Raw genomic sequence first — 57,116 nt, forward strand, 5'->3', positions numbered from 1 at the left:
GAATACCGGCCTGTCACGCCGGGGGTCGCGGGTTCGAGTCCCGTCCGCTCCGCCAATGATTAAGAAGCCCAGTCGAAAGACTGGGCTTTTTTTCATGTCTGCAATTTGCCATAGAATCGCCCAGTTTTGGCTCAATGCCAAGTCGCTGAAACATTATCCGTAAACATTACACCATCCCATCCATCCCTATCCCATTCCTCTGCCAACCTGGCTGAACTCAACCCCTTCCTGATACGTCTATACCATGTCGCCGGGCGGTGGAGAGGTGGCTAGCAGAGCGCATTGCAGTTCAATGTTGATCTGATATGCGTAAAAGAGATAAGCAAAGCGCTATTTCTTTCTTCCTGGCATATGAAGGAGGAGGCATTCTGTACTCAACCCAACGATATGGAGTATCACTATGAAACTGCGAATGACCGCCCTCACCCTGTTATCCCTGCTGGCACTCGGCCAGGCCAATGCTGCCGAGATCCGTCTGCTCAACGTCTCCTACGATCCGACCCGCGAGCTGTTCCAGGAATATAACGGCGCCTTCGCCAAGGAGTGGAAAGCCAAGACCGGTGATGATGTGGTGGTGAGCCAGTCACACGGTGGCTCCGGTAAACAGGCTCGCGCTGTAGTGGACGGGCTGGAGGCCGATGTGGTGTCGCTGGCGCTGGCCTATGACGTCAATGCCGTGGCCAAGGCGGGTCTTACCTCCCCGGACTGGGAGGGCCGACTGGCCAATAATGCTTCCCCCTATACCTCCACCATCGTCTTCCTGGTTCGCAAGGATAACCCCAAGCAGATCAAGGATTGGGATGATCTGGTGCGCAAGGATGTCGCCATCGTGACCCCCAACCCCAAGACCTCCGGCGGGGCGCGCTGGAACTATCTGGCGGCCTGGGGCTATGCCCTGAAGAAGAGCGGCAGTGAAGAGGGGGCCAAGCAGTTCGTCGGTGATCTGTACAAGAACGTGAAGGTGCTGGATTCCGGAGCCCGTGGCGCCACCACCAGCTTCATCGAGCGCGGCCTCGGCGATGTCTTGCTGGCCTGGGAAAACGAAGCCCTGCTGGTGCTGAGTCAGCCGGGTACTCGTGACAACTTCGAACTGGTGGTGCCATCCGTCTCCATCCTGGCCGAGCCGCCAGTCGCCGTGGTGGACAAGGTCGCCAAGAAGCACGGCACCGAAGCCGTCGCCAAGGCTTATCTCGACTACCTCTACTCCGACGAGGGGCAGCGGATCATCGCCAAGAACCACTACCGCCCCACCAATCTGGCTGTCCTGAAGGAGACCTCGGCTCAGTTCCCCACTCTGAACCTGTTCACCGTCAAGGATCTGGAAGGGGATTGGGACAAGGCGCAGAAGAAGCACTTCGCCCAGGGCGGGCTGTTTGACCAGATTTATCAACCGGGCAGCTAAGCCACGCTGGCCCCTGTGCCAGCAGATAGGAGCACCATGATGAACAAGATCCTTCTGGTACCCGGTCTGCACAACAGTGGGCCGGATCACTGGCAGAGCCGCTGGCATCAGCACTTCCCCCACTGGCAGCGGATGGTCGGTCTGCCATGGGACAAGCCGGACCTCACCGTCTGGAGCGCCAAACTGGCGAGTAAACTCAGGAGCCGGCGCAGCCAGGTTCACTTGGTGGCGCACTCCTTCGGGGCACTGACGGCCATCGCCGCAGCTAGGCTGCAACCGGAGAAGGTCGCCTCGATCCTGATAGTGGCGCCTGCGGATCCGGCTCGCTTCGGCATCCCGGATGAGGCACTGGCAGGCTCCGTCAAGGTCTCTGCCCAGCTCATCGCCAGTCGCAACGATCCCTGGATGACGTTCGAGCGGGCCGAATACTGGAGTCGCCAGTGGCAGGTGCCGCTGTTCGATGCCGGCGAGGTGGGCCATATCAATGCCCAGTCCGGCCATGGGGAGTGGGGCCAAGGGCTTAACCTGCTGGGTACCCTCTATCGCCGGGCCGAGATGGTGGTCGAGCCGGTCCCGACGGAATGGGGCAAGCGGGCGGCCCTCAGTTTTCGTTAACCCTTCACCATCAGACACGGCAAGGAGGCTCACAGTTACCAGATAATTCGTCATCTCCGTCATCTCCGTCAGCGTGCGCTCGTCGCGCTGACCTCAGGTTTCAAGGTTCCACGGCTCCGTTTGGTTAGGTCTTTTATTTATATAAAAGACCTTTTTTATTTTTACGGGGCTAAAGGCCTTGTTCCGCCGTCGTTAGACAAAAAAGTGATTAGCAAAGGCGTTATTGGTGTTTGTTGCCCCTGGCAGGAGTGAGCAGAATCGCTATATCGAAAGATGTTTATAACAAATGGATGTGTTATGCGATTAAGTTCTTATTCCGTCCTGCCAGGCCTGGGCCCGACGCTGGGCTTCAGCCTGCTCTACCTGAGCATACTGGTGCTGCTGCCACTCTCGGCGCTGGTGCTGTTTGCGGTGAACCACCTGAGCGCCGCCGAGTTCTGGCAGGTTATCGGCTCTCCCCGGGTACTCGCCTCCTTTAGGCTCAGCTTCGGGGCGGCCTTCATCGCGGCCCTGCTCAATAGCCTGTTCGGCCTGATCCTGGCCTGGGTGCTGGTGCGTTACACCTTCCCCGGCCGTCGCTTGGTGGATGCGCTGATCGACCTGCCGTTCGCCATGCCCACCGCGGTGTCCGGTATCGCCCTGTGCGCCATCTTCGCCCCCAACGGCTGGATCGGCCAGTGGGTCGCCCCCTTTGGCATCGAGCTCGCCTACAACCCCATAGGGGTGGTGATCGCACTCACCTTCATCGGTCTGCCCTTCGTGGTGCGCACCCTGCAACCCGTGCTACGGGAGGCCGAGAGCGAGCAGGAGGAGGCCGCCGCCAGCCTGGGTGCCAACCGCTGGCAGACCTTCGCCCGGGTGCTCTGGCCTACTCTGATCCCGGCGCTGCTCACCGGCTTCGCGCTGGCGTTTGCCCGCGGGGTGGGGGAGTACGGCTCCGTCATCTTCATCGCCGGCAACCTGCCCATGGTGTCCGAGATAGCGCCGCTGATGATCATGAGCCACCTGGAGGAGTACGACTACGCCGGCGCCTCCGCCATCGCCGCCGTCATGCTGCTCATCTCCTTCATCCTGTTATTGCTGATCAACAAGCTACAAGCCTGGAGCTGGGCCCGCATCGGAGGGAGCCGGATATGAACACCTCGACCATTACCCTAGACACCGTTGTCCAGACGAGTGCGGCGGAGCGACATCAGGCCGTCACCCGCGAGCCGGTCTGGGTCAAGTGGCTGCTGATCTCGCTCGGACTTGGCTGGTTCGCCGCGCTTTTGCTGTTGCCGCTGGCGACCGTCTTCATCCAGGCATTGTCACCGGGATTGGTCTTCTTCTGGCACGCCATCAGCGAGCCGGATGCCCTGAGCGCGCTCGGGCTCACCGCCCTGGTGACCCTCTGCTCGGTGCCGCTCAATCTGCTGTTCGGGCTCGCCGCCGCCTGGGCCATCGCCCGTTTTCGCTTCCCGGGCCGGCAATTGCTCATCACCATCATCGATCTGCCGTTCTCGGTCTCGCCGGTGATAGCGGGGCTGATGTTCGTGCTGATGTTCGGCAGCCGCGGCTGGTTTGGCGACTGGCTCAGCGAGCACGACATCAAGATCATCTTCGCCACCCCGGGGATCATCCTGGCGACCACCTTCATCACTGTGCCCTTCGTGGTGCGCGAGCTGCTGCCGCAGATGGAGGCCCGCGGGCCGGAAGAGGAGGAGGCTGCCATCATGCTGGGGGCGAGCGGCCTGCAGATGTTCTGGCGGGTGACCCTGCCCGGCATTCGCTGGAGCCTGATGTATGGGGTGCTGCTCTGTACCGCCAGGGCGGTGGGGGAATTTGGTGCCGTCTCAGTGGTGTCGGGCCACATTCGCGGCCAGACCAACACCCTGCCGCTGCACATCGAGATCCTCTACAACGAGTACCAGACCGGCGCCGCCTTCGCGGTGGCCAGCCTGTTGGCCCTGTTCGGGATCTTCACCCTGCTGGGGGAGACCCTGTTGGCCAGGTTGCGTGGTCAGCCCACCAAATCCCATTGATATGGATTCGGGGATTATTGCGCGAGTGGCTCGGCGGAGTGCTCAGCCCAACCCAATCCATCACTGATTTCGATTTAACGGTTTACGAGAGGCAGCCATGAGCATTCAGGTCCAAGGACTCAACAAGCACTTCAACCAATATGCGGCCCTGGCCGACATCAACCTCGATTTTCACGACGGTGAACTGGTGGCGCTGCTGGGGCCGTCCGGTTGCGGCAAGACCACGCTGCTGCGCATCATCGCCGGGCTGGAGCAGGCCGACAGCGGCAACGTCATCATCCGGGGGGAGGATGCCTCGGCCCTCCATGTGCGCGAGCGCAACGTCGGCTTCGTGTTTCAGCACTATGCGCTGTTCCGTCACATGACGGTGTTCGAGAACGTGGCGTTCGGCTTGAGGGTCAAGCCGAGGAGCGAGCGCCCGAGCGAGGCTGCCATCCGCAGCCGGGTCAAGGAGCTGCTGGATCTGGTCCAGCTCAGCCACGTGGCCGACCGTTATCCGACCCAGCTTTCCGGTGGCCAGCGTCAGCGGGTCGCCCTGGCCCGCGCCCTGGCGGTGCAGCCCAAGGTGCTGCTGCTGGATGAGCCGTTCGGTGCCCTCGACGCCCAGGTGCGCAAGGAGTTGCGCCGCTGGCTGCGGGAACTGCACGACGAGCTGCACGTCACCAGCCTGTTCGTGACCCACGATCAGGAGGAGGCGCTGGAGGTGGCGGATCGCGTCGTCTTGATGAATGCCGGCCGGGTCGAGCAGATCGGCACCCCGGCCGAGGTCTATGACCAGCCCGCCAGCTCCTTCGTGCACAGCTTCCTCGGCAGCGTGAACCTGTTCCGCGGCCGGGTGGCGGAGCAGGGGCTCGGCATCGGCGAACAGCGGCTGGGGGGATCCGCCATCTCCCATCTGGCCCAGGGCAGTGCCGCCATCGCCTATGTGCGGCCCCACGAGCTGGAGATCCTGCCCGCCGATGCGCCCGGTGGCATCAGTGCCACCATCACCCGTCTGCTGCCCATGGGGCCGCGGATCCGGGTCGAGCTGCGCGGCACCGGGGATACCCAAGGGGCGCATTTCGAGGCCGAGCTGAGCAAGGAGGCCGCGAGGGCCTTCGCGCCGGGGCAGGGGGTGCGCCTGGTGGCCAAGCAGGCGCAGCTCTATCCGGACTATCAGATCTGATGGAGCGGACTCCGTTCATGGCTGTTAAGGCTCGGCTCTATCCCAAATCATCAGATCTGATGGAGCGGACTCCGTTCATGGCTGTTAAGGCTCGGCTCTATCCCAAATCATCAGATCTGATGGAGCGGACTCCGTTCGTGGCTGTTAAGGCTCGGCTCTATCCCAAATCATCAGATCTGATGGAGCGGACTCCGTTCGTGACTGTTAAGGCTCGGCTCTATCCCAAATCATCAGATCTGAGGGAGCCGAATTCGTGGTGGGGAGGCTTGGCTCTTATCCCCGGAAGATCGGTGGCGGCTTGCCCGCGCCGGTGAAGCAGTTTCAGGTTTGCGGCCCGGCATGAGCCCGGGCTGGCAATAAAACAAGAAGGCGGCGGCGGGTTGGACCCGACGGCCGGTCAGCGCAGGAGGCGATGACGTGAATTTTCAGCAACTACGCATTATCCGGGAGGCGGCGCGGCGGGACTACAACCTGACCGAGGTTGCCAACGCCCTGTTCACCTCCCAGTCCGGAGTCAGCCGCCATATCCGCGAGCTGGAGGAGGAGCTCGGGCTGGAGCTGTTCATCCGCTACGGCAAGCGGCTGCTCGGCATGACGGAGCCGGGCAAGGAGCTGCTGGTGATCGCCGAGCGGATCCTCAACGACGCCAACAACATCCGCAAGTTGGCCAGCACCTTCGCCAACCGGGATTCGGGCCGGCTGCTGGTGGCGACCACGCACACCCAGGCGCGCTACGCCCTGCCGCGGGTGGTGAAGGCCTTTCGCGAGCAGTTCCCGCTGGTGCAGCTGGAGCTGCGCCAAGGCGGGCCGGAGGAGATAGTGCGGCTGGTGCAGACCGGCGAGGTGGATATCGGCATCAGCAGCGAGCAGCTCGACAAGAGCGAAGGGGTGGTGGCCTTCCCCTACTACCGCTGGCATCACAACATAGTGGTGCCCGAGCAGCATCCCCTGACCGCCGAGCGGGAGCTGACCCTGGAGGCGCTGGCGAACTGGCCCATCATCACCTACCAGGCCGGGTTGACCGGCCGGGCGCGGGTGGATGAGGCCTTCGCCGAGGCGGGGATAGCGCCGCAGATCCTGCTGACCGCCCAGGACTCCGACGTCATCAAGACCTATGTCGAGCTGGAGATGGGGGTCGGCATACTGGCGGACATGGCGTTCGACGCCCAGCGTGACAAGGGACTGGTGCAGCTCGATGGCAGCCGGCTGTTCGCACCGCACACCGCCTGGATCGGGCTCAAGCAGGGGCAGTTCCAGCACAACTTCGCCTGGCAGTTCATCCAGCTCTGCAACCCGGAGCTGGCGCTGGCCGAGATCCAGGCCCGCGCCATGAGCCACGAGCCGGCCCTCGATTACCAGATCTGAATGGGCTGACATGCCATAAACAAACAGGGAGCCATCGGCTCCCTGTTTGTTTATCTGTCGATGCGCGTTATTTCAGTTCGGTCCAGGCATCCTGCCAGTTGCTGCCCACGCCGGGCTCATACTGGGTCGCCGAGCTGGACCAGATAGTGCACCAGCCGCTGTAGGGGTAGGGCTTGCACTGATACACCTTGCCGTTCTTGGGCTGCAGCACCTTGGTGCCCGCGGTGTAGGACTTCAGGCCCTCCGGGAAGCTGAACTGGTAGTCACCGCCGCTGGCCGGATCCTTGAGCATCAGATCCAGGGTCTGCTGCAGCGGCTCGCCACCCGCCTTGGGCTTGCCCTCGATCACCAGCTGATGGTGGCCCGCGCTCAGGCCGCTCACCGGCATGGTGAAGCTTTGGCTGCTGTCCTTGATGTCGGCGCCGGTCTGGCCCTTGGCGACACCGCCATGGTCATACAGGGTATTGGTGACGGCGAGGTCCCCTTGCGCCGTGACGGTGAAGGCCAGGGTGACGCTGCCGTTGTCGAGCAGGTACTCGCTCTCCAGACCGCTCACGTTGATGTCGTTGCCCACCGGCGGTTGTTGCTGTTCGAGCTGGATCTCGACCCGTTGCAGGTTGCTGCCCGCCTTCAGGTAGATGGGGTTCTGGCCGTAGACCGGGTTGAACTGGCCGTCGCCACCCTGCTGACCGGCACGGATCTGGCTCTGCTCGGCGTTGATCTTGCCCGCCAGATCGTGAGCCCAGTTGTTCTTCTGGCCCTGCTCGGCGTTGGCGATGGTCAGCACCGTCTGCAGATCGGTGCGCTCGCCGCTGGCGTCGAACACCCGGGTCCTGGCCTTGTCGCCGGCCGCGAGATCGGTGGAGGGGTAGATGGTCCCGCCCTGGCTCCAGCTCAGCGGGGGCTGGGTGCCGCCTTCGAAGCGGGCGTCGATCAGGTTGTAGAAGCTGTTAGCGGTATCGCCCACTTCCCACACTCCGAGAATGACCTGGTAGCCGGTGCGTGCCGGCAGGGTGCACTGGTGGGTGACCTGCTTGGGCGGCTGCACCATGTTGCCTTCGATCACGCAGAATGGATTGAGATCGAAGGAGTCGCGGGTCAGCGGCTGGTTCGGGTTCCACTCCTGCTTGGTGAGGTAGTAGCGCCAGTTGCGGGTCACGTGGTTGGCGGTGAAGCTCCAGCTGATAGCGAAGGGCCCGGCCTGCACCTCGCGCTTGGTCCAGCGATCGCTGGTCTGGGCATTGAGCTCACCGAATTGCGGGTGGCCGGCCGAGGCGATCTGGCCGTCGGCGGGGCCGCCGTTGGGGAAGCCGGACGGTGCCTCCAGACTCTGGGGCTCCCACTGGATGGCGCCACACTGGCTGTTGCCGCCGGTCTTGCACAGATAGTTGCGCCCCTCCGGCTGGTTGATATAGCCGTGGGCGAGTGCGCCGCCACTGGCCAGCAACGCCAGCGCCGCGGTCACATGATTGAGTTGAATTTTTGCTGCCATACATTCCTCTGTTCGGTGATGTGGGCAGTCAAGTTGGCAGGGGAAATCCCCGATACACACCTGGGTGTGGCAACCCCGCTATCCTGGACGACATGTCTTTAGACCGGAGGCTTTGCGTCCTGGCCTTTCAACCAGTTTGCCAAATGACTACATAAATGGTCATGGTGTCGCATTTGAAGACGACACATCATCATGACTTATTTTGATTAAATTATTAAGTGTAAATCTTTACAGTTCGACTCATCGGAGTAGTGCCATTACTTAACTTTCTGTTTTTGCATGGGTATTCCCCTGGTCATGTTCACTGCCCCGGGTTGTTGTTCTGATTAATATTCAGATTTCACGCATCTTATACTGAGGCGGCATCCCCTTGCCAACCCTGGACTCCATGGCAGGGGCCGGGGACCCGAGCCGAGGGGGATCCTTCAGGGATCCGCCGGCTACCTGGGGTCGGAGTGTGCCCGCTCATGGCCCCCATGAGCAGCAGACAGACAGGCCCGCTTTTGATAGCGTGGTGACGCGCATCCCGGCGCACGTTTGTCCCGGCCCCGACCGGGGAGGGACACCACCAAAAAGGAACGGATGGCCAGACGCCACCGATAACAAGAGGGAATTTATGAGTTCCATTGCCAGGAATTACCTTAACCAGCTCAACGCCGACTACCTGCGGGTGCACAGGCGCAAGGAGGATCTGTTCTGGTCCACCTACATGGGCACCAGCGACGATCAGGCCGGCTTCACCGCCGCCGAGCAGGCCTACAAGGCGTTCTGTGCCAATCCGGCGCGGCTGCCGGAGCTGAGGGAGATGCTTGCCCGGGCCGACGGGGCGGATCTCAGACGCGGCCTGGGGGGCTGGATCGCCTTCTTCGAGTGCAACGTCATCGAGGATCCGGCGGCGGCGGCCCTGATGGACGAGCTGGTGGTCGCCGAGGCGGACCTGTTCGCTCGTCGCAAGGGCTTGAAGCTGAGCCTGCTGGACGAGCAGGGCCGCCAGGTGGCCGGTAGCCTGCCGGCGGCCAGCACCAGCCTGGCCGCCAGCCCGAGCGAGGCGGTGCGCCAGAGTGCCCTCGACATGTTCCACAGCCTGGAGCAGTGGGTGGTCGACCATGGCTACCTGGACGTAGTGGCGCTGCGCAACCGCTTCGCCCGCGCCATGGGCTATCGCGACTACTTCGATTACAAGGTGCGCAAGAACGAGCAGATGAGCCCGGAGCAGCTGTTTGCGGTGCTGGATGACTTCATCGAGCGCACCGAAGAGCGGGTGCACCTGAGCCTGGCCGAGCTGAAGGCGGCGAAGGGGGCGGCGGCGCTGCTGCCCCACAACCTGCGCTACTTCGTCAGCGGCGACGTGACCCGCCAGCTCGATCCTTACGTGCCCTTCTCGCGGGCGCTGCAGGATTGGGTCGAGAGCTTCCGCCGGCTCGGCATCCAGTATCGGGAGGCGACCCTCACCCTGGACTTGCTGACCCGGGAGGGGAAATACGAGAACGGCTTCTGCCACGGCCCGGTACCGAGCTTCTGGCAGGAGGGGCAATGGGTGCCGGCCGTGGTCAACTTCACCAGCCTGGCCAATCCGTCTCAGGTGGGCAGCGGCTGGAGCGGCCTCAACACCCTGTTCCACGAGGGGGGCCACGCCGCCCACTTCGCGAACGTGACCGGCAACGCCCCCTGCTTCTCCCAGGAGTTCCCGCCCACCTCCATGGCCTATGCCGAGACCCAGTCCATGTTCTGCGACAGCCTGCTGGACGATGCGGACTGGCTCAAGCGCTATGCCAGGAGCGAGAGCGGGAAGCCCATCCCGGATGCGCTCATCGGGGCCATGATCGAGGCGCGGCAGCCATTTCGCGCCTTCAACGAGCGGCAGATCGCGCTGGTCTCCTACTTCGAGCGGGATCTCTACGCCATGGCCGATGGCGATCGCACCCCGGCCACTGTGCTGGCGCTGGCCCGCCGCTGGGAGCGCAAGATCCTGGGGGTGGAGAGCCCGCGGCCGCTGCTGGCGATCCCGCACCTGCTCAACCAGGAGTCGGCCTGCGCCTACCACGGCTACCTGCTGGCGTTGATGGCGGTGGAGCAGACCCGTGCCTACTTCCTGCGGCGCGACGGTTATCTCACCGACAACCCGCGCATCGGACCGGATCTGGCCGCCCACTACTGGGGGCCGGGCAATGGCATGACCCACGATCAGACCCTGCAGAGCCTCACCGGCGAGGGCTTCAGCGCCGCTCCCCTGGCACGGGTGTGCAACCAGAGCGTGGCCGAGGCCTGGGAGCTGGCATCGGCCAGCATGGCGGCGGCGCGGCAGCGGCCACCCGCCGGCGAGGGCAGCCCGCTCAATGCCCGCATCCGGGTGGTGCACGGGGAGGCGCTCATCGCCGACAACAGCGAGTCGGAGGCGCGCATGCTGGCCGACTTCGAGGCCTGGATCCGGCGCCACTACCAGGCCGAGCCAGCTTCTATCGGCTAAGGGATCCTCACCCACCACAGAGCCCTGCCCCTTGGCAGGGCTCTGTCATTTCTGCGCGCTGGTCACGCCCCCGGTCGCGCGGCTGGACGGGGTTATCGGGGACGGATGGCGGCGGGGAGGCGCGGCGGCGCCTGTGGGGGTCATGCCGGATCCCGGGGTGGGGGCTGAGAGGGGGCTTGAATGAGACACTTGAAACGACCGCTTGGCGCCATCTAGCTGTTTTAGCTATTAATTAATGTGATGGGGAGATGGATGGATGGGGCGCTCGTCACGCTGGTCACAGATATGTTTCTCTGGATATATTGAGTATTGATGGCGATCCCATATCATGGCGCTCGCTCGCCACCAGAGAGTGGCGATATTCAGATGATTTGCTAACAAAAAAGCCCTGAAGGCTTGTCGAGGGATGGAATGAGAGCCGTATTACTGTGTTTGCTGGGGCTGTGGCCCGCCTTAAGTTTTGCCACCCTGTCTGCCGACATGATAGTGGTCAAGAAGTCGAGCTATAGCCTGACCCTGATGAAGGATGGCAAGGAAGTCAAACGCTACTGGATCGCCCTGGGCCCGGCCCCGAAGGGACACAAGTTGCGGGAAGGGGATCAGCGCACACCGGAAGGGCGTTACATCCTCGACTACAAGAAGACCAACTCCGGTTATTACAAGGCCATCCACATCAACTACCCGAATCTGGATGACATCAAGATGGCCAACGAGAAGGGCGTCAATCCCGGTGGCATGATCATGATCCACGGTCAGCGCAACGACATCGGCAACCGTCGTCTGCAGCCGTCCAACTGGACCAACGGCTGCATCGCCATGCTCAACCATGATCTGGACGAGGTGTGGAGCGCCATCGAACCCGGCACCCCCATCATCATCCAGCCCTGATCCCGGTTCCTCACGCCCGCCATCGCGCGGGCGTGTCATTTCCCCCTGACGATGGCGTGACATCCCCGCCTGCGCCGTGCTAGTTTTTCCGGCTCGCCGTGGATGTAACAAGGATGATCCCATGATGTCAGGAACGAGCGCCCCCGCGCCCGGGAGTACCCGCGCGCTCTGGTGGCGTGCCTCCCTCGATATTTTGCCCCTCTCCATCTCCGTCATCCCCTGGGGGATACTGTGCGGTGCCCTGGCGCTGCAGGTGGGGCTGAGCCCGTTGCAGGCCCAGCTGATGTCGCTGCTGGTCTATGCCGGTGCCGCCCAGCTCTCGGCCACCACCCTGTTCGGGGCCGGCACCCCTTTGCTGCCCATAGTGGGCTCCACCTTCGTCATCACCTCCCAGCACCTGCTGTACGGCTTCACCTTTCGTCGGGACGTGCTGCCGCTCTCCCTGCGCTGGCGTGCCAGCCTCGCCTTCTTCCTGACCGACGAGATGTTCGCGGTGGCGCTCAAGGAGAGGGAGCGCAGCGGCGTCTTCAACCCCGGCTATGCGCTGATCGCGGGCTTCGTGTTCTACCTGTTCTGGAACCTGGCGACCCTGCTCGGCATCGCCGCCGGTCAGTACATAGACGGGCTGGATCGGATGGGGCTGGACTTTGCCATCGCCGCCACCTTCATCGCCATGACCATACCCGCCCTCAAGAACCTGCCCATGGTGGCGGCGACTGTGGTGAGCGGCGGCACTGCGCTGCTCACCAAGCCGCTGCTGGCGGAGGTCTACATCATCATCTCGGCGCTGGCCGGCATGCTGGTGGGCTATGTGCTGCACCGGATGAGGAGATAACCATGAGCTGGCTGATGATAGGCCTGCTGGCCCTGATCACCTTCTTCAACCGCTTCGCCTTCTTCTCGCGGCTGACCCGCTATCAGCCGGGCGCCGAGATGGGGGCCTTCCTCAGCTTCTCGGCCCAGTCGGTGCTGACCGCCATCTGGCTGCCCATCGTCTTCAGCTATGAGCCGGGCAAGGGGTTGGACTGGGATCCTGACTATCTGGCCGCGACCCTGCTGGTGACGGCCCTGACCCTGCTGCGCCTGCCGACCCTGCTGGTGGTCGTGATCGGCATGGGGGGCTTCTTCCTGCTGCGCTGGCAGGGGGGGCTCGCCAGCGTGCTGCCCTGGTTGGGCTAGGGCGTGATCCCGCATAACGGATGTCTGTTTATGACATCCGTTATGTTGTGAATGTCACTTCAAAAAAGGCCTCTCAAGTGTGAGGATTTAGGGACTTTCCGCCAAGGAGCTCCCCCATGTCTTTCACCGCAACCTGCCAGCGCATAGTGCGCGATCCCCTGCTCTCTCCGGCTCAGAAGAGCCATGCCCTGGCCCTGGCCGCCGAGAATGCGCTGCCTTATCCCGAGCTGCCCGCGGCGGTGGCCGAGGCGATGGCACAAGGGGTGCTCTGCGACATGTTCGAGGGGCACGCGCCTTACAAGCCGCGTTACGTGCTGCCGGATTACCAGAAGTTCCTGAGCCAGGGCTCGGCCTGGCTGGAGCTGGCGCCGCCCCGGGATTTCGACGAGGCCCTGGATGCCCTGCGCATCCTCTACCACCACGTGCCCTCGGTGACCGGCATGCCGGTCTGGCTGGGACGGCTGGATCACCTGCTGCTGCCCTTCGTCGGCGCGCTGGATGACGAGGCGCTCTATCGCAAGCTGAAGGGGTTCTGGATCTACCTGGACCGGGTGCTGCCGGATGCCTTCATGCACGTCAACATAGGCCCGGATGACAACCGACTCTGCCGCCTGATCCTGCGCATCGACGGCGAGCTCAAGCAGGTGGCGCCGAACCTCAGCCTGTTCCACGATCCCGCCTCGACCCCGGACAGCCTGCTGCTGCAGGCTGTCCGGAACATCGCCGAGTGCAGCAAGCCGCACATCGTCAACTACCCGCTGCACCGCGACACCTTCGACGAGCGCGGCTTCGGCATCGTCAGCTGCTACAACGCCCTGCCCCAGGCGGGCGGGGCCAACACCCTGGTGCGCCTCTCCCTCAAGGGGGTGGCCGAGCTGAGCACCGGCATCGACGACTTCCTGGAGTTGTGGCTGCCGCACCATTGCGAGCTGGCCTCCCGGCTCATCGCGGCGCGGGCCGCCTTCCTGCACGAGGAGTCCGGCTTCTTCGACAGCTTCCTGGTGCAGGAGGGGCTGCTCAACGAGGGGCGCTTCGTGCCCATGTTCGGCATCTACGGCATGGCGGAGGCGGTCAACATCCTGCTGGACAAGGAGGGGCTGGCGGGGCGTTACGGCCATGACGAGGGGGCGAACCGGCTTGGCCATCGCATCTCGGCCGCGCTCTCCGACCATGTGACCGGAGCGCCGCAACCTCACGCCTGGCGGGGACGCGCCCTGCTCCATGCCCAGGGCGGCCTCAGCCTGGATCGCGGGGTGACGCCGGGGGTGCGCATCCCCTATGGCGAGGAGCCGGATCCCGCCAGCCACGTGCTGGCGCTGGCGCCCCACCACGGCTTCTACGGCTCCGGCATCAGCGAGATCCTGACCCTGGATCCCACCATCCGTCAGAACCCTCAAGCCCTGCTGCAACTGTGCAAGGGGGCCTTCGCCCTCGGCATGCGCGAGTTCAGCGCCAACGTGGCGGACAGCGATCTGGTGCGGGTTACGGGTTACATGATCCGCAAGAGCGATCTCGCCCGCTTCGCCACCGACGGTTCCCGGCTGCAGACCACCTGCCTCGGCGCCGAGGCGAGCGAGCTGACCGGCATTCGCCAGCGCGCGCCGCGGGTGGTGGGGCTCGAAGCCAGCCTCTGTGACTATTGAGTCAGGCTCGATGACTCGCACCGCCATCGTCAGCCGGTTGCTGCCCTTCTCCTGCGTGGATGGACCTGGCAACCGGCTGGTGCTGTTCCTGCAAGGCTGCAACTTTCGCTGCCCTGGCTGCCACAACCCGCACACCATAGGGCTGTGCGATCACTGTGGCGACTGTGTGCCCGCCTGCCCGAGCGGCGCCCTGAGGCTGCACCAGGGGCGGGTGAGCTGGCAGCAAGATCTTTGCACCCACTGCGATCGCTGCCTCGACATCTGCCCGCGCCAGGCCAGCCCCAAGACCGAGTCCATGTCGGTGGCTGAGGTGCTGGCCCAGCTGCGCCGCTACGGCCCGCTGCTGAGCGGCATCACGGTCTCCGGCGGCGAGGCGACCACCCAGCTGCCCTTCGTCGTGGCGCTGTTCACTGCCATCAAACAGGCGTCGGATCTCGCTCATCTGAGCTGTCTGCTCGACAGCAACGGCTCCCTGGCCGAGACCGGCTGGCAGCGGCTGCTGCCGGTGCTGGACGGCGCCATGATCGATCTCAAGGGGTGGCGCGACTCGGTGCACCATGCCCTGACCGGCCAGGGCCGCGAACGGGTACTAGCCTCACTGCAGCTGCTGGCCAGCCGGGGCAAGCTGAGCGAGCTGCGGCTGCTGCATGTGCCGGGGCGCAGCGATTTTCTCGACGGGAGCGGCGAGCTGGACGAGGGGCTCGCCCGCTTCCTGCACGGCCTGGGGCCCGTGCCCATCCGGCTCAATGGCTTTCGTCGGCACGGGGTACGCGGTGGGGCGCTCGACTGGCGGGAGGCGACCCGCCCCGAGCTGGAATCGCTCGCCAAGGCGCTGATCGCCAAGGGATTGGGCCCCATCGCTCTGCCGGCGATCTGCTGAGTCGTGTGGAGACTCGATATGACGCAACTGTGAACTTCGTCTATAGGGCGCGTGGGAAGTGGCCGCTAGAATGGGAAAACCGTCCACCATCAACAGATGCCCATGAGTGAAGCCAGCGCCTTATACCGAGTGCAGTTTATTTGCCACAACGAGCGTTACGAGGTCTATGTCAGGGAGGTGAACCAGGGTCAGTTGTTCGGTTTCATCGAGATCGCGAACTTCGTGTGGGACAACCACACGGCGCTCATCGTCGATCCCAGCCACGAGAAGCTGAAGAGCGAGTTTGCCGATGTCAATCGCACCCTGATCCCCATGCACCAGGTGCTGCGCATCGATCAGGTGCGCAAGCAGGGGGCCGCCCGCATCACAGAGCTGGGCAACAACGTATCTCCCTTCCCCAGCCCCATCTATACCAAGAAACCCTGAGGCCGCTCATGCCGGCGCGCCCTGCCATCTGAGGGCAGGGCGTTGCCGGCATCAGGCCAACTCCTGGGCGAGCTGCAGGATCCGCTGCCGGAACCAGCGGCGGGCCGGCTCCTCCCCGGCCGGGCCGTACCACACCAGGCTGTGGGTCACGGCGCCATAGTCGAAGGGGACGGGCAGGCTGACCAGTCCAGGTAGCCTGGCCTGCTCGGCCCAGCCTTTGACTGCGGTGAGGATCAGATCGCTCTGCGCCAGCAGGGCCGCCGCGCCGCCGAAATCCGGCAGGGTGGCGCCGATCCGGCGCCTTACCTGCAGCTGGGCCAGGCTCTGCTCGAAGAAGGGGTTGGCCAGCTCGGTATCGCGGATGGCGATGTGGCGCCAGCTCAGGTAGGCATCCAGATCCCAGGGCATGGCGAGGGCCGGATGGTCCTCCCGCACCAGGCAGACCAGCTGGTCCTCCCGCAGGGTCTCCCATACCAGACCGGGTTGGCGGGGCAGGGGTTGGCTCTGATCATGGGGCAGGATCAGGAAGTCGAGCCTGCCCGCCGCCAGCGCCTCAAGCCCCCGCTCATCCTTGTTCCAGACGACGGGCACCAGCCCCGGCACCTCCCGCATCAACTGACCCAGAATGGGGCCCATGGGCCAGACCATGCCGCTCTCGCGCAGGGCAAATTTAAGCTCCCCCTGCCAGCTGGCGGGATCGAAGCCACCCTGGCTGGTGAGGCCGTTCAGCTCGCTCAATAGCCGGTGCAGACTGGGGCCGAGGCACTCGGCGAAGGGGGTGAGCAGCAGCTGGTTGCCCTGGCGGTAGAGCAGCTGATCCCCCAGCAGATCCCGCAGCTGGTTGAGGGTCTTGCTGACGGAGGAGGGGGTGGTGCAGAGCCGTTCCGCCGTGCGGGTGACGCTCTGGCTGTCCAGCAGCAGATGCAGGGTGACCAGATGGCGTCCTCCCAGGCGGGAGAGGGCGATCAGATCCATGGAGCCTCCTGAGGCGGGACCAGAGCGGGCAGGGGATGCGGGGCGACCAGATGGCGTGCTCTCGGGCGGGAGAGGGCGATCAGATCCATAACGGCTCCTGAAATGGGATAAGGATGGGAGAGGCAGCAACAAAAGGCCCCGCCGAAGCGGGGCTGAAGGCTTAGCCCTTGAGCACGGCGGCCATGGCGTCGGCCACGTAATCGACGTTGCGGCTGTTGAGGCCGGCCACGCACATGCGGCCCGAGCGCACCAGATAGACGGCGAACTCCTCGCGCAACCTGTCCACCTGCTCCGGGCTGAAGCCGGTGTAGCTGAACATGCCGCGCTGGCTGATGAAGTAGCCAAAATCGCGGCCCGGCACCTTGGCGCTCAGCACCTCGAACAGCTTCTGGCGCATGGCCTTGATGCGGGTGCGCATCTCGCTCACCTCGTCCACCCAGAGGGCGTGCAGCTTGGCGTCGTTCATCACGGCCGCGGCTACCTGGCCACCGTGGGTGGGGGGGCTGGAGTAGTTGCGACGCACTGTCGCCTTCATCTGGCCCAGCACCCGGCCCGCTTCCTCTGCATCTTTGCAGATCACCGACAGGCCGCCGCAGCGCTCGCCGTAGAAGGAGAGGTTCTTGGAGAAGGAGTTGCTGACGAAGAAGCTGACACCGGCGGCCACCATGGCGCGGATGGCGTAGGCATCCTCTTCCAGCCCGTCACCGAAGCCCTGATAGGCGATGTCCATGAAGGAGATCAGGTTCTTCTCGACCACCAGCGCGATCACCCGGTCCCATTGGGCGCGGGAGAGATCCACCCCGGTCGGGTTGTGACAGCAGGGGTGCAGCAACACTATGCTTTTGGCGGGCAGGCTCGCCAGGCAGTCGAGCATGGCATCGAACTGCACGCCGCCGCTGGCCTCGTCGTAGTAGGGGTAGTCGTGCACCTTGATGCCGGCCCCCTCGAACATGGCCTTGTGGTTGTCCCAGGTCGGATTGCTGACCCACACCTCTGAGCTCGGGAAGTAGCGCTTGAGCAGATCGGCGCCGATCTTCAGCGCACCCGAGCCGCCTATGGTCTGGATGGTGGCGATGCGACCGGCCTTGACCGCCTCGTGGTCGGCGCCAAACAGCAGATGCTGCACGGCGCTGCGGTAGTTGGCGGCCCCTTCCATCGGCTGGTAGGGGCGCGGCGCCGGGGCGGCGGCACGCTGGGCTTCGGCCTGCTGCACCGAGGCCAGCAGTGGAATGCGGCCCTGCTCGTCGTAATAGAGGCCGATCCCCAGGTTCACCTTCTGCTCACGGGTGTCTTTGTGGAAGGTCTCGACTAGCGTCAGTATGGGGTCGCCAGCATAGGCATCGACGTGTTCAAACATGGGGGGTCCTTGAAGTTGACTGTCCAATCAGACCGGCCGCTGGCCGGGTTCGACATCATGGCGCAATCTGGATTTGGCCTCAAGCAGTTCGGCAGCGGGCCAGGAGATGACAGCCCTTGTCGTATAAAGACCACTCTGAGCCCCTCAAAAGTGGGGGTTATTCAAGTTTGGAGACAAAAAATATCGAAAAATTTGATGGCCTGAAGACGCCTGTGAATGCGCAATCTGTGTAATATTGAGGGTTAAATGGAGCCTGTTTTCGTTCGCGTCTGGTGGTGCCGTGGAGATTTAGTGAGCGAGGCCAATTAGTTGCATAATAAATGAAGTATTTTCTTCATAACTTAATGCAGTGCGCTCTGGCCCGCTCAAGAGGCCTGATGATAACAGGTGACCCACCGCTGATGACTCGACGCGTTTCTCTTTCGTCTTCCCCCTGGCTGGCATGGCAAGGGCTAAGTGGATGGAACCTCTATTTCCTCGGCAAGTTTGCCCTGCTGTGGGCCGGCTACCTCAATTTTCATCCGTTGATCAATCTGGTGTTTGCTGCCTTCCTGATCTTCCCCCTGCCCTGGGCAGGGGCGCGGCGCGCGCGGCACTGGCTGGCATTGCCCATCGGCGCCGGGATCCTCTATCACGATACCTGGCTGCCGGGGATACAGAGCATCCTTGGCCAGGGGCGCCAGGTCTTCTCCTTCACCCCGGATTACTGGCTGGAGCTGCTCGGCCGCTTCATCAACTGGGAGATGATAGGCGTGGGCTTCGTCATGCTCACCCTCTATCTGTTCCTGGCGCAGTGGCTGCGCTTCACCCCCTGGGTCCTGCTCGCCCTGCTCTGGCTGTGGCTCTCGCCCCAGCTGGGCAATCCCTTCGCCGCTCAGGGAACCCCGACCGCCAGCACCGGCAAGAGCAGTCGGCCAGTGCCGGAGGAGAAGAGCGTCTCTGTGGAGGAGCAACTGGATCAGAGCGCGCCCCCGACCAACGAGAACCTCAACGTCTACCTCGATGACTTCTACGGGGAGGAGCGGGATCGCCTGGTGAGCTTCCCGCAACAGCTGCCGGAAGGGACCAGCCCCTTCGACGTGCTGATCATCAACATCTGCTCCCTGGCCTGGAGCGACGTGGAGGCGAGCGGCCTGGTGGACCATCCGCTCTGGCGCCACTTCGATCTCATGTTCAAGCACTTCAACTCCGCCACCTCTTACAGCGGCCCGGCCTCCATCCGGCTGTTGCGGGCCAGCTGCGGCCAGCCCAGCCACGAGGGGCTCTACGTGCCCGCCCCGAGCCAGTGCCTGCTGCTCGACAACCTGGCGCAGCTCGGCTTCGAGAAGCAGGTCGCCATGGATCACTCAGGGGCCTTCGGCAATTACCTCAAGGATCTGCGGCAGTACGCCGACCTGGATGTCACCCCGCTGGACAAGCAGGGGATGGCCCACGATCTCGCCTCCTTCGATGGTGAGCCCATCTATCGCAGCGACGCCCTGTTTGACCGCTGGCTGAGTCAGCGCAACGCGAGCAAGGCGGCGCGCAACACCACCTTCTTCAACCTGATCGCCCTGCACGACGGCAATCGCTATGCGGCCACCGGCAAGGCCGCCCCCTACAAGGATCGGCTGCGCACCCTGCTCGATCAGCTGGATCACTTCCTGACCGAGCTGAACAAGTCCGGTCGCAAGGTGGCGGTGATCATGGTGCCAGAGCACGGGGCGGCCATCGCCGGTGACAAGATGCAGATGGCCGGGCTGCGCGACATCCCGAGCCCCAGCATCACTCAGGTGCCGGTCGGGGTGGCACTGATCGGGACCAAGAGTCCCCAGGCGGCGACCCGGAATATCAATACCCCCAGCAGCTTCCTGGCGATCTCCGAACTGGTGTCGCGGCTGGTGGGCAGCCAGGCCTTCGACAGTGATGCCATCGACTGGAACAGCCTGCTGGACAATCTGCCGGAGACCGCCGACGTCGCGGAAAACCAGGGCTCGGTCGTGCTCGAATATCAGGACAAGTACCACATCAAGCTGGGACAGGGGGACTGGGTCCCCTATCCGCAATGACGGGGGATAAGGGGATGCAGACCAGACAGCGGAGCCAGGCCCCCTTCGGGGTGCCGGTGGAGGGGGGCGTGCCGAGCGACGTGGCCATGGTACAGCAGGCGTTTGGCGTCCAGCTGCCCTATCAGGACATCAGCCTGCGGGAGCATCTTGCCTGCCTGCGGCAGCGCTTCCCTCTGCTGGCGGAGCTGGACATGCAGCGGAGGGGCGGATGAGGATCCTGGCCCTGCAGGGGATCCGCGGTGGGGTGGGGACGACCTCCATCGTCGCCGGTCTGGCACTGGCGGCCTGGGAGCAGGGGGCGCGGGTGCTGGCCATCGACCTCTGTCCCGACAACCTGCTGGGGCTGCACCTCGGCCTGCCCCAGGATCATGCCAGGGGCTGGAGTCGGCTGGCCGATCCGGCACGGGAGTGGCGCTCTGCCCTCTCTGCCTATGAGAGCGGGCTGGATCTGCTGCCCCATGGCGGTCAGCCGGCCTCCCTGAGCGGCGACTGGCTGGCGGCGTTGGCGGGTTACGATCTGGTGCTGCTGGACCTGCCCCCCGGGCCGGTGCCCGCGGCCGTCTCCCGGCTGCTGACCGTCGTCAATGCCGATGCCAACTGCCACGTGCGGCTCTACCGTCACGCTTGCGCCGCCGATGAACGGCTACTGGTGACCCAGTTCACCAGCCGCCGGGCGCTGCAGCAGGATCTGCTGGATCTCTGGCTGGCGGGGGGACAACCCCTGCTCAGCCTGCGTCTGCACCGGGACGAGGCGATGGCCGAGGCCATGGCCGCCAAGCAGCCGGTGGGGCGCTACGCCCCGGACAGCCTGATCGCCCATGAGATAGGCACCCTGGCACGCTGGTGTCTGGACGCCGGGGATGAGGGCGCATGCTAGCCTGGCTGGTCACGCCGACGGCGGGACGCTGGTGCGGGATCCGCTACCGCTTCCTGCGCAAAGGCGGCGGCTCCAGGCTGGGGTCCGCCGGCCTGACCCTCTTCTGGCTGCTGGCCTGGGCCATCTTCCCCTTCGAACGCCATGGGTGGCAGTGGATACGCCGCAACGGCCGGGTCCTCTTCCCCCAGGTGGGCCGGGTGAAGCTGGGCGATCCCCTGCGCATCCTGTTGCAGATGATCTGGCTGATAGTGCGCCGGCCCGTGCCCCTTCCCCTGCGCTGGCCGGCCTCATGGCAAAGGGCCTGGCAGTGGGGGACCCGCTCGCTCGGCAAGCTGCTGCAGTGGCAGGAGGAGAAGGGGCTGGCGGCGGCGCGGGCCACCCCGCGGGAGGCGCGCTGGAAGAGCGTGCTGCTCTGCGTGGCCGCCGGCATCCTCTCCCTGCTCTGCATCACCCAGCCGTTCAGCCTCAAGGCCCAGCTGGTGTTCGTCATGCTGCTGGCCGCCATGGCCTTCATCCTGCGTGCCGTGCCGGGGCGCTACCCCATGCTGATGATGATGGTGCTCTCCCTCACCGTCTCCTGCCGCTACATCTGGTGGCGCTACACCTCGACCCTGGACTGGTTCGACCCCGTCAGCCTCACCTGCGGCCTGCTGCTGCTGGCGGCCGAGACCTACGCCTGGGTGGTGCTGCTGCTCGGCTACTGGCAGACGGCCTGGCCGCTGAACCGCCCGCCGGCGCCCCTGCCGGCGGACTCGGCCGAATGGCCCACGGTGGATCTGATGATCCCCACCTACAACGAGGATCTCGCCATCGTCAAGGGCACCGTCTATGCGGCGCTGGCCCTCGACTGGCCGGCCGACAAGCTGACCATCTGGCTGCTCGATGACGGCGGGCGGGAGTCGTTTCGCGAGTTTGCCGAAGGGGTGGGGATCCGCTACGTCGCGCGGCCGACCCACGAGCACGCCAAGGCCGGCAACATCAACCATGCCCTCAAGCTGGCGAGCGGCGAGCTGGTGGCGATCTTCGACTGCGATCACCTGCCGACCCGCTCCTTCCTGCAGATGACGGTGGGCTGGTTCTACAAGGATCCCAGGCTGGGCCTGGTCCAGACCCCCCATCACTTCTTCTCCGCCGATCCGTTCGAGCACAACCTGCAGCGTTTTCGCAAGATGCCGAACGAGGGGGCGCTGTTCTACGGCCTGGTGCAGGATGGCAACGACATGTGGAATGCCAGCTTCTTCTGCGGCTCCTGCGCCGTCATCAAGCGCTCGGCCCTCGACGAGATCGGTGGCATCGCGGTCGAGACGGTGACCGAGGATGCCCACACCTCGCTGCGGCTGCACCGCCTGGGCTACACCTCGGCCTACATCCGCATTCCCCAGGCGGCGGGGCTGGCCACCGAGAGCCTCGCCGCCCACATCGGCCAGCGCATCCGCTGGGCGCGCGGCATGGTGCAGATCCTGCGCCTCGACAACCCCCTGTTCGGCAAGGGGCTCAACCTGGGGCAGCGGCTCTGCTACTTCAACGCCATGCTGCACTTCCTGTCGGGGATCCCGCGGCTCATCTTCCTGACCGCCCCGCTCACCTTCCTGATCCTGCATGCCTACATCATCTATGCCCCGGCGGCGGCCATCGCGCTCTACATGCTGCCCCACATCTTCCACAGCGCGCTGACCAACTCCCGCCTGCAGGGCAAGGTGCGCCACTCCTTCTGGGGTGAGGTCTACGAGACGGTGCTGGCCTGGTACATAGCCCGGCCGACCACGGTGGCGCTGTTCGCCCCTCACAAGGGCAAGTTCAACGTGACGGCCAAGGGGGGCATGACGGAGGAGCTGTTCCTGGATCTGTCGGTCTCCAAACCCTATCTGGTGCTGATCCTGCTCAACCTGTGCGGGCTGGGGTTCGGCATCTGGCGCATCGGCACAGGCCCGGCCGATGAGGTGCTGACCCTGATCCTCAGCATGCTGTGGACCCTCTACAACATGACCATCCTGGGGGGGGCGCTGGCGGTGGCTTTCGAGTCGCGCCAGGTGCGCACCAACCCCAGGGTGGAGATGGTGATGCCGGCGGCCATCAAGCTGGCCAACGGTCACCTCTATCCCTGCACCCTCAAGGATTACTCCAATGGCGGGGTCGGGGTCCTGCTCGATGCGCCGCTGCCTCTGGCGGACAAGGACAGGGTCTGGCTGCTGCTGCGCCACGGCCAGCGGGAGGCCGCCTTCGCCGCCAAGGTGCAGCGCAGCTTCGGGTGCAAGCTGGGGCTGGAGCTGGAGCCCATGGACAAGGCGCAACACATCGCCTTCATCCAGTGCACCTTCGCCCGGGCCGACACCTGGTCCCTGTGGCAGCAGCGGCTCGGCAAGGATCGCCCGCTCCACAGCCTGCTCGACATAGTACAACTCGGTTGGGGGGCTTACTGGCGGCTGGCGCGCAGCTCCCCGATCGGGCCGATTTGTATCCTGCTTGAGAAGCTGGCTCGCTGGCTGCTCTCCTTCGTTCCACGTCGCGTCTCGCCGGATTTCCGGCACCAGACTCCGACCACACAGACAGTGAAAGGATGATGAAACTACAACGCTGCCTTATTCCTCTCCTGCTGATGACCCAGAGTGCGCTGGCCGCCGATGTCAGCGGGCCCCTGCCGCCCTTGTCCGCGCCGGTGCGCAGCCTGGATCTGAGCTTCGAGCGTATGGCCTCGACCCCCGGCACCCTCTCCCTGCGCGGCAATGCGCCGGACGGTCAGGCGGACTTCACCGTGCGGCGCGACGAGGTGGTGACCCGGGCCAGTCTGGATCTCGACTTCACCCCTTCCCCCTCGCTGCTCCCGCTCATCTCCCAGATCAAGGTGTACCTCAACGACGAGCTGATGGGGGTCACCGCCCTCACCAAGGAGCAGATGGGGGAGCGGACCCATGCCCGCATCGAGCTGGATCCGCGCTACGTCAAGGACTTCAACCGGCTCAAGGTGAGCTTCGTCGGCCATTACCAGAAGGTGTGCGAGAACCCGGCGAACGACACCCTGTGGCTCAACGTCAACCGGGACAGCAGCCTGAGCCTGCAGTTGCAGACCCTGCCGGTGCGCAACGATCTCTCCTTCTTCCCCATGCCGTTCCTCGATACCCGTGACAACGGCAAGCTGACCCTGCCCATGGTGTTTGCCGGAGAGGTGCCGCTCCTGCAGCAGCAGGCGGCGGCCGTGCTGGCCTCCTGGTTCGGGGCCAAGGCCCAGTGGCGCGGCCAGCATTTCCCCGTGCTCATCAACCGGCTGCCGGATCGCAACGGGGTGATCTTCGCCACCAACGAGGCCCGTCCCGATTTTCTGGCCGATTATCCCGAGGTGAAGGGGCCGACCATCGACATGATCAGCTCCCCCGACAACCCCTATGTGAAGCTGTTGCTGATCCTGGGGCGGAATCAGGAGGATCTGCTGACCGCCGCCAAGGGGCTGGCGCAGGGGGACGTGCTGCTGCGTGGCCAGAGCGTGCAGGTAGAGGAGCTCAAGTCGCTGGCGCCTCGCCAGCCCTACGACGCCCCCAACTGGGTGCGGCTCGATCGCAAGATGCGGTTCGACGAGCTGGTGGACTACCCGGGCCAGCTGCAGGCGACGGGCCGTAGGCTCTGGCCCATGGGGCTGACGCTGCGCCTGCCGCCGGATCTCTATCTGCTGGGGGCGAACGGGGTCAAGGTCGACCTCAAGTACCACCACACGGCCCCGGCCCTGCGGGATGGTTCCAGGCTGGACGTGGCGGTGAACGGCCAGTTCATGAAGTCCTTCCCGCTGTTGCCGGATGAGGCAAAGGGGCAGCAGTTGCTCACGCTGCCGCTCTGGTTTGCCGGCGACGAGGGCTCGCGTGCGCTGCGGATGCCCGGCCTCAAGACGACCCAGGCCAACAACCTGAGCTTCTCGTTCGAATACGCCGAGCAGTTCATGGGGGGCAACGAGGACGGCCGCTGCGATCTGCTGCTGCCCCCGGCCCACCAGGTGCGTCTCGACGACAGCGCCACCATCGACTTCAGCGGTTATCGCCACTTCATCGAGATGCCGAACCTCAGGGCCTTCGCCGGGCCCGGGTTCCCGTTCAGCCGGATGGCGGATCTGGCCGAGAGCCAGGTGGTGATGCCCGCCAAGCCGCATCCGGCCCAGCTGACGACCCTGCTCGATGCCCTCGGGGCCATCGGTGCCGAGACCGGCTATCCCGCGCTCTCCCTGCGGTTGGTGAACGACTGGGAGCAGGCGCGCGGCGCGGATCTGGACACCCTGCTCATCGGCTCCCTGCCCGAGGAGTTCAGGCGCGACCTCGCCCCCGATGCCCTGCTGGCCTCGACCCGCAGCTGGGTCAACCAGCCGCACCGTGAATACCAGGGGGATCTGCTGCACAGCATGGCGGATCGCCAGCCCGAGGCACGGGTCGGCATGCGGGGCAATGACGCCATCGCCGTCATCCTCGGCCTGCAGTCGCCCACCCATGAGCAGCGCAGCCTGGTGGCGCTGCTGGCGGACGGGCCGGCGGGGGTCAAGCTGCTCAACGAGACCCTGCAGAGTTCCAGCCTGCGGGCGCAGGTGGCGGGTTCGGTGGCCATCATCCGGGAGTCCGGGGTGAAGAGCCTGGCGGTCGGGGAGCGCTACGAGGTGGGCTATCTGCCCTGGTGGGAGCGGATCTGGCACTTCTTCGCCAATTATCCACTGCGACTCGCGGGGCTGACCCTGCTGTGCATGCTGTTGCTGGGCTGGGGCCTGCGGGTGCTGCTGGCCAGCAGCAGCCGTCGCCGTCTGAAGGAAGAGTAAGAGATGAGACAGATGAAGACTGTATGGGGCGGCCTGCTGCTGTGGGCCCTCAGCGTGCTGCCGGCCTGGGGCGCCTGTGACTGGCCCGAGTGGCAGCATTTTCGCGAGCATTACATCGGCGAGGAGGGGCGGGTCATAGATCCCGCCGATGGCCGCCGCCTCACCACCTCGGAGGGGCAGAGCTATGGCCTCTTCTTCGCCCTGGTCAACGACGACAGGGAGACTTTCGCCCGGCTGCTTGACTGGACCGAGCGACAGCTCGCCCGCGGCGATCTGACCGGCTTCCTGCCGGCCTGGCAATGGGGCCAGCGCGAGGATGGCGGCTGGGGTGTGCTTGACGAGAACAGCGCCGCCGATTCGGATCTCTGGATCGCCTACAGCCTGCTCGAGGCGGGGCGACTCTGGGACAACCACAGCTACGAGTCCATCGGCACCCTGCTGCTGCGCCGCATCGCCAGGGAAGAGGTGGCCCGTCTGCCCGGCCTGGGCCCAGTGTTGCTGCCCGGAGCCCATGGCTTCGCCAGCGAGGGGCGCTGGACCCTGAACCCGAGCTACCTGCCGCCCCAGCTGCTGGCTCGCTTCGCTTCCTTGCAGGGGCCCTGGCGCGAGATGCAGGGGCTGTTGCCACGGCTGCTGCGCGAGAGCGCCCCGCAAGGGGTTGCCCCGGACTGGATTGAGTGGCAGGGCGACAAGGGCTGGCAGGTGGCGGCCGACAAGGGGCCGCAGGGGAGCTATGACGCCATCCGGGTCTATCTCTGGCTCGGCATGCTGAGCGACGAGGATCCCGCCAAGGCCGCCCTGGTGGCGCACTTTGCCCCCATGCTGGCCAGGATCACCGAGCTCGGCGCCGTGCCGGAGCGGGTCGACAGCCAGAGTGGCGAGGCTCAGGGGCAGGGGCCGGTCGGCTTCGCCGCCGCCCTGCTGCCGCTGGCGCAGGGGCAACCGAGCCTGGCGGCGCTGCGTGACAGGGTCAAGCAGCATGGCCAGGATGCGGATGCCTACTATGGCAGCGTGCTCAGCCTGTTTGGCGCCGGCTGGGATCAGGGCCGTTACCGCTTCGCCCCCGATGGCACCCTGCAGCCGCACTGGAGCGACGCATGCCAAGCAGATTGACCCTGGCCTGTCTGCTCGCCTGCCTGGCAGGCGGCAGCCTGGCACAGGGGGCGGTACAGCCGGTCGACTGGCTGCTCGAGCAGATCCGCATCGGGGAGGCAAGCGGGCGGGAAGATCTGGTCAGCAACAGCCTCTATTCCCTTTCCCTGGTGGATCCCAATCACCCCGAGCTGCTGGCGGCCCAGGCCCGTCAGGCGCTGCGTCAGGGCAAGATCAAGGAGGGCAGGGCGCTGCTCGCCCGGCTCGGCAAGGTAGCGCCCGACTCGCGGCTCTACCGTCAGGGCATGGCGAACCTGGCGCTCACCGACGCGGCGCAGCGCCAGCAGTTGCAGCAGGCGCGGCTGCTGGTCAGTGCGGGCCGGCTGGCGGAGGCCGAGCGCCTCTATCGCGCCCTGTTCGTGGAGGACCTGCCACCTAACCTGGAGGTGGCGGTCGAATACGCGCTGCTGCAGGCGCGCATTCCCGCCCTTCATGGCAAGGGGATCCAGGCCCTGCAGGCGCTGAACCGCCAGTACCCGGGTCAGCCGCGGGTGCGGGCTGGGCTGGCGCGTTACTACCTGGCCGACGGACGACGCCAGGAGGCCATGGCGCTGCTGCGGCAGATGGCCATGAGCGACGACAGCCGTGACGAGGCGGCCGAGATCTGGCTGGGCGCCATCACGGAGATGCCGGTGGGGCCGCAGAGCATCGCCGAGCTGGGTCGCTTCATCACGGCCTTCGGCAGCGGTGACGAGGCCGCCAAGGCCGAGTCCCTGCTCGCCGAGCAGCAGGCGAAGTGGGCCTCGCCTGCGTTTCGCGCCCGTCAGCAGGCGCTGACGGCGACGGGAGCCGGCACGGCCTCTGTGGCCGAGCTGAAGCGGGCCCTCGCCGCCAATCCCGGCGATCCCGACCTCATGGGGGCGCTCGGTCAGGCCTACTCGCGCAACAATCAGCGCGCGCTCGCCATCGCCCAGTTCGAGCAGGTGCTGCGCCACCCCGAGGTGGCCCAGAAGGAGAAGTGGACCAGCCTGCTGGCCAGCAACCGTTACTGGCTGCTGATCAGCCAGGCCGAACAGGCCGGCGAGCGCCAGCAGTGGGAGGCGGCGGCGAATCGCTACCGTCAGGCCACCCGGCTCGATGGCAGGGAGGCCGAGGCCTGGCTCGGGCTGGGGGACAGCGAGCTGGCCCTGGATCGGCCGGCGCAGGCCGAGCAGGCGTATCGCAAGGCGCTCGCGTTGCCCGGCGCCCATGACAGGGCCCTGTCCCGGCTGTTCGATCTCTATCGGGAGCGGGATCCCGCGCGGGCGCTGGCCCTGCTGGCGCAGAGCCGGGATCCCGCCTTGCAGGCCGAGGGCAAGCAGCTCAAGGCCGAGCAGCTGCAGGCGCAGGCCGATGTGTTCGAGCAGGCGGGCAAGCTGCCGCAGGCCCTGGCGCTGCGCCAGGAGGCCCTCGCGCTCAGGCCCGATGACGTCTGGCTCGCCTACAGGGTCGCCGGCACCTCGGCCCGCAGCGGTGATGTCGGGGGCGGGGAGCGGCTACTGCTGAGCCGGCTGGCGGCCCGGCCAGAGGACAACAGCCTGCATTACGCCACCGCGCTCTATCTCTCGGGGCAGGATCAGACCGAGCGGGCCAGAGCCGTGCTGGCCGAGGTGCCGGCATCGCGCTGGTCGGCGGACATGCGCGAGCTGGACGCCCGCCTGGTGCGCACCCAGACCCTGGCCAGGGCCAGGCAGCTGCGCGAGCAGGGCGACGAGAACGGCGCCGAGCGCCTGTTGCAGCCCCTGCTGCCGGACGACGACGTCAGCCTGATGCTGGCCGGCTGGGCTGGTGAGCGTGGCGACTGGGCCCAGGCCGAGCAGCACTATCAAAGGGTGCTGGCGCACCAGCCACAGCAGCTGGATGCCCGCCTCGGCATGGCCGAGCTGGCGCTGGTAAGGGGCTACCGGGAGCAGGTGCGGCGCTGGTTGCCCGGCTGGCCGATCAGCCCCCAGCCCGCCGACGGCTTCAACGACTACCGCCGGGTCGCCAATCTCTATCAGGCCCTGGGGGAGGAGGCGACGGCGCAGGCCATCTTCGAGGGCTATGCCCCCGCGGTATCGGCCCAGCCCACCTCCGAGCAGAGCGCGCTGTTCTGGCGTGACGCCGCCCGCCAGCGCTTCGCCGCCGGTGAGACGGAGGAGGCCCTGCAATGGGATCGCAAGGCCATGGTGGCCGCCGGTCTGGCCCCCCGCGAGGATCTGGACGGGGGCGATCTGACCCGGCTCGCCCGCAGCCGCGAAGGGGAGGGCTGGCTGGCATCGGGGCTGCGCAGCGATCTCGACCAGCACTATCGGCAGAGCCAGACCACAGTCTCTCTCGACAGCGACTACTGGGGCTCCAGCGGCACCGGTGGCGTCTCCGATCTGCGGGCCCTGACCCAGATGCTGCAGCTGGATACCCCGCTGGCCGGCGGCACCTTCTTCGGCCGCCTCGAGCGGGTCGACATGGATGCGGGCCACCTGCCTGCCTCCCCCTATCTGGCGGAGTTCGGCACCTGCGTCGCGCGTGGCTGTACGGGGGACGAACACCAGCAGTATGCCGGCACCACACTGGCGGCGGGCTGGCGCGGGGGCGCCTGGGCCTTCGATCTGGGCACCACCCCCCTCGGCTTCGAGGTGGTGGACTGGGTCGGCGGGGCCTCGGTGGAAGGGGATCTTGGGGATCTGGGCTGGGGCCTCACCCTGTCGCGGCGGCCGATCAGCAGCTCCCTGCTCTCTTACTCCGGCACCGTCGATCCCGCTACCGGGATCAGCTGGGGGGGCGTGCGGGCCAACGGTGTCCGCCTCGATCTCAGCCATGATCTGGGAGGAGCGGTCGGCTTCTGGGGCAGCGCCCAGCAACATCTGCTGACTGGCAAGAACGTGCCGGACAACTGGCGCACCCGGCTCATGGGCGGTGGCTACTACAAGGTCGTCAACGAGGCAAACCGGCGGGTCAGCCTGGGACTGAGCAGCATGCTGTGGCATTACCAGCAGGATCTGAGTGGCTACACCCTGGGGCAGGGGGGTTACTACAGCCCCCAGGGTTACTTCTCCCTGTCGCTCCCGGTCAGCTACCGGCAGCGCACCCCGGACTGGTCGTGGGAGCTGGGTGGTTCCGGCTCCTGGTCCCACTCCCGCACCGACGACAGCCGGCGCTACCCCCTGCCCGACTTGCTGCCGGAGCGCCTGCCCGACCGGAACGCCCCGGTGCAGGGCGGCAGCAGCAGCGGGTTCGGCTACACCCTCAACGCCGTGGTGGAGCACCGGCTGAGCGAGCATTGGCGCATCGGCGGGCGGATCGATATCCAGCAGGCCGACGACTATGCCCCCAGCCATGCGACCCTCTTCCTGCGCTACACCTTCAAGCCATGGCAGGGGGATCTCGACATGCCGCCCCAGCCGCTCACGCCTTACGCGGACTTCGACTGAACCGTACGCCCGACCCGTCGGGCGTACTCATTTCAGGTAGGAGCGCAGCACCCTCACCACCTGATCCAGATCCTCAAGCCGCTCTGCCTGGGTGGCCTCCTCGGCGCCGAGATGTTCGCGCATGTGACCCTCCAGCACCTCCAGCATCAGGCCGTTGACGGCGCCGCGGATGGCGGCGATCTGCTGCAAGATGGCGGCGCAGTCGGTCTCCTGCTCCAGCGCACTCTCCAGCGCGCCGGTCTGACCCTTGATGCGGCGTACCCGCGCCAGCAGCTTCTTCTTGTTGTGTACCGTGTGTGACATGCAGGATCCTCTCGCGCGATAAAACTATACTGGGGTATAGTATATTGTATTGTCGCCCTCAGGAGAAATTCATGTCATCCGTCGCTAGCTTCCACTGCCATCAACCCGTCGTGCACGAAGGGAATCCGCTGGCCGAACAGAAGACCCGCTGGGCCGTGCTGCTCACCCTCATCATGATGGTGGCGGAGATCGCGGGGGGCTGGGTGTTCAACTCCATGGCGCTGCTGGCGGATGGCTGGCACATGAGCTCCCACGCGCTGGCGCTCGGTCTCTCGGTGCTGGCCTATCGCGCCGCCCGCCACTTCGCCCGGGATCACAGATTCAGCTTCGGCACCTGGAAGATAGAGGTGCTTGGCGGCTTCACCAGCGCCCTGCTGCTGGTGGGGGTGGCCGGCCTGATGCTGTTCGAGTCGGTCACCCGGCTGCTGGATCCCAGCCCGATCCACTATCAGCAGGCGATCGGCATCGCCCTGCTCGGTCTGCTGGTGAACCTGGCCTGTGCCTGGCTGCTCAAGGATGATCATCACCACGATCATCACGGTCACCAGCACGATCACCATGATCACGACCACGGCCATGCTCATCATGATCTGAATCTGCGGGCCGCCTATCTCCATGTGCTGGCCGATGCGGCCACGTCGGTACTGGCCATCTTCGCCCTGGTGGGCGGCATGCTGTGGGGCGCCGACTGGCTGGATCCCCTGATGGGGATAGTGGGCGCGGTGCTGGTGGCCCTGTGGGCCAAGGGCCTGCTGCGCGACACCGGTCGCGTGCTGCTGGATGCCGAGATGGATACCCCCCTGGTGGCGGAGATCCGCGAGGTGATCGCCGAGGGGCCGGCGGCGGAGATCCGCGATCTGCACGTCTGGCGGGTGGGGCAGCAGCAGTATGCCTGCGTGCTGTCGCTGCGGATGGCACAGCCGGTGCCGCCGCAGCAGATCCGCGAGCGGCTCGCCATCCACGAGGAGCTGGTCCATGTGACCATAGAGATAGCCCAGGGCTGAGGCGCGGCGGCTGCGCCGGCTCAGTGAGGCTGGCTGGTGGCTGCCGAGGACTTATCCTTCCAGATGGAGCCGATCAGCAGCTTGAGCAGCAGCCCGGGCGGGTTGTCCAGCAAGCGGCCCGACTCCAGCAGCAGATGGCCGTCGGCCCTGAATCCCAGGCTGGCATGGAGCTGCTCCTCCTCATCGACTATCTGGATGATGCCGTGCAGGATGCCGTGTTCCCCCGGCTGGCAATGGAGCCGCAGCTCGCGCGGCTCCCCCAGCAGGGTGAAGGCCCGGATCCGCGGCGGTGTCTCCTCGTAGTCGGGCCACTTTAAGAAGCGGTACTGCTCGGCGAGCGCCCCGGCCTGCTGGCAAAACTGATCGAACAGCTGACTGATGGCCTGATACTCCTCATCCAGTCGCCTCGCTTGCTCATCGATTCGCGTCATCTGCATCACCCTCGGTATCCAGTTGATCGGAAATTGGTTTTTCCTGCGTCATGGGGTTCTCCCAAGTGATGGGGTGAATATCGCCCCAAGTCTGTGAGCTCGCTCCAATTTTCGTTATGAAAACGTTATCTTGTTGAAACTGGTTGGTTTTTTTTGCCTGCCTGCTCACATTTACAACAATCCCCGCTGACTAATATGACACCGCTCGGCTGCGACCGGGTACTCGAATATCGAGACTAACTACAGCGGGAATTATAAAAAAATGGATATGAAAAAGACCAAGGTGGCGCTGGTAACAGCCTCACTGCTCGCGCTTTTGTCTGGCTGTAATGACAACGGCTCCTCGCCCTCCACTCCACCCTCCCAGGATGGGCCCGTCGCCCGCCTCCCCAATGTACAGCCTCCGGCCGAGCAGCTGGTGGCCGGGCCCGATCAGGCGGTGATCGCCCTGGTCGACACCCAGACCGGCGCGGCGCGCGGCATCGAAGGGCCCTTCGCCGGCCACAGCCTGCACCTGTGGAACAACGATGCCTGTAATGCCACCGCCGACAGCGGCCTGAACGCGAGCTGGGATGACGCCAGCAAGACACCGGCAGCGGTGGACGGCTTCGGTCCCAGCTGGGTGGTGCCGCTCGCCAAGATGGAAGGCTGCATCAACTTCATCGCCCGCAACGGCGATATGGCGAACCTGACCGGCGCCGACATGAAGGTGATCTTCAGCGAGCATCCGGATCGCACCGTGGCCATAGTTGCGGGCAAGAGCGAGATCTTTGGCAGCCGTGCCGAGGCCTTCAGCGCCGCCTTCGGCGTGGCCGGGGCCAGCGCCCACCTGATCGACGGCAACACCCTGATCTGGCAAGGGGGCAAGGACAAACCCCATGTGCGGCTCTACTACACAGAGTCCGGCACCATCAAGGCCAATGCGGAAGGGGTGTTCGACTTCCCCTACCTCAGCCTGACCCCGACCAGTCTCAATGCCGAGCAGCAGGCCAAGTATCCGCACCTCAAGGATGCCGCCGCCTTCGCCCTGCCTGCCGGTAAGGATCTCAAGCCCCTGCTCAAGGGTGAGCTGGTAGCGATCGGTACCGATGCCGAGGGCATACTGCAGGGGGCCACCCTGGTGCAGAGCGCCGGCGCCCTGGATGCAGTCTATGCCGAGGCCGCCACCAAGCTGAGCTATGGCGCCATGGTCGAGGGTGGCAACGTCACCTTCCGGCTGTGGGCGCCGACCGCCAAGTCGGTCAAGCTGGCGCTGTTCGATGAGCAGCATCAGTCCCTCGGCGAGCGCGCCATGACACAAGACGAGGCCAGCGGCAGCTGGAGCCTGCAGGGCGGCGCGGATCTGGTGGGCAAGTACTACCGCTACGCCATCGAGGTCTATCACCCCCTCAGCCGCAAGCTGGAATCCTATCAGGTGACCGACCCCTATTCCCTGAGCCTCGCCATGAACTCCGAGTTCAGCCAGGTGGTGGACCTGGACGATCCGGCCCTCAAGCCGGCGGGCTGGGACAGCCTGAAGGCGCCCCACAGCCAGCAGAACCCGGCCGACATCACCATCTACGAGGCCCATGTCCGGGATCTGACCGGCAACGATGAGAGCACCCTGCCGGAACATAGAGGCAAGTTCCTGGGGCTGACCGACGGCGACAGCAAGCCGGTCACCCACCTGAAGGCCCTGGCCAAGAGCGGCGTCAGCCACCTGCACCTGCTGCCGGTGTTCGACATCGCCACCATCAACGAAGATCCGGCCAAGGTCGCCAACATCGGCGACGACTTCAGCAAGCTGTGCGAGGTGAATGCCGAGGTCAAGAACTCCAAGTTCGCCAGCCACTGTGGCGGCGGCCAGACCATAGAATCGGTGCTGACCGAGCTGCAGAGCGTGGACAGCAAGGATAACCCCGTGGTGCAGGAGCTGTATGGCTATCTGCGCGGGGTGGACTCCTTCAACTGGGGTTATGACCCCTATCACTACACCGCCCCGGAAGGCTCCTACGCCACCAATGCGGAGGGAACGACCCGGATCAAGGAGTTCCGCGAGATGGTGCAGGCCATCAAGCAGAACATCGGCATGAACGTGGTGATGGACGTGGTCTACAACCACACCAACGAGGCCGGGCTCGGCGCCAAGTCGGTGCTCGACAAGATAGTGCCCTGGTACTACCAGCGGCTGAACCCGGAGACCGGTTCGGTCGAGAACTCCACCTGCTGCTCCAACACGGCGCCGGAACACGCCATGTTCGCCAAGCTCGTCGACGACTCCCTGGTGACCTGGGCGCGGGACTACAAGATCGATGCCTTCCGCTTCGATCTGATGGGTCACCATCCCAAGGATCAGATAGTGCAGGCGCTGGCCGAGGTGAAGAAGGTCAACCCCGAGATGTATTTCTACGGCGAGGGCTGGAACTTCGGCGAGGTGCAGGATGACAAGCGCTTCGTGCAGGCCACCCAGAAACACCTGGGCGGCACCGGCATCGGCTCCTTCTCCGACCGGCTGCGGGATGCGGTCCGTGGCGGCAGCCCCTTCGATGGCGGCGATCTCATTCGCAAGACCCAGGGCTTCGGCAACGGCGCCTTCGTGGATCCGAACGAGGTGGACGGCGTCGATCTGGCGACCGCGCTGCACCAGTCCGATCTGGTTCGCCTCGGCATGGCCGGCAACCTCAAGGAGTTCGTGCTGACCGACAAGGACGGCATGCCGAAGAAGGGGGCTGACATCGACTACAACGGCCAGCCCGCCGGTTATGCCCAGGATCCGACCGAGATCCAGAACTATGTCTCCAAGCACGACAACCAGACCCTGTTCGACAACCTGGTCTACAAGGCGCCGGCAGGGGCCGATCTGGTGCGGATGCAGGGGGTGTCGCTCGCGACCGCCATGCTGGGGCAGGGCATTCCCTTCACCCATGCCGGCAGCGAACTGCTGCGCTCCAAGTCCATGGAGCGGGACAGCTACGACTCCGGTGACTGGTACAACCGGGTCGATTACACCCAGGTCGACAACAACTTCGACAAGGGCTTGCCGCGCAAGGACAAGGATGGTGACAACTATCCGCTGATCGAGCAGGTGCTCGGCCAGCACGTCAAGCCGAGCGGGGCTGACATGGAGCGCATGCTGGGCTTCTACCAGGAGCTGGCCGAGCTGCGTCAATCCTCCCGTCTGCTGCGTCTTGGCAGCGGTGCCGAGGTGATCAAGCGGGTCGACTTCCGCAACACCGGGCCGGATCAGATCCCGGGCCTCATCGTGATGTCGGTGGATGACGGCGCGAGCGCCGGGGCGGACTTGGACCCGGCCATCGACGGCCTGGTGGTGATGATCAACGCCACCAATGCCAGCCAGAGTATCGGCGACTTCCGTGACGGCAAGGATCAGCCCATCGACCTCGCCGGCATGGTGTTGAGCAGCGCTCATCACGCTGGTAGCAGCATCGCCAGTGGCGCCGCGTTCGACAACGGCCAGCTGACGCTGGGGGCCTGGTCGGCCGCCGTGTTCGTCAAGCCACAGGCCGGTGCCCAGGGTGCGGGCCTGCCGGTGGGCAAGAAGACGGACCTGAGCACAGTGCCGCCATTTGGTGACACCGAGGTCTTCGTGCGCGGTTTCCTGAACCAGTGGGATCCGGTCAACAAGATGAACTTCGGTGGCAACTTCAGCTACGAGTTCACCACCGAAGTGACGGCGGATCAGCTGGGGATGACTCAGGTGAAGATTGCCGGTAGCGACTGGGGTGGACCGATCAACTACGGCAAGTGCAGCGATACCGACCAGTTGGCGACGGGCCAGATCAGCGGGCTCTGTGCCAACGGTGGGGATCTGCCGTTCAATGCAGACAAGGCAGGTACCTACAAGTTCGTGTTTACCGCCATGAACAAGGACAAGCCCAGCCTGAGCGTCAGCTTCACCGAGCCGGTGCAGAGTTGCAAGGTGCTGGATACCGTAGCGGGCAATCCGCTCGGCTACAACCTGTTCGTCAAGGGTGAGCTGTCCGGCTGGAACGCCCAGCCCCAGTACCAGTTGAGCTACAAGGGGATGGACGGCGCACTCGCCATCTATCAGACCGCGTTCAACTATGCGGGCACCACTGAGTTCAAGGTCGCCAACGAAGACTGGAGCAAGGAGTACCTGCTCAATGGTGGCGGTGCCGTCCAGCCCGAAACGGGTTACCCCTTCGCTTTCTCCGAGCCGGGGAGTTCCAACAACAGCATCACCCTGCCGCAAGGCCTGTGGAGCGTGCTGGTGAAGGTTGACCCGGCAGGGGTCAGCGCCGGTACCGTGGTCATTCAGGAGTGCAGCGCCAAGTAAGGAGACCCATCGAGCCCTGAGCTGGCTCGGCAGCCCAGGGTTGAATTCCACCTCGCCAAGGGTGGGATAAGCCGAGAGAGTAATCACAAAGCGCGACTGCCAGAGGGCAGCCGCGCTTTTTCTTTGCAGGTTCTGCTTCGCCGGTGCCAGGGGAGAGGGGGAAAGAGAAAAGCCGTCACCCCAGGGTGACGGCTTTTGGTGTTTGGCTGGAGCCGAGGATCAGCGCTTGCGCAGCAGCCGCAGGGCGTTGGCGGTGACCAGGGCGGTGGCCCCGGTATCCGCCAGCACCGCTATCCAGAGCCCGGTGATGCCGAGCAGGCTGGTGACCAGGAAGATGGCCTTGAGCCCCAGCGCCAGCGCTATGTTCTGGTGGATGTTGGCGAGCGCCGAGCGCGACAGCCGGATCATGGCGGCGAGGCCGCCGAGCTGGTTGTGGGTCAGGGCCGCATCGGCGGTCTCCAGCGCCACATCGGTGCCGCCGCCCATGGCGATGCCGATGCTGGCCCGCTTCATGGCGGGGGCGTCGTTGATGCCATCCCCTATCATGGCCACCTTGCGGTGCTCGGCCAGCTTGGCGATCTCCTCCACCTTGCCCTCCGGCAGCAGGCTGGCGCGCCAGCCCATGCCGAGCTCGGTGGCGATGGCCTCGGCGGCGCGGGGGTTGTCCCCGGTCAGCATGATGCTCTGCAGCCCCAGCGCCCTCAGCTCCTGCAGCGCCGCGGCAGCGTCTGGCCGGATCTGGTCGCGCAGCGCCAGCAGGGCGACCGGTGTGGTGAGAGCAGTTCCCTCTCCCTCTGGGAGAGGGTGGGGTGAGGGTGCCTGACAGAGCACCACCACCGTCTTGCCTTGCGCCTCCAGGCGGCTGACTCGCTGGTTGATGGCCTCATCTAGGCTCGGGATCCGGCTCGGGGCCAGCAGTTGCCAGAGGGCGCCGTCGATGCGTCCCTCCACCCCCATGCCCGGCAGGGCACGCAGTTCGCTTGCCGCGGCCAGGGTCAGCCCCTGCTCGCTGGCGGCGGCCACCACGGCCTTGGCCAGCGGGTGATGGGAGCCCTGCTCGATGGCGGCGGCCAGCGCCAGCAGCTCGGCCTCTGGTCGGCCATCCAGGCTTATCAGCTCGGTCAGCTGCGGCTTGCCCAGGGTCAGGGTGCCAGTCTTGTCGAAGGCGACCGTGTCCACATGGGCCAGCCGCTCCAGCGCCGCGCCCCCCTTGATCAGGGCCCCTTGCCGGGTCGCCGCCGCCAGGGCGGAGGTCACCGCCGCCGGAGTGGAGATCACCAGGGCGCAGGGGCAGCCGATGAGCAGCAGCGCCAGCCCGCGGTAGATCCACTCGTCCCAGCTCTGGCCGAAGGCGAGGGGTGGCACTATCACCACCAGCAGGGCGACCAGCATCATGGCCGGGGTGTACCAGCGGCTGAAGCGGTCGATGAAGCGCTCTATGGGCGCGCGCTGGGTCTCGGCCTCCTCGATCAGGTGCAGTATGCGGTCGATGGCGTTGTTGCCGGGCTCGGAGACCACCTCCAGGCGCAGCACCCGATCCGCCGCCAGGCTGCCGGCGGGCACCTTGTCGCCCTGACGGCGCTCCACCGGGATGGATTCACCGGTCAGGGCGCTCTCATCAAAGGCCCCGAGGGCGTCCAGCAGGCGGGCATCCGCCGGCAGGCGGGCGCCGGGGGCTATCTCTATGATGTCGCCGGGGCGCAGCTCGTCGGCCGCGACCTCCTCCCGTACTTCACTCTGTGCCTGACCTTGTAGAACAGTGCGAATGCGCAGCGCCTTGTCGGGCACCAGCGCCATCAGGGCGGTGACGCCGGCGCGGGCACGGCCGGCGGCATAGGCCTCCAGGTGCTCCCCCAGCATGAACAGCAGCAGCACCATGGCCGCCTCGGCGGTCTCGCCGAGGAAGAGGGCGCCGAGCGCCGCCACCGTCATCAGGGTCTCGATGGCGAAGGGGGAGCCGCTCCTGGTCAGGGCCCAGGCCTTGCGGGCGACGGGCCAGAGTCCCCACAGGGTCGCCAGGATAAACAGCGGCTGGCCGATCTGGGCCGGCAGCAGGGCGGCCACCAGCATCAGGGCGGCCAGGGAGAGGGGTTGCCCATATTTGCCAAATAAGTTGCCGAGCAGGCTCATCACCGGGCTGCGGCGGGTTTCGGCCGCCTTGCCCCGGGTCTCGCCCTTGAGCCGGAAGCCTGCGGCCAGCACTGCGGCGGTGACGGGATCGGGGGAGAGCTCGGGGGCGAGATCCACCACCAGCTTCTCGGTGGCAAACAGCACCCGCGCCTGCTGCACGCCAGGGACCCGGCTGACGGCGGTCTCTATCTTGCGGGCGCAGCTGGGGCAATCCATCCCCAGCACCTGCCAGCTGTGGCGGCGACTGTGCTGCTCCGGCGCGCCCAAGGGCTCGCTCGCCTCGGCCGCTTCGGCATGGGCATGATGCTCATGCTCATGCTCATGCTCATGCTCATGGTCGTGGGAGGGAGACGGGCTGCAGCAGCCCTGGCCGTGACAGCCTCCTCGGGGGGGCTCGTCATCCCCGGGCGAATCGTTCGCCTGCGTCTCATGGGGGGCCGGGCTGGCGCAGGCGCTGACCGGCGCGACCTGGTCGCAGCAGTGGTTGTCGTGCCGATGCTGGGTCTGGCCCGCGTCTGCCTTGTTGACGGCCTTGATGGGGGCTGCGGCGTGCTGATGATTGCAGCAGGATTTGCTCATGGTGAATCCCTCTTGAGTGGATCCCGTCGGTGCGGGAGCGCAGAAAACTGAGGGGAGTGTAAACCTTGGTGCTTAGTCCAAGGTCAAGCCCTAATCTCCCCTCTTGTTCGGGAGGCGGTTTGCCAGTCAGGGGATGAGGATATATCCCGCTCTTATTGTGGTGAGGGTAAGTCGACTTGAGCCGAACGGGACATATCCCTCTTATTGGCGGGTGTTTGTCCCGTCCGGCTGGGCCTATACTGGAGGCCTGGATCCCCCTTAGATAATTAGAGGACACAACATGAGCAATACCGTCACCCTGCAAGGCAACCCCGTCTCCGTTTCCGGTCATCTCCCCGTCGCCGGTGAGCAGGCCAAGGCCTTCTCCCTGGTTGCCAAAGACTTGTCCGATGTGACCCTGGCGAACTACGCCGGTCAGCGCAAGATCCTGAACATCTTCCCGAGCGTCGATACGCCGACCTGCGCCACCTCGGTGCGCAAGTTCAACGAGCAGGCCAGTGCCCTGAACAACGCCGTTGTGCTGTGCATCTCCGCCGATCTGCCGTTCGCCCAGTCCCGCTTCTGCGGCGCCGAAGGCCTGGACAAGGTCGTGAGCCTGTCCACCATGCGTGGCGTCTCCTTCCTGCAGGATTACGGCGTGGCCTTCTCCTCCGGCCCGCTGGTTGGCCTGGCCGCCCGTGCCATCGTCGTGCTGGACGAGCACAACAAGGTGCTGCACAGCGAGCTGGTAGCCGAAGTCGCTGACGAGCCGAATTACGCCGCCGCCCTGGCCGTGCTGTAATCTCGTTAGCCTGATTGCCCGACGGCCTGCCCTGTTTCAACACAGGCGCAGGCCGTTTTTATTTCTGGCGCGGGGAGTTCGCCCCCGTTTCTTTATCCAGCCCCACAACCCCTGGCGGCGCCGGAGTCGGCACCATCCTTTTACTTATCAGGGCAGTCTGGCTAGACTTCGCCTCCCACTTCTTATTCAGCCGATACCTGCCTAGCCCATGACCTTTAACGAACTCGCCCTCGATCCCGCCCTGCTGGCCGCCCTGCCTGCCGACTTGCATACCCCGACCCGCATCCAGCAACTAGCCATTCCGGCGGCGCTGGCGGGGCAGGATCTGCTGGCGCTGGCCCAGACCGGCAGCGGCAAGACCCTGGCGTTCGGCCTGCCGCTGCTGCAACGGCTGGATCCGGCCTCCGATCGGGTGCAGGGGCTGGTGCTGGTGCCGACCCGCGAGCTGGCCACCCAGGTAAGCGCCGCGCTGCAGGGCGGTGCCGAGGCGTTGGGGCTGCGTGTCCTGACCCTGTGTGGCGGGGTGGCGCAGGAGCAGCAACAGGCCGAGCTGGCGCTGGGGCCGCAACTGCTGGTGGCGACCCCGGGGCGGCTGCGCGACTTGCTGGCCCAGCGCTTGCTGGGGTTGAGCAACCTGCGTGCGCTGGTGCTGGATGAGGCGGATCGCCTGCTGGAGATGGGCTTCTGGCCCGACATCCAGTGGCTGATGAACGCCATGCCTGCGCAGCGGCAGAACCTGCTGTTCTCCGCCACCCTGCCAACCGAGCTGGAGAGCCTGGCCACTGGTCTGCTGACGAACCCGGTGCGCATCGAGGCGGATCCGCTCAACGGCCTGGTGAGCGAGATCGAGGAGCGGCTCTATCTGGTCAACAAGAGCGGCAAGGTGCCGGCACTCATCGGCTTGCTCAAGGAGCAGGATTGGCCTCAGGTGCTGGTGTTTATCAGCGCGCGGGACGATGCCGACGGCGTGGCCAGGAAGCTCGCCAAGGCGGGTATAGCGGTGGCGGCCCTGCATGGCGACAAGGATCAGGCTGTGCGGGAGCAGGCGCTTGCCGACTTCAAGGCGGGCAAGGTGCGGGTGCTGGTGGCCACGGATCTGATGGCGCGCGGCATCCATGTGGAGGCGCTGCCCGTGGTGATCAACCTGGACCTGCCCGCCAGCGCCCCCGTCTATGTGCATCGCATCGGCCGCACCGCCCGCGCCGGGCGCAAGGGGCTCGCCATGTCCCTGGTCTGCCACGGCGAGACCGAGACCCTCGCCGCCATCCGCACCCTGACCGGCCGTGAGCTGGCGCTGGCCGAACTGACCGGCTTCCCGGTGACCGACCAGCCCGCGAGCGGGGAGGGCAAGCGCGCCCCCAGAGACAAGCAGGCGAATCGCCGCACCGCCAACAAGCGCAGCGTCAAGCAGTTCAAGGGCAAGGCGTGATGCCGCTCGCTACCGCCTGAGATAGCGCGCCTCCCAGCTGGTCAGTATCAAAGGACGCCTGTTTCGCTATGCTGCATGGGTGAAATCATGGAGGGATAAGCGATGACGACTTTGGTAATGGGCCCCCTGCTGGGGCTCGAATCGGACACACAATACAGCATCTGTTTTCTGGCGGGAGCGGACTGCAAGGCGGCTGACGTCAGAGTCAATGGCAAGCTGCTGGCCGCCAGCAAGCAGGCGGATACCCCCAAAGGCGGCTTCTGGCGAGCGCTCTGGTCGGCGCCCGCCAAGGCCAAGACCAGCACCATCGGCTACGAGATCCTGCTGGATGGGGTGCCCGCCCAGGATCTGGCCGGGGCTGAGCAGTGGCAGTTTCATCTGCCGGGCCTGAAAGATCAGGTGCTGATTGGCTATGCCTCCTGCAACGGTTTCTCCGACTTCAAGCTGCTCACCTCCACCCCCCAGCCCTACGCCATGTGGGACAAGCTTGCCGCCGAACACCAGGCGCATCCCTTCTCCCTGCTGTTGATGGGCGGGGATCAGGTCTATGCCGATTCTCTCTGGACCACGGTGCCGACCCTGAAAGCCTGGAACGAGCTGGACAGGACCGAGAAGGTCAAACGCAAGGCGACCCGCACCATGGAGGAGCAGCTCGACCGCTTCTATTGCGAGCTCTACTGCAAGCAGTGGGGCCGCCCCGAGGTGGCGCGCATGCTGGCCCGGGTGCCCAATGCCATGATGTGGGACGATCACGACATCTTCGATGGCTGGGGCAGCTACCCCGCCGACTTGCAGGGCTGCGAGGTCTATCAGGCCATCTATGCCGCCGCCGCCAAGTATTTCCGGCTGTTCCAGCTGCGCTCCGGCGCCAATGGATCCTTGCTGGATCCGGCGAACCTGAGTCACCACTCCTGGCGGCTGACCTTTAGGGGCTATCAGATACTGGCGCTGGACAACAGGGCGACCCGCAGCCAGAGCCAGGTGATGAGCCGGGGGCAGTGGGATCAGGTCAATGGGGCGCTGGCCGCCTGCAGCGAGGGGCACCTGCTGGTGATGGCGGGGGTGCCGGTGGTCTATCGGGACTTCTCCTTCACCGAGGCGGCGCTGGATGCCACCCCCTGGGAGGAGGAGCTGACCGACGATCTCAAGGATCACTGGCGCGCCAAGGCCCACGAGGGGGAGCGGGCCCGCCTCATCATGCGACTGCTGGACAACGCCCAGCAGCGGCGCAAGGCCGACAAGGGGGCGTCCAGAACCCTGATCCTGTCGGGGGATGTGCACGTGGGTTGTCTCGGAGTGATCCAGGACAGGCGGGTGGGCAAGGGGGTGATGAATGTGCATCAGCTGGTCTCCTCCGGCATAGTGCATCCCTGCCCGACTCAGTTCCAGTGGATGGGGATCCTCGCCATGACCAACGACGAGCCCGAGTATCTCGACGAGAGCCGGCTGATCCGCACGGAGCTGATCAAGCCGTTTGGCGCCACCGTCTACCTGCGCACCCGCAACTTCGCCACCCTGCAGATGGGCAGCGATGACAAGCTGTGGGCCAACTGGCATTGCGAGAACGGGCTGGCGGCCAGCTACCCGCTGGCCTGAGGCGATTGAGCAAGAAAAGGGCCCATAGCGGGCCCTTTTTCGTGTCTGCTGCGTGCCGGACCGTGATGTCAGCCTGGCGTCAATCCGTTCGGGGGCGGCCCTGCTCCTGGACGAAGAAGTCGCGCCTGAACTGGCCAAGCACCTCTTCCCGGTGCTGCTGCCAGCGCGCGTCGTCCATGGCCCCCTGACTGGCCGCGAGTTGCTGTTCCAGCTCGGCCAGCTGCAGCTGATAGCGGCTGCGCTGATCCAGCTGCTGCTGGCGCGCCCCGGCGAAGGCCAGGCTGGCCTCGGCCCGCCCAGCGGGCAGGAAGTGGCGCACCAGGGTCTCCAGCTCCTCGTCCCCCCACAGCTGGCGTGCCTGCTGCAGGCGGGCATCCGGGTTGAACAGATCCGCCGCCAGATCCGGGTATTGCGCCGCCCACTCGTCCTGCAACCGGGTCAGGGCAGCCAGCCGCTCGGCCAGGCTCAGCTGTTCGCCGTCGCTGGCCAGCTGCGCCAGCGCCTCGGCGTAGCGTCCCTGCAACAGGGTCAGGCTCTCCCCCTCGCTCAGCCACTGCGACTCCACGCCGGCCAGATTGACCAGCCGCTCGGCCAGCGGCTGATCGCTGTCGGCGATGTCACCTGCGAGCTGCTGGCTCATCCCCTCCGGCATGGCGCGCCAGCTCTGGGGAGCCTTGGTGGCGCCAGTGGCCGCGGTGGCGGAGGCGTCATGTGCGGCGACCCCCGGCTGAACGGGCTGCGGTGGGCTGGCGTTCGTCGGCGGCGTCCCTGCTTGGGCGGCTGTCGCCGAGCCGGGCTCATCCTGCCGGCCGATAGTGAGCAGCAACAGCGAGAGGGCCGCCAGCGCCAGGATCCCGTGGCGGCGTTTCATCGGGCTATCTCTCCCTTGACCGGGAAGTGATCGGAGAGGTTGCTGGCGGGCCAGAGGCTGCCATCGCTGCTGCGGGGGATCCAGACGCTGTTGAGGTTGTGGCTGGCGGCGCCGTACTCCCGGCTCACCAGCAGATAGTCCAGGTACTCGACGTTGGCACCGCCGGAGAGGGGCCCGCCAGCGTAGGGGTTGAGCCTGGGATCGAAGGTGGCCTCGGTGTAGCCGCCATAGGCGGGGGCATGGGCGTTCAGATTGGCCAGCATGTTGGCGTAGTCGTCGGCGAACTTGCGCTTGTTGACGTTGAAGTCACCGCCGTAGATGACGGTGTCCGTGGGCGGGATCTTGAGGCTGGTGGCCAGGCTGCGGATCTGGCCGAACTGGATCTGGCGCAGTCGCCTCGCCTCGTCGGTGTCGAAGCTGGCGGTGTGGGTGGCGAACAGGTGCCAGGCCTTGCCGCCCTTGATCACCTCGGCGTACATCACCCCCTTGTCGGCGAAGCAGTCGGTGCCGGTGCACTGGGGATAGACCAGCTGGGCCTCACGCACTATGGGGTAGCGGCTGACGATCACCACGCCGCCGTCATGGATGTTGATCCCCGGCTGGTCGAGCACCTTGGTCTGGTAGGGATACTCCTTCGCCAGCGCCTGCAGGAAGCCCTCGCGCCGGCCATCGAACACCTCCTGCAGCAGCAGGGCGTCATAGCCCTTGAGATAGCCGGGCAGCAGGGTCAGCCGCTCGCCTATGCTGGCGGCGATCACCGGCAGGGCCCAGACGTTGTAGCTGGCCACTTTGAGCTTGTCCTCCGCCGGCTCCGGCTGTTCCTCTTGTCGGGCGGGGGTCAGCATATAGTGCAGATCGTCGTAACGGCCGGTGTACTTGGCGGCGAAGGCCAGCTCCTGCGGGCCCGCGGTGCGATGCAGGGCGCGATCGCTCTGCCAGCCAGAGCTGGCGGTCGGCGTCTCGCCGCCGTGCTGCAAGGTGGTGTTCCACCAGGTGCCCTCCATCAGCTGGTTGAGGCGATAGGTGTCGCCGCCGGCGGTGGTGACACGGGTCTCGAACAGATAGTTTTTGCCCGCCTTCACCCCCTCGTAGCGATTGAAGCTGAGCACCATGGCGCTCTCCCAGGGGCCCAGCTCTGTCCTGTGCTGAGTCCACTGGCTGCCCGGCTGCAACTGGCCGCTGCCGCTCTGGCGGATCTCCAGCTGCAAGGGCTCGGGGCCGTTGTTGGTGAGGTAGACGTCGGTATCGGCCAGCGCCTGCAACGGCAGCTGGCAGGCCAGCAGCAGGGCGGAGTAACTCAGGGTCTTGTGCATCATGAAGTCCTTTTGGTTGAGGCACGGTGGAAACTGACTGTTATGGCGGGTATAGAGGTCATTTCATTTACATTTTTGTTACAAGTAAATGAAAGGCCCCATATGGGTAGAGTGGAATTTATGGAGGGGAGTGAACGGTGCGGGGAGGGGCGGTGTGGTCGAGTCCGGCTGTTAGGGAGGTGAACGGCGCAGGGGGATCATGGACGCACCGTTGGGTGCCGACTCAGGTATTGGTTCTATGGCTAAAAGGGGGACGCCGGCGGGAGAGGGTTAGCAGCCGCTGTCGCGACGGAGGGAACTGGTCGCGGGCCGGGGCTTAGCGCACCTGGCTGAAGTCGTGGATCTCGCCGGCCCTCGGGTTGAAGCGGGGATCCCTGTCCTGATCGCGGGCGACCCAGGCCATGGCCTGGCAGAAGCTCTCCCGCTTGGCGAACTCCTCGCGCACCTGATCGATGGCACGCTCGGCCTTGCGCCGCTCCATCTTGCTGGCCTTGCGATCGCTGAACTGCTGTTGCTGATCCAGCATCCATTCGGTGAAGGCTTGCCGACATTCGGCTTCATTGGCCGCCTGGACGGGCAGGGCGCCGCACAGGGCAAGCAGGAGGAGAACACGCATGACGGATGGGGACGGGTGGCCGGCTGGAGTCAGGAGGGCGGCATTTTATGCCGAGAGCGGGGATCGGGACAATGCCGAAATGGGGCCAGCCGGGCTGGCCCCGTTCCGTATCAGTGCTTGATGAGGTAGAGCTGGCGGCTGTAGGCCACGTCTTCCGGGTTGTTGATGGGGTAGCCCTTGAGCCAGGGCTTGATCAGCCGGGCATTGGTGTACTGGTAGATGGGGGCGATCGGTGCCTCATCCAGCAGTATGGTCTCGGCCTCGTCGAACAGCCGGGCCCGCTCGCGCTCATCCTGGCTCCTGGCCGCCAGGGCCAGCAGCTCGTCGTAGCGGGGGTTGGCGAAGCGGGCCATGTTGCCGCTGTGGTGGGAGCCCCACAGGCCGAGGAAGGCGGAGGGATCGTTGTAATCGGCCACCCAGGAGGAGCGGATCACCTCGAACTGGCCGCTCTGGCGGCTGTCGAGATAGGTCTTCCACTCCTGATTGGTGAGCTCGACCTGGGCCCCCAGCTTCTGCTTCCACAGGCTGGCGATGGCCAGCGCCATCTTCTTGTGGATCTCCGCCGTGTTGTAGAGCAGGGTCAGCTTGAGTGGCCTGGTCGGGCCGTAGCCCGCCTCTGTCAGCAAGGCCCTGGCCTTCTCGTCCAGCTCGCGCTGGCTGCTGCTGGAGAGCAGGTTTGCGGCGGGCTCAAAGCCCGCGGTCACGTCCGGGGTGAAGTGATAGGCCGGCTTCTCGCCGGTGCCTAGCACCTTGTTGGCGATCAGCCCCCGATCGATGCTGTAGGAGAGCGCCTTGCGCACCCGCACATCGTTCAGCGGTGCCTGCCGGGTGTTGAAGGCGTAGTAGTAGGTGCCGAGCTGCTCCGGGGTATAGACCTCCCCCGGGATCTGCTTCATCAGCTTCTGGTACAGCTCCTTGGGGAAGGATTCGGTGATCTGCAGGTCGCCCGCCAGGTAGCGCTTGGTGGCGGCGCTCTCCTGGTTGATGGGCACGAAGGTAACCCTGGTCAGCACTGTGTGGGCGCGATCCCAGTAGTAGGGGTTCGGGGTCAGCTCCAGCTTCTCGTTCACCACCCGGTGACTCAGCACGAAGGCGCCGTTGCCAACCAGCTTGCCCGGCTGGGTCCACTGGTTGCCATATTGCTCCATGCTGGCCCGGTGCAGCGGCGACAGGCTGGGGTGGGTCAGCAGGCTCAGGAAGTAGGGCACCGGCTGGGAGAGCCTGACCCTCAGGGTGTGGTCGTCGAGCGCCTCCACCCCGAGTGCCTCGGGAGCCAACTTGCCCGCCACTATCTCGTCCACGTTGGTGAAGTGAGCCAGCTGGGCGAACCAGGCGAAGGTGGCGGCCTCTTTGGGATCCACCAGCTTGCGCCAGCCGTAGACGAAGTCGGCGGCCCGCACCGGATCCCCGTTGGACCAGCGCGCATCCGGCCGCAGATGGAACGTAAACTGCTGGTTATCCTCACTCTCCCAGCGTTCGGCGACCCCGGGCAATACCTTGCCATCCGGCCCCTGGGTCAGCAACCCCTCGTAGAGATCCCGCAGCACCTGCAACTCGGGCAGACCGACCAGCTTGAGTGGGCTCAGGCTGGTTGGCTCGTCCTTGAGATGACGCACGACCGCCTGCTCAGCGGCGAGTTGGGTGCCGGGGGGAACATCGGCGGCCTGGACACAGGCGGCGCCAAGCAGGGCCAGCAGGGGACTCCATCCTTTCATGGTTGATCCTTCAAATTGTGTGAAGCGGGGAGAAAACTCGGCGAGAAATGATCGCCGCCAGATGGGAAATTATGATATCTCCTTTGCTGGTCAGACCGCCAGCCTGAGTCCCCTGATATCCGGGGCCCCATGGCGCCTTATTTGTCCCCGCGCCGTGCGCGGGAAGAGGAGTGAACGATGAGAGCATGGATGTTGCTGGCTTGCCTACTGAGCCAGGGTGCCTGGGCGCTGGCGCCCTGCGAGCGCACCAGCCAGGTGGGCAGCTGGTGCGAGGTCAGTCTGGATCAGTTGCACCCGACCCAGGGTGGTGTGGGCCAGATACAGGTCGACAGCACCCAGGCCGAGCTGGCCGACAAGAGTGCAGAGCAGCTCGACAAGCTGATGAAGAAGAAGGAGATCCCCGTCGTCATCGCCCCCGATGGCGGCTACTGGCTGGTGGACAGGCACCACCTGAGCAAGGCGCTGTGGCAGCAGGGGGTGAAGCGGGTGCGGGTCAAGGTGATCGCCCGGCTGCAGGACAAGGCCAGCTTCTGGAGCCAGATGCAGAATCACCACTGGGCCTGGCTGAAGGATGAGCAAGGCCAGCCGTTGACCCCGCAGCAGTTGCCGAGGCACATCGGCGAGCTGCCGGATTACCCCTACCGTACCCTGGCGGGCCTGCTGCAGGATGCGGGCTATTTCAGCAAGAAGGATCAGGTCTACTTCGTCGAGTTTGCCTGGGCCAGCTGGCTCGGCCAGCAGATGGACTGGCTGCCGGTCAATGCCGCCAACCTGGCGGATCGCCTCGCCCAGGCCAAGCGGCTGGCGTGCAATGACAAGGCCAAGGGCTTGCCGGGCTATCCCGGCAAGCAGTGCCGTCTCAACCCGCCGCGCAGTGGCAGCTGAATCAGGGGCAAAAATGGGACTGATGCGGGGCGCCTGGGCGCCCCGCATTTATTCTCCCTGGCTGACGCCTTGCCAGCGGGCGGCGGCTTGTTCCAGCAGCGTCACCTCTTCTTGCTGGATCAGCGGCAGCAGGGCCTGCACCTGCTCATCCGGCCAATCCCACCAGGCCAGCGCCAGCAGCCGGGTTATCTCGTCCTGCGGGAAGCGCTGGCGGATCACCCTGGCGGGGGAGCCGGCCACCACGCAATAGGGCGGCACATCCCGGGTGACCAGGCTGCGGGCGGCGATGATGGCGCCATCCCCTATGGTGACGCCCGGCATGATCATGGCTTCCATGCCGATCCAGACGTCATTGCCGATGCGGGTATCGCCGGCGGGTCTATAGCTGCGTTGCAGGGCCTCCGGGGTGGCGAAGGGATAGGTGCTGATGAAGGCCGGGTTGTGGGTGTGGTTGCCACCCATGATGATCTTCACCCCGGCCGCTATCTGCACATAGTCGCCGAGATGGAGCCGGTCTATGTGCCAGATCGGCTCCCAGCCGGTGTCGGCCGAGCGGCTCCAGCGGTCCCCGTGCAGGTAGCGCACGACTTCCTCTTCGAAGGGACCGTCCCAGGCTCCCGAGTAGTAGCTGTGTCGCCCCTTGAGGCAGATGTTGGGATTGGTCACCGTCAGATGCAGGTATTCGACCTGCGACCAGTGTTGGCAGATGGTCATTGCTGTGTTCCTCGTTGAATGGATCGGGATTGGATGCGCGAGTCGGCGCAGCTAATAGATCCAGACCAGCAGGCGGGGCACGCACAGGGTGGAGCAGCCCAGCGCCTGGGGTGAACGGGGTTTTTGCATGAGGAAGGGGCTCCCGACAGAAGAGGCCAGATGGTAAGGGATGGGGAGGGCGATGCCAAGTCGATGGGGCAGAAGTGGTCAAAACCTGCACAAAGGGTCTGGTTGATATTTATTCTCAATTGGCCATGATACAGGCTCCACTCATGTCGGTAGAGGAGAGGAAGATGACGAATCACAACTGGCAGCGTTACATGCTGGAGGCGGAGAATGCCCTCGGCAAGGGGGCGCTGGGGGCGGCCATCTGCCTCTATCAGCAGGCCCTTGGCGAGGTGTATGAGCTGGCGTCCGGCGATCTGGACGAACTGGCCAGCATGCGGGTCGCCACCTGTCACCGGCTGGCCGATTTCTGGCGCGCCATGGAAGAGCCCGCCTACGAGCTGCGTTACCTAAAGCTCGCCTCCGAGCTGGTCACCGCCCTGGTGCCGCAATGTCCCAACCGCGAGTGCGAGAGCCTGATCAGCGAGCTGGGTTGCTGTCGCGCCGCCCTGCTCTCCTTCCTCAAGCGCCACCCCAATCCCGAGATCGCCAGGCTGATCCAGCTGCAGGACAGGGTGCAGGGCTGCGAGCTGATCGGCCGCTTCCGCCTCAACTAGCGGCTGTGCGCCTGAGCTTGTGGGCGATGCGTTCCTGAGCCTCTTCCCCCTGCAGGGCGAGGGAGAAGGCGCGGGCCTCCAGATCGATGACGAAATGCACCGCCTGTTTGAGCTCCTGCCTGAGCAGGGCCTTGCTCTTCTGTAGCGCCTTCGGCGGCTTGGCCGCCAGCTTCAGCCCTTGTGTTCTGGCAAAGGAGAGCAGTTCATCCGCCGCCAGCACCCGGTTGGCCAGCCCGAGCCGCAGCGCCTCCGCGGCATCGATAGCCTCCGCCAGCAGCAACAGCTCGGCCGCCTTCAGGTGGCCGACGGCCCGGGGCAGCAGCAGGCTGGAGGCAAACTCCGGTACCAGCCCCAGCTCGACGAACGGCAGCTGCAAACGGGCATTCTGTGCCAGATAGACCAGATCGCAGTGCAGCAGCAGGGTGGTGCCTATGCCGACCGCCGGGCCGGCGACGGCGGCGATGACGGGCTTGGGAAAATCCACCAGGGTGTGCAGGAATTGCAGTATGGGGTCGTCCGCCGCCAGGGCCGACTTGCCGACGAAGTCGGCGAGATCGTTGCCGGCGGTGAAGCAATCCTGCTGCCCCTGCAACAGCAGCACATGGACCCGCTCATCCAGTGCCGCCTGCTGCAGCGCCTGGGTGAGGGCCAGATACATCTCGGTGTTGAGGGCATTGCGCTTGTCCGGCCGGTTGAGGGTCAGGATGAGCAAGCCATCCTGCTGCTCGGCCAGAATTGTGAGGGCCATGTCTGAATCCTTGTTGTCGGGGGCTGTCAAAGCCCTCTCTTGAGGGTAAGCTTCGCTTCGTTTGACAACATCATAAAAGGATTTCAACCATGTTTAAACGTGCGTTCTACACCATCCTGACCCTGTGTCTGGCGGCCCCCGCCCTGGCCAAGGTCGAGGCCGTCGATGGCTATGTGCGCCTGCTGCCCCCCGGCTCACCTAACACCGCCGCCTTCATGGTACTCAAGAATGATGGTGACCAGCCGGTGACCCTGACCGCCGTCTCCTCTCCCGAGGCCGCACGGGCCGAGCTGCACACCCATCTGCACGAAAACGGGGTGATGAAGATGCGCCAGGTCGATGGTATCCAGATCCCGGCCAAGGGCGAGGTTGCCCTCAAACCCGGCAGTTTCCACATCATGCTGTTCGAGGTGCGCGACCTCTCGCAGGCCGTCCCTGTCCCCCTGACCCTGACTCTGGACGATGGCCAGAGCCTCACTCTGAGCCTGCCGGTGAAGCCGGTTGAGCCGACGAAAGGCATGCAGCACTGACATTAATGGACGCGTGTTCAGCTTTTTACTCTAGGTATTCCCGAAACACTGGGTAAAATGATGGCCTTTCCAGTCCATTAGGGAGCGATATGATGAAAAAGACTTTGATTGCCGGCAGCATGCTGGCCCTGTTCAGCCATGCAGCCATGGCCGCCGATGACTGGCGTTTCGCGGTTGGCGCCGACATGTGGAACTCCCAGGGGAGCGGCCAGGTCAGCGGTGTCGATGCCGATGGCAGCTATGACGACAACTACAACTGGAGCGGCTACCTGCAACTGGAGCACGGCATCATCTTGCTGCCCAATGCCAAGCTCGAGATGACCGATTTCAGCACCAGCGGCGGCGCATTCAACAACGATCTGCTGGCCTATGATCTGAGCCTCTACTACCGCCTGATGAACAACGACATGTTCCAGCTCGATCTGGGTCTGACCGGTCGTCGTTACGATGGTGACTTCAACACCCAGCACTACTCCTATGACAAAGACGTGCTGATGGCCTACACCGGTGGTGAAGTGCGCATCCCGGGGACCGGCTTTGCCGCCTTCGGCGATCTGCGCATGCAGGATGGCGACAACTACGACTACCGTCTGGGTGGTTCCTACAAGTTTACCTCCCTGCCGCTCAAGATCCGTGCGGGCTGGCGTGAAGCCGAGATGGACTTCGACAAGGTCGATCAGAACATCGACGGCTGGTTCATCGGTGGTGAATTCACCTTCTGATCGGACGGGACATGATGATGGACTCCATCATCGGCATGTGACGAGGACAATATAATGGGCCACATCATAGTGACTGGCGCAGGCTCCGGCCTCGGACGCGCGCTGACAATCGGACTGGTTGAGCGCGGTCATCGGGTCTCCATGATGGGGCGCCGTTATCAGAAGCTGCAGGAGCAGGAGCGGCTGCTTGGCCGCGCCGTGGTCGGCATCGCCGCCGATCTGGCCCACCACGAAGAGGTGGAGATGGCGTTTTCCGCTGCTGTGGCCTGGGGTGGTTTGCCGGATCTGGTGATCCATTGTGCCGGCGTGGGCGAATTCGGCCCGGTCGGCGTCTACACCGCCGAGCAGGTGCGCCGGGTGGTGGAGAGCAATCTCATCTCCACCATACTGGTGGCCCAGCAGACGGTGCGCCTCATCGGCAGCAAGGGCGGCGTGCTCGCCAACGTGCTCTCCTCCGCGGCGCAGACCGGCAAGGCCAACGAGAGCCTCTATTGCGCCTCCAAATGGGGCATGCGAGGCTTCCTGGAGTCCTTGCGAGCCGAACTCAAGGGCTCGCCCCTGCGACTGGTGAACCTCTATCCGAGCGGGATCCGCAGCGAATTCTGGGATGGATCCTCTCATGTGGACTCGAGCAACTTCATGACGCCGGAAGACGCCGCCGCCTATATGCTGGATGCGTTGGAAGCCAGAAGCAGCTGTCATGTGACCGATCTCTTCATCGGTCGCAACGAGTAAGCCCCGCCTCGTCACGCCTTCCCGGCAGGCAGACAACAAAAAGCGCGCCATGGGCGCGCTTTTTTCTTGCTGCATGGCGGCGGTAATAACGACCCGACTTGCCCTTGAGCAGGGCGGCGATGTCGTCGATCGCCACTTTCTGCTTCTCGCCGGAGCGGCGGCACTTGTACTCCAGCACGCCGTTGTCCAGGCCGCGATCGCCGATGATCTGGGGCATCGCCAGCGGGGCATGGGTAATATGCTGTGCAATTGGATGTGGGAATGATTGATATATTTTAAGGCCGACAATGCAATGTATTAACTAAGGTGGAAATTATCAACATGTAAAAATAAACGTTTAGAGTGAAATGACAAAAGCACCTATTTTTATAATGCGTTATCGCAACTTACCACTCCAACGTTTAATGTTTCGAATATAACGAATGTATATCCAGCCCCATGCAGAATCATATTTAAATTCTGGTGGAGATTAGCTAATCGTACCTGAAGTTCTCATTTTTTAGCCGCATATCCCTGCAGGAAGGACTGAACTGCATGCTTTGATTTTTTGCCAAGGGTTAGCAGCAAGTCAAAATCAGGGTTGATAATGCCATATCGACATTCTAATTCCTTTAACAGGGCGAGCCACAGATGCGCCGTCACTTCGGCATCTGCCAGTGCGCGGTGAAATACGCCGTCATTGGGTAAGCTCTGGTATTGCACCAGGGTAGCCAACTTATGATTCGGCGCCTCGGGGAATAGCCGTCTCGACAGCAGCAAGGAGCAGGCGAACTGCCCAGGATAGTGCGCCGAAAGTCGCTCTATTTCAGCATCCAGAAAGCGCTTGTCGAAGGAGGCATTATGGGCGACCAGATTATCATCACCGATAAACTCGACGAAGTCCGCCATCACCTCACCGCAAGGTGGCGCCTGTTTCAGCATGGCATTGCTGATCCCGGTATATTGCTCAATAAAGCTGCTGACGTTAAAGCCGGGATTCATCAACGCCGAAAAACGTTCACTGATATGGCCGTTTTCAATCCGGACGGCACCAATTTCTATCGCTCTATCACCTTGTCCTGGTGAGAGCCCAGTAGTCTCGAAATCGAGTACGACAACGGTATTGGCTAAGGCGGTGGGCATAATCTCTCGGGCAATCTGGATAAAGAACGTCAGTCTAGAAAATCTGCTACTTCATGTACAGCGCAATATCGAGATGCTGCTGGACCCTTGCTTTTATGATGAGCAGCAGAGACGGACAACATATAAAAAGCCCCGAGTGCAATTCACACCCGGGGCCTTTTTATCGAAAACGAAAAGCAGAGTTAGCAGGCACTATTAGCGACCCAGCTTGCCCTTGAGCAGGGCGACGATGTCGGCGATCGCCACTTCCTGCTTCTCGCCGGAGCGGCGGCACTTGTACTCCACCACGCCGTTGTCCAGGCCGCGATCGCCGATGACGATGGCGTGCGGGATCCCGATCAGCTCCATGTCGGCGAACATCACGCCCGGACGCTCCTTGCGGTCATCGAACAGCACGTCCACACCGGCGGCCTTCAGCTCGGCGTAGAACTGCTGCGCCTGCTCGGCCACGCGCTCGGACTTGTGCATGTTCATCGGCACTATGGCCACTTCGAACGGGGCTATGGCCTCCGGCCAGATGATGCCGTACTGGTCGTTGTTCTGCTCGATGGCGGCGGCCACCAGGCGGGAGACCCCGATGCCGTAGCAACCCATCTCCATGGTGACGGACTTGCCGCCCTCGTTCAGCACACTGGCCTTCATGGCCTCGGAGTACTTGGTACCCAGCTGGAAGATGTGGCCCACTTCGATGCCGCGCTTGAGCAGCAGCTTGCCCTGGCCGCAGGGGCTGGGGTCGCCTTCCACCACGTTGCGCAGATCGGCCACTTCATAAGTGGCGATGTCGCGATCCCAGTTGGCACCGGTCAGGTGGAAGCCGGTCTCGTTGGCGCCGCAGACAAAGTCGGCAAGATGGGCGGCGCTGCGATCGGCGATGATGCGACCATTGAAGCCGACCGGGCCGATGGAGCCTGCATCACAGCCGGCGGCGGCCTTGATCTGCTCGTCGTTGGCGAAGGTCAGCGGGTTGGCCACGCCAGCCAGTTTCTCAGCCTTGATCTCGTTCAGCTCGTGGTCGCCACGCAGCACCAGGGCGATGACCGCCTGCTGGCCGTGCTCGTCCGTCTCGGCCAGCACCAGTAAGGTCTTGGCGATGGCGGTCGGCGCCACACTCAGGAAGGTGGCCACTTCGTCGATGGTGTGCACATTCGGGGTGGCGACCTTGGTCAGGGCGGCGGTAGCGGCAGCGCGCGCGCCGGCCGGTGCCAGTGCCTCGGCCATCTCGATGTTGGCGGCGTAGTCGGAGGTGTCGGAGAAGGCGATCAAGTCTTCACCGCTCTCGGCCAGTACCTGGAATTCGTGGGAACCCGTGCCGCCGATGGAGCCGGTATCGGCCTGCACCGGACGGAAATTCAGCCCCATGCGGGTGAAGGCGGTGCAGTAGGCGGCGTGCATCTTCTCGTAGGTCTCGATCAGCGAGGCCTTGTCGATGTGGAAGGAGTAAGCATCCTTCATCAGGAACTCGCGACCGCGCATCACGCCGAAACGGGGGCGCACTTCATCGCGGAACTTGGTCTGGATCTGGTAGAGGTTGAGCGGCAGCTGCTTGTAGCTGTTCACTTCGTAACGGACCAGGGAGGTGATCACCTCTTCGTGGGTCGGGCCCAGTACGAAGGCGCGGTTGTGGCGGTCGGTCAGGCGGCACAGCTCGGGGCCGTAGTCATCCCAGCGGCCGGACTCCTGCCACAGCTCGGCCGGTTGTACCACCGGCATGGAGACTTCGATGGCACCCGCATTGTTCATCTCTTCGCGAACAATGTTCTCGATCTTTTTCAGTACCCGCAGACCGGTTGGCAACCAGGCATACATGCCGGAGGCCAGTTTACGGATCATCCCGGCGCGCAGCATCAGCTGGTGGCTGACAACTTCAGCGTCGGAGGGGGTTTCCTTGAGAGTGGAAAGCAGATATTGGCTGGTACGCATCGCGGTAGACCTTAGCTAAGACGGGCGCTGGACCCTGGAAAATTTCAAGGGCCGGATTTTAACATGGGTCCATATCCTAACGCGATTTTCTATCTTCAATAAGTGACTAAATGCGGCCGGGTCGTCGTCATCCTGGCCTTATATGGCGGCCAGAGGCAGACACTGTCATCAGTATGCTGGATACTTATCCAGTAATTATTTAAGCTAAGCGCTACTTTATGGCTGGCTGTGTTGGTTGAGGAGAGATGTCGTGATTGGTCGCGTGAGAGGCATTGTGATTGAGAAGAATCCCCCCGAGGTGTTGCTCGAGGTGGGTGGCGTGGGCTATGAGGTGCAGATGCCCATGAGCTGCTTCTATGATCTGCCCGAACTCGGGAAGGAAGCGACCATTCACACTCATTTCGTGGTGCGGGAAGATGCCCAGCTGCTCTATGGCTTCAACCACAAGCAGGAGCGGGCGCTGTTTCGCGAGCTGATCAAGACCAACGGGGTCGGCCCCAAGCTGGCGCTGGCGATCCTGTCCGGCATGACCGCCACCCAGTTCGTGCTGAGTGTCGAGCGCGAGGAGATAAGCTCCCTGGTGAAGCTGCCCGGCGTGGGCAAGAAGACCGCCGAGCGGCTGGTGGTGGAGATGAAGGACCGCCTCAAGGGTTGGGTCAGCCACGATCTGTTCTCGCCCGCCACCATCAGTCTGCCCGCCCAGGAGAGCCAGCTGCGCACCCCCGATGCGAGCGAAGAGGCCGCCAGCGCCCTGGTGGCACTCGGCTACAAGCCGCAGCAGGCGAGCCAGATCGTCAGCAAGGTGGCCAAGGAGGGGATGTCGGTTGAGTCTATCATCCGTGAATCCCTGCGTAGCCTGGTGTGAGGATGAACATGAATCAAGCGGCTCGCCCTGTTTCGATCTTCGGTGTGCGTGGGGTAATGCATGATTGAAGCGGATCGTCTTATCTCGGCCGGTGCCGCCCGCGAGGAGGAGGTCATCGATCGGGCCATCCGGCCCAAGAAGCTGGCCGATTACACCGGTCAGGATCCCGTCTGCGCCCAGATGGAGATCTTCATCGAGGCGGCGCGTCAGCGCGGGGAAGCGCTCGATCACCTGCTGATCTTCGGCCCGCCCGGCCTTGGCAAGACCACGCTCGCCAATATCGTGGCCAACGAGATGGGGGTCAACATCAAGACCACCTCGGGTCCGGTGCTGGAGAAGGCAGGGGATCTGGCGGCGCTGCTCACCAACCTCGAGCCCAACGACGTGCTGTTCATCGACGAGATCCACCGTCTCAGCCCGGTGGTGGAGGAGGTGCTCTATCCGGCCATGGAGGATTACCAGCTCGACATCATGATAGGGGAAGGGCCTGCCGCCCGCTCCATCAAGCTGGACCTGCCTCCCTTCACCCTGATTGGGGCCACCACCCGAGCCGGCTCGCTGACCAGCCCGCTGCGGGACAGATTCGGCATCGTCCAGCGGCTGGAGTTCTACAACGTCAAGGATCTCACCGACATAGTCGCGCGCAGCGCCCGTTGCCTCGGGCTCGAGATGTCGGGGGATGGGGCGCTGGAGGTGGCGCGCCGCTCCCGGGGCACCCCGCGGATTGCTAACCGTTTGTTGCGGCGGGTACGGGATTTCGCCCAGGTGAAATCCGATGGCCGGATTGATGGACCCATAGCAGCCCGAGCCATGGACATGCTGGACGTGGATAACCAGGGCTTCGACTTCATGGACCGCAAGTTATTGTTGGCTGTCATCGACAAGTTTATGGGGGGCCCGGTCGGCCTCGATAACCTGGCGGCCGCGATCGGTGAAGAGAAAGACACCATAGAAGATGTGCTTG

The 57,116-nt window shown here is 64.6% G+C and carries 46 protein-coding genes, 1 pseudogene and 1 riboswitch (1 of these 48 running past the window's edge); of the genes and pseudogenes, 32 read left to right on the forward strand and 15 right to left on the reverse strand.

What is annotated here, in order from left to right; genetic code table 11:
* Positions 1-400: 400 nt before the first annotated feature.
* The 6 genes from KW821_RS17780 to cbl all read left to right on the forward strand — a co-directional run bounded on the left by KW821_RS17780 (position 401) and on the right by cbl (position 6,568).
* Complete coding sequence (locus KW821_RS17780; RefSeq protein ID WP_218292384.1) at positions 401-1,402, forward strand: sulfate ABC transporter substrate-binding protein; 1,002 nt, start codon at positions 401-403, stop codon at positions 1,400-1,402.
* A 39-nt stretch (positions 1,403-1,441) separates the two neighbouring features.
* Positions 1,442-2,017, forward strand: coding sequence for an alpha/beta hydrolase (locus KW821_RS17785; RefSeq protein WP_042653332.1), 576 nt, complete (start codon positions 1,442-1,444; stop codon positions 2,015-2,017).
* Positions 2,018-2,314: 297 nt separating this feature from the next.
* Positions 2,315-3,154, forward strand: a complete 840-nt coding sequence (gene cysT, locus KW821_RS17790; protein WP_042653333.1) for a sulfate ABC transporter permease subunit CysT — start codon at positions 2,315-2,317, stop codon at positions 3,152-3,154.
* Positions 3,151-4,038: a sulfate ABC transporter permease subunit CysW gene (gene cysW, locus KW821_RS17795; protein ID WP_218292385.1), complete on the forward strand. Its 888-nt coding sequence runs from the start codon at positions 3,151-3,153 to the stop codon at positions 4,036-4,038. Before cysT ends, cysW begins: the two co-directional genes overlap by 4 nt.
* A gap of 97 nt (positions 4,039-4,135) precedes the next feature.
* Complete coding sequence (locus tag KW821_RS17800) at positions 4,136-5,203, forward strand: sulfate/molybdate ABC transporter ATP-binding protein (protein WP_042653335.1); 1,068 nt, start codon at positions 4,136-4,138, stop codon at positions 5,201-5,203.
* A 417-nt stretch (positions 5,204-5,620) separates the two neighbouring features.
* A complete protein-coding gene (gene cbl, locus KW821_RS17805) occupies positions 5,621-6,568 on the forward strand; it encodes an HTH-type transcriptional regulator Cbl (protein ID WP_042653336.1) in 948 nt (315 codons plus the stop codon).
* A gap of 67 nt (positions 6,569-6,635) precedes the next feature.
* Here cbl and gbpA read toward each other — a convergent pair whose 3' ends face one another.
* The gene (gene gbpA / locus KW821_RS17810; RefSeq protein ID WP_218292386.1) at positions 6,636-8,060 is read right to left on the reverse strand and encodes an N-acetylglucosamine-binding protein GbpA; all 1,425 of its coding nucleotides are present in this window, start codon (positions 8,058-8,060) and stop codon (positions 6,636-6,638) included.
* 65 nt (positions 8,061-8,125) lie between these two features.
* Positions 8,126-8,211, reverse strand: a riboswitch (cyclic di-GMP riboswitch).
* Between the two features lie 465 nt (positions 8,212-8,676).
* Between gbpA and KW821_RS17815 the strand changes: the two genes are divergently transcribed.
* From KW821_RS17815 to KW821_RS17845, 7 genes are all read left to right on the forward strand, one after another.
* Positions 8,677-10,527: a M3 family metallopeptidase gene (locus KW821_RS17815; RefSeq protein WP_218292387.1), complete on the forward strand. Its 1,851-nt coding sequence runs from the start codon at positions 8,677-8,679 to the stop codon at positions 10,525-10,527.
* A gap of 411 nt (positions 10,528-10,938) precedes the next feature.
* Positions 10,939-11,415: a murein L,D-transpeptidase family protein gene (locus KW821_RS17820; protein WP_042653339.1), complete on the forward strand. Its 477-nt coding sequence runs from the start codon at positions 10,939-10,941 to the stop codon at positions 11,413-11,415.
* Positions 11,416-11,536: 121 nt separating this feature from the next.
* Complete coding sequence (locus KW821_RS17825) at positions 11,537-12,250, forward strand: AzlC family ABC transporter permease (protein ID WP_218292388.1); 714 nt, start codon at positions 11,537-11,539, stop codon at positions 12,248-12,250.
* 2 nt (positions 12,251-12,252) lie between these two features.
* The gene (locus tag KW821_RS17830; protein WP_042653341.1) at positions 12,253-12,594 is read left to right on the forward strand and encodes an AzlD domain-containing protein; all 342 of its coding nucleotides are present in this window, start codon (positions 12,253-12,255) and stop codon (positions 12,592-12,594) included.
* A 116-nt stretch (positions 12,595-12,710) separates the two neighbouring features.
* Positions 12,711-14,237 carry a YjjI family glycine radical enzyme gene (locus KW821_RS17835; protein WP_218292389.1) on the forward strand — a complete coding sequence of 509 codons (1,527 nt, stop codon included), beginning with the start codon at positions 12,711-12,713 and terminating at the stop codon, positions 14,235-14,237.
* A 10-nt stretch (positions 14,238-14,247) separates the two neighbouring features.
* Complete coding sequence (locus tag KW821_RS17840; protein ID WP_218292390.1) at positions 14,248-15,117, forward strand: YjjW family glycine radical enzyme activase; 870 nt, start codon at positions 14,248-14,250, stop codon at positions 15,115-15,117.
* Between the two features lie 102 nt (positions 15,118-15,219).
* The gene (locus KW821_RS17845; RefSeq protein ID WP_218292391.1) at positions 15,220-15,543 is read left to right on the forward strand and encodes a DUF1820 family protein; all 324 of its coding nucleotides are present in this window, start codon (positions 15,220-15,222) and stop codon (positions 15,541-15,543) included.
* A 51-nt stretch (positions 15,544-15,594) separates the two neighbouring features.
* Here the strand turns inward: KW821_RS17845 and KW821_RS17850 are convergent, their stop codons facing one another.
* Together KW821_RS17850 and KW821_RS17855 are read right to left on the reverse strand one after the other, a co-directional pair.
* Positions 15,595-16,518, reverse strand: a complete 924-nt coding sequence (locus tag KW821_RS17850; RefSeq protein ID WP_218292392.1) for a LysR family transcriptional regulator — start codon at positions 16,516-16,518, stop codon at positions 15,595-15,597.
* A 160-nt stretch (positions 16,519-16,678) separates the two neighbouring features.
* A complete protein-coding gene (locus KW821_RS17855; RefSeq protein WP_218292393.1) occupies positions 16,679-17,875 on the reverse strand; it encodes an amino acid aminotransferase in 1,197 nt (398 codons plus the stop codon).
* Between the two features lie 401 nt (positions 17,876-18,276).
* On the opposite strand from KW821_RS17855, the gene bcsG reads away from it, so the two are divergent.
* Genes bcsG through bcsC form a run of 7 tightly spaced genes read left to right on the forward strand, consistent with a single transcriptional unit; the run spans position 18,277 to position 30,124 of the window.
* Positions 18,277-19,923, forward strand: a complete 1,647-nt coding sequence (gene bcsG, locus KW821_RS17860; RefSeq protein ID WP_218292394.1) for a cellulose biosynthesis protein BcsG — start codon at positions 18,277-18,279, stop codon at positions 19,921-19,923.
* A gap of 14 nt (positions 19,924-19,937) precedes the next feature.
* A complete protein-coding gene (bcsR, locus tag KW821_RS17865; RefSeq protein WP_218292395.1) occupies positions 19,938-20,135 on the forward strand; it encodes a cellulose biosynthesis protein BcsR in 198 nt (65 codons plus the stop codon).
* Entirely contained in the window at positions 20,132-20,800 is a 669-nt protein-coding gene (gene bcsQ / locus KW821_RS17870) for a cellulose biosynthesis protein BcsQ (RefSeq protein ID WP_218292396.1), read from the forward strand. The genes bcsR and bcsQ overlap by 4 nt, the downstream gene beginning before the upstream one ends.
* Positions 20,794-23,361 carry a UDP-forming cellulose synthase catalytic subunit gene (gene bcsA, locus KW821_RS17875; RefSeq protein ID WP_218292397.1) on the forward strand — a complete coding sequence of 856 codons (2,568 nt, stop codon included), beginning with the start codon at positions 20,794-20,796 and terminating at the stop codon, positions 23,359-23,361. Before bcsQ ends, bcsA begins: the two co-directional genes overlap by 7 nt.
* Complete coding sequence (gene bcsB, locus KW821_RS17880; RefSeq protein ID WP_256353558.1) at positions 23,361-25,583, forward strand: cellulose biosynthesis cyclic di-GMP-binding regulatory protein BcsB; 2,223 nt, start codon at positions 23,361-23,363, stop codon at positions 25,581-25,583. Before bcsA ends, bcsB begins: the two co-directional genes overlap by 1 nt.
* Positions 25,584-25,595: 12 nt before the next feature.
* Positions 25,596-26,696 (forward strand): cellulose synthase complex periplasmic endoglucanase BcsZ, encoded by a 1,101-nt coding sequence (bcsZ, locus tag KW821_RS17885; RefSeq protein WP_256352005.1) that lies wholly within the window; start codon positions 25,596-25,598, stop codon positions 26,694-26,696.
* Positions 26,681-30,124 (forward strand): cellulose synthase complex outer membrane protein BcsC, encoded by a 3,444-nt coding sequence (gene bcsC, locus KW821_RS17890; protein ID WP_218292400.1) that lies wholly within the window; start codon positions 26,681-26,683, stop codon positions 30,122-30,124. The genes bcsZ and bcsC overlap by 16 nt, the downstream gene beginning before the upstream one ends.
* Before the next feature lie 27 nt (positions 30,125-30,151).
* Here bcsC and KW821_RS17895 read toward each other — a convergent pair whose 3' ends face one another.
* On the reverse strand, positions 30,152-30,427 hold the full coding sequence (locus tag KW821_RS17895) for a metal/formaldehyde-sensitive transcriptional repressor (RefSeq protein ID WP_042653346.1): 276 nt from the start codon (positions 30,425-30,427) through the stop codon (positions 30,152-30,154).
* 71 nt (positions 30,428-30,498) lie between these two features.
* Here KW821_RS17895 and dmeF point away from each other — a divergent pair, with 71 nt between their 5' ends.
* Positions 30,499-31,431 (forward strand): CDF family Co(II)/Ni(II) efflux transporter DmeF, encoded by a 933-nt coding sequence (dmeF, locus tag KW821_RS17900; RefSeq protein ID WP_042653347.1) that lies wholly within the window; start codon positions 30,499-30,501, stop codon positions 31,429-31,431.
* 20 nt (positions 31,432-31,451) lie between these two features.
* Here dmeF and KW821_RS17905 read toward each other — a convergent pair whose 3' ends face one another.
* Positions 31,452-31,862: a hypothetical protein gene (locus KW821_RS17905; RefSeq protein ID WP_042653377.1), complete on the reverse strand. Its 411-nt coding sequence runs from the start codon at positions 31,860-31,862 to the stop codon at positions 31,452-31,454.
* Between the two features lie 262 nt (positions 31,863-32,124).
* Here KW821_RS17905 and pulA point away from each other — a divergent pair, with 262 nt between their 5' ends.
* A complete protein-coding gene (gene pulA / locus KW821_RS17910; RefSeq protein ID WP_218292401.1) occupies positions 32,125-36,159 on the forward strand; it encodes a pullulanase-type alpha-1,6-glucosidase in 4,035 nt (1,344 codons plus the stop codon).
* A 219-nt stretch (positions 36,160-36,378) separates the two neighbouring features.
* Here pulA and KW821_RS17915 read toward each other — a convergent pair whose 3' ends face one another.
* Positions 36,379-38,868: a zinc/cadmium/mercury/lead-transporting ATPase gene (locus KW821_RS17915; RefSeq protein WP_218292402.1), complete on the reverse strand. Its 2,490-nt coding sequence runs from the start codon at positions 38,866-38,868 to the stop codon at positions 36,379-36,381.
* A 280-nt stretch (positions 38,869-39,148) separates the two neighbouring features.
* Between KW821_RS17915 and tpx the strand changes: the two genes are divergently transcribed.
* The 3 genes from tpx (at position 39,149) to KW821_RS17930 (ending at position 42,674) form a co-directional block, all read left to right on the forward strand.
* Complete coding sequence (gene tpx / locus KW821_RS17920; RefSeq protein WP_218292403.1) at positions 39,149-39,649, forward strand: thiol peroxidase; 501 nt, start codon at positions 39,149-39,151, stop codon at positions 39,647-39,649.
* Between the two features lie 208 nt (positions 39,650-39,857).
* Complete coding sequence (locus tag KW821_RS17925) at positions 39,858-41,078, forward strand: DEAD/DEAH box helicase (RefSeq protein WP_218292404.1); 1,221 nt, start codon at positions 39,858-39,860, stop codon at positions 41,076-41,078.
* 102 nt (positions 41,079-41,180) lie between these two features.
* Complete coding sequence (locus tag KW821_RS17930) at positions 41,181-42,674, forward strand: alkaline phosphatase D family protein (protein ID WP_218292405.1); 1,494 nt, start codon at positions 41,181-41,183, stop codon at positions 42,672-42,674.
* Between the two features lie 79 nt (positions 42,675-42,753).
* On the opposite strand, the gene KW821_RS17935 is transcribed toward KW821_RS17930, so the two are convergent.
* The 4 genes from KW821_RS17935 to KW821_RS17950 all read right to left on the reverse strand — a co-directional run bounded on the left by KW821_RS17935 (position 42,754) and on the right by KW821_RS17950 (position 47,189).
* Complete coding sequence (locus KW821_RS17935; protein WP_218292406.1) at positions 42,754-43,545, reverse strand: hypothetical protein; 792 nt, start codon at positions 43,543-43,545, stop codon at positions 42,754-42,756.
* On the reverse strand, positions 43,542-44,858 hold the full coding sequence (locus KW821_RS17940; protein WP_218292407.1) for a sphingomyelin phosphodiesterase: 1,317 nt from the start codon (positions 44,856-44,858) through the stop codon (positions 43,542-43,544). Before KW821_RS17940 ends, KW821_RS17935 begins: the two co-directional genes overlap by 4 nt.
* 316 nt (positions 44,859-45,174) lie before the next feature.
* Positions 45,175-45,474, reverse strand: a complete 300-nt coding sequence (locus KW821_RS17945; protein WP_042653355.1) for a hypothetical protein — start codon at positions 45,472-45,474, stop codon at positions 45,175-45,177.
* Positions 45,475-45,584: 110 nt separating this feature from the next.
* The gene (locus KW821_RS17950; RefSeq protein WP_218292408.1) at positions 45,585-47,189 is read right to left on the reverse strand and encodes an ABC transporter substrate-binding protein; all 1,605 of its coding nucleotides are present in this window, start codon (positions 47,187-47,189) and stop codon (positions 45,585-45,587) included.
* A 177-nt stretch (positions 47,190-47,366) separates the two neighbouring features.
* Between KW821_RS17950 and KW821_RS17955 the strand changes: the two genes are divergently transcribed.
* The gene (locus KW821_RS17955; RefSeq protein ID WP_218292409.1) at positions 47,367-48,074 is read left to right on the forward strand and encodes a ParB-like protein; all 708 of its coding nucleotides are present in this window, start codon (positions 47,367-47,369) and stop codon (positions 48,072-48,074) included.
* A gap of 48 nt (positions 48,075-48,122) precedes the next feature.
* Here KW821_RS17955 and KW821_RS17960 read toward each other — a convergent pair whose 3' ends face one another.
* Complete coding sequence (locus KW821_RS17960) at positions 48,123-48,788, reverse strand: CatB-related O-acetyltransferase (protein WP_218292410.1); 666 nt, start codon at positions 48,786-48,788, stop codon at positions 48,123-48,125.
* A 293-nt stretch (positions 48,789-49,081) separates the two neighbouring features.
* Here KW821_RS17960 and KW821_RS17965 point away from each other — a divergent pair, with 293 nt between their 5' ends.
* Positions 49,082-49,510, forward strand: coding sequence for a DUF2753 family protein (locus tag KW821_RS17965; protein WP_218292411.1), 429 nt, complete (start codon positions 49,082-49,084; stop codon positions 49,508-49,510).
* Here KW821_RS17965 and KW821_RS17970 read toward each other — a convergent pair.
* Positions 49,503-50,258: an enoyl-CoA hydratase-related protein gene (locus tag KW821_RS17970; protein ID WP_218292412.1), complete on the reverse strand. Its 756-nt coding sequence runs from the start codon at positions 50,256-50,258 to the stop codon at positions 49,503-49,505. The two genes, KW821_RS17965 and KW821_RS17970, sit on opposite strands and share 8 nt — an antisense overlap.
* Before the next feature lie 89 nt (positions 50,259-50,347).
* Here KW821_RS17970 and KW821_RS17975 point away from each other — a divergent pair, with 89 nt between their 5' ends.
* The 3 genes from KW821_RS17975 to KW821_RS17985 all read left to right on the forward strand — a co-directional run bounded on the left by KW821_RS17975 (position 50,348) and on the right by KW821_RS17985 (position 52,245).
* Complete coding sequence (locus KW821_RS17975) at positions 50,348-50,788, forward strand: copper chaperone PCu(A)C (RefSeq protein WP_218292413.1); 441 nt, start codon at positions 50,348-50,350, stop codon at positions 50,786-50,788.
* Positions 50,789-50,880: 92 nt separating this feature from the next.
* Complete coding sequence (locus tag KW821_RS17980; protein WP_042653378.1) at positions 50,881-51,510, forward strand: TIGR04219 family outer membrane beta-barrel protein; 630 nt, start codon at positions 50,881-50,883, stop codon at positions 51,508-51,510.
* Between the two features lie 54 nt (positions 51,511-51,564).
* Positions 51,565-52,245 (forward strand): SDR family oxidoreductase, encoded by a 681-nt coding sequence (locus KW821_RS17985; protein ID WP_050718289.1) that lies wholly within the window; start codon positions 51,565-51,567, stop codon positions 52,243-52,245.
* A gap of 88 nt (positions 52,246-52,333) precedes the next feature.
* Here KW821_RS17985 and KW821_RS21925 read toward each other — a convergent pair.
* The 3 genes and pseudogenes from KW821_RS21925 to KW821_RS18000 form a co-directional block, all read right to left on the reverse strand.
* Positions 52,334-52,453 (reverse strand): annotated as a pseudogene (locus KW821_RS21925) (His/Gly/Thr/Pro-type tRNA ligase C-terminal domain-containing protein); the annotation flags it as partial.
* Between the two features lie 284 nt (positions 52,454-52,737).
* Positions 52,738-53,367 (reverse strand): PolC-type DNA polymerase III, encoded by a 630-nt coding sequence (locus KW821_RS17995; protein ID WP_218292415.1) that lies wholly within the window; start codon positions 53,365-53,367, stop codon positions 52,738-52,740.
* Positions 53,368-53,562: 195 nt separating this feature from the next.
* The gene (locus KW821_RS18000) at positions 53,563-55,287 is read right to left on the reverse strand and encodes a proline--tRNA ligase (RefSeq protein ID WP_218292416.1); all 1,725 of its coding nucleotides are present in this window, start codon (positions 55,285-55,287) and stop codon (positions 53,563-53,565) included.
* Positions 55,288-55,537: 250 nt separating this feature from the next.
* Between KW821_RS18000 and ruvA the strand changes: the two genes are divergently transcribed.
* Positions 55,538-56,152: a Holliday junction branch migration protein RuvA gene (ruvA, locus tag KW821_RS18005; RefSeq protein WP_218292417.1), complete on the forward strand. Its 615-nt coding sequence runs from the start codon at positions 55,538-55,540 to the stop codon at positions 56,150-56,152.
* A 60-nt stretch (positions 56,153-56,212) separates the two neighbouring features.
* Positions 56,213-57,116 carry the 5' portion of a Holliday junction branch migration DNA helicase RuvB gene (gene ruvB, locus KW821_RS18010; RefSeq protein WP_042653366.1) on the forward strand. Its footprint extends 107 nt past the window's final position, so 904 of the gene's 1,011 nt are visible here — the first part of the coding sequence; the start codon lies at positions 56,213-56,215; its stop codon lies beyond the right edge, outside the window.

Source organism: Aeromonas sp. sif2416 (assembly GCF_019218665.1).
GTDB classification, from domain to species: domain Bacteria; phylum Pseudomonadota; class Gammaproteobacteria; order Enterobacterales; family Aeromonadaceae; genus Aeromonas; species Aeromonas encheleia.

Excerpts from the sequence above, each read along its gene's own strand:
- KW821_RS17980 (WP_042653378.1), top strand. The coding sequence starts at position 50,881 with ATGAAAAAGACTTTGATTGCCGGCAGCATGCTGGCCCTGTTCAGCCAT.
- gbpA (WP_218292386.1), bottom strand. The coding sequence starts at position 8,060 with ATGGCAGCAAAAATTCAACTCAATCATGTGACCGCGGCGCTGGCGTTG.
- tpx (WP_218292403.1), top strand. The coding sequence starts at position 39,149 with ATGAGCAATACCGTCACCCTGCAAGGCAACCCCGTCTCCGTTTCCGGT.
- dmeF (WP_042653347.1), top strand. The coding sequence starts at position 30,499 with ATGTCATCCGTCGCTAGCTTCCACTGCCATCAACCCGTCGTGCACGAA.
- KW821_RS17800 (WP_042653335.1), top strand. The coding sequence starts at position 4,136 with ATGAGCATTCAGGTCCAAGGACTCAACAAGCACTTCAACCAATATGCG.
- KW821_RS17840 (WP_218292390.1), top strand. The coding sequence starts at position 14,248 with ATGACTCGCACCGCCATCGTCAGCCGGTTGCTGCCCTTCTCCTGCGTG.
- KW821_RS17975 (WP_218292413.1), top strand. The coding sequence starts at position 50,348 with ATGTTTAAACGTGCGTTCTACACCATCCTGACCCTGTGTCTGGCGGCC.
- cysW (WP_218292385.1), top strand. The coding sequence starts at position 3,151 with ATGAACACCTCGACCATTACCCTAGACACCGTTGTCCAGACGAGTGCG.
- bcsZ (WP_256352005.1), top strand. The coding sequence starts at position 25,596 with ATGAAGACTGTATGGGGCGGCCTGCTGCTGTGGGCCCTCAGCGTGCTG.
- bcsC (WP_218292400.1), top strand. The coding sequence starts at position 26,681 with ATGCCAAGCAGATTGACCCTGGCCTGTCTGCTCGCCTGCCTGGCAGGC.
- KW821_RS17780 (WP_218292384.1), top strand. The coding sequence starts at position 401 with ATGAAACTGCGAATGACCGCCCTCACCCTGTTATCCCTGCTGGCACTC.
- KW821_RS17965 (WP_218292411.1), top strand. The coding sequence starts at position 49,082 with ATGACGAATCACAACTGGCAGCGTTACATGCTGGAGGCGGAGAATGCC.
- KW821_RS17960 (WP_218292410.1), bottom strand. The coding sequence starts at position 48,788 with ATGACCATCTGCCAACACTGGTCGCAGGTCGAATACCTGCATCTGACG.
- bcsQ (WP_218292396.1), top strand. The coding sequence starts at position 20,132 with ATGAGGATCCTGGCCCTGCAGGGGATCCGCGGTGGGGTGGGGACGACC.
- KW821_RS17895 (WP_042653346.1), bottom strand. The coding sequence starts at position 30,427 with ATGTCACACACGGTACACAACAAGAAGAAGCTGCTGGCGCGGGTACGC.
- bcsG (WP_218292394.1), top strand. The coding sequence starts at position 18,277 with ATGACTCGACGCGTTTCTCTTTCGTCTTCCCCCTGGCTGGCATGGCAA.
- KW821_RS17815 (WP_218292387.1), top strand. The coding sequence starts at position 8,677 with ATGAGTTCCATTGCCAGGAATTACCTTAACCAGCTCAACGCCGACTAC.
- KW821_RS17935 (WP_218292406.1), bottom strand. The coding sequence starts at position 43,545 with ATGAAACGCCGCCACGGGATCCTGGCGCTGGCGGCCCTCTCGCTGTTG.
- KW821_RS17955 (WP_218292409.1), top strand. The coding sequence starts at position 47,367 with ATGAGAGCATGGATGTTGCTGGCTTGCCTACTGAGCCAGGGTGCCTGG.
- KW821_RS17915 (WP_218292402.1), bottom strand. The coding sequence starts at position 38,868 with ATGAGCAAATCCTGCTGCAATCATCAGCACGCCGCAGCCCCCATCAAG.
- bcsR (WP_218292395.1), top strand. The coding sequence starts at position 19,938 with ATGCAGACCAGACAGCGGAGCCAGGCCCCCTTCGGGGTGCCGGTGGAG.
- KW821_RS17855 (WP_218292393.1), bottom strand. The coding sequence starts at position 17,875 with ATGTTTGAACACGTCGATGCCTATGCTGGCGACCCCATACTGACGCTA.
- KW821_RS17950 (WP_218292408.1), bottom strand. The coding sequence starts at position 47,189 with ATGAAAGGATGGAGTCCCCTGCTGGCCCTGCTTGGCGCCGCCTGTGTC.
- KW821_RS17850 (WP_218292392.1), bottom strand. The coding sequence starts at position 16,518 with ATGGATCTGATCGCCCTCTCCCGCCTGGGAGGACGCCATCTGGTCACC.
- KW821_RS17785 (WP_042653332.1), top strand. The coding sequence starts at position 1,442 with ATGAACAAGATCCTTCTGGTACCCGGTCTGCACAACAGTGGGCCGGAT.
- KW821_RS17835 (WP_218292389.1), top strand. The coding sequence starts at position 12,711 with ATGTCTTTCACCGCAACCTGCCAGCGCATAGTGCGCGATCCCCTGCTC.
- cysT (WP_042653333.1), top strand. The coding sequence starts at position 2,315 with ATGCGATTAAGTTCTTATTCCGTCCTGCCAGGCCTGGGCCCGACGCTG.
- pulA (WP_218292401.1), top strand. The coding sequence starts at position 32,125 with ATGGATATGAAAAAGACCAAGGTGGCGCTGGTAACAGCCTCACTGCTC.
- KW821_RS17845 (WP_218292391.1), top strand. The coding sequence starts at position 15,220 with ATGAGTGAAGCCAGCGCCTTATACCGAGTGCAGTTTATTTGCCACAAC.
- KW821_RS18000 (WP_218292416.1), bottom strand. The coding sequence starts at position 55,287 with ATGCGTACCAGCCAATATCTGCTTTCCACTCTCAAGGAAACCCCCTCC.
- KW821_RS17985 (WP_050718289.1), top strand. The coding sequence starts at position 51,565 with ATGGGCCACATCATAGTGACTGGCGCAGGCTCCGGCCTCGGACGCGCG.
- KW821_RS17905 (WP_042653377.1), bottom strand. The coding sequence starts at position 31,862 with ATGACGCGAATCGATGAGCAAGCGAGGCGACTGGATGAGGAGTATCAG.
- KW821_RS17940 (WP_218292407.1), bottom strand. The coding sequence starts at position 44,858 with ATGCACAAGACCCTGAGTTACTCCGCCCTGCTGCTGGCCTGCCAGCTG.
- KW821_RS17970 (WP_218292412.1), bottom strand. The coding sequence starts at position 50,258 with ATGGCCCTCACAATTCTGGCCGAGCAGCAGGATGGCTTGCTCATCCTG.
- bcsA (WP_218292397.1), top strand. The coding sequence starts at position 20,794 with ATGCTAGCCTGGCTGGTCACGCCGACGGCGGGACGCTGGTGCGGGATC.
- KW821_RS17995 (WP_218292415.1), bottom strand. The coding sequence starts at position 53,367 with ATGCCCACCGCCTTAGCCAATACCGTTGTCGTACTCGATTTCGAGACT.
- KW821_RS17825 (WP_218292388.1), top strand. The coding sequence starts at position 11,537 with ATGATGTCAGGAACGAGCGCCCCCGCGCCCGGGAGTACCCGCGCGCTC.
- KW821_RS17945 (WP_042653355.1), bottom strand. The coding sequence starts at position 45,474 with ATGCGTGTTCTCCTCCTGCTTGCCCTGTGCGGCGCCCTGCCCGTCCAG.
- bcsB (WP_256353558.1), top strand. The coding sequence starts at position 23,361 with ATGAAACTACAACGCTGCCTTATTCCTCTCCTGCTGATGACCCAGAGT.
- KW821_RS17830 (WP_042653341.1), top strand. The coding sequence starts at position 12,253 with ATGAGCTGGCTGATGATAGGCCTGCTGGCCCTGATCACCTTCTTCAAC.
- KW821_RS17930 (WP_218292405.1), top strand. The coding sequence starts at position 41,181 with ATGACGACTTTGGTAATGGGCCCCCTGCTGGGGCTCGAATCGGACACA.
- KW821_RS17925 (WP_218292404.1), top strand. The coding sequence starts at position 39,858 with ATGACCTTTAACGAACTCGCCCTCGATCCCGCCCTGCTGGCCGCCCTG.
- KW821_RS17820 (WP_042653339.1), top strand. The coding sequence starts at position 10,939 with ATGAGAGCCGTATTACTGTGTTTGCTGGGGCTGTGGCCCGCCTTAAGT.